The 57671-nt window shown below is 70.4% G+C and carries 46 protein-coding genes and 6 pseudogenes (2 of these 52 running past the window's edge); 30 read left to right on the forward strand and 22 right to left on the reverse strand.

Annotated elements, in window-relative coordinates; translation table 11 throughout:
• The 4 genes from CP968_RS01280 to CP968_RS01295 form a co-directional block, all read right to left on the reverse strand.
• A protein-coding gene (locus tag CP968_RS01280) for a cytochrome P450 (RefSeq protein ID WP_150516225.1) crosses the window boundary here: on the reverse strand, positions 1–745 show its 5' portion. The gene continues 476 nt to the left of window position 1, outside the view; the window shows 745 of its 1221 coding nt (coding positions 1–745); its start codon is at positions 743–745; its stop codon lies off the left edge, out of view.
• A complete protein-coding gene (locus tag CP968_RS01285; RefSeq protein WP_150516226.1) occupies positions 742–1419 on the reverse strand; it encodes a tRNA-dependent cyclodipeptide synthase in 678 nt (225 codons plus the stop codon). The genes CP968_RS01280 and CP968_RS01285 overlap by 4 nt, the downstream gene beginning before the upstream one ends.
• Positions 1420–1770: 351 nt before the next feature.
• Entirely contained in the window at positions 1771–2325 is a 555-nt protein-coding gene (locus CP968_RS01290) for an EF-hand domain-containing protein (protein WP_150516227.1), read from the reverse strand.
• Positions 2326–2704: 379 nt separating this feature from the next.
• Positions 2705–3844 (reverse strand): PucR family transcriptional regulator, encoded by a 1140-nt coding sequence (locus CP968_RS01295; protein WP_150516228.1) that lies wholly within the window; start codon positions 3842–3844, stop codon positions 2705–2707.
• Positions 3845–3931: 87 nt separating this feature from the next.
• On the opposite strand from CP968_RS01295, the gene CP968_RS01300 reads away from it, so the two are divergent.
• Together CP968_RS01300 and CP968_RS01305 are read left to right on the forward strand one after the other, a co-directional pair.
• Complete coding sequence (locus CP968_RS01300) at positions 3932–4987, forward strand: ferredoxin reductase (RefSeq protein WP_150516229.1); 1056 nt, start codon at positions 3932–3934, stop codon at positions 4985–4987.
• Between the two features lie 7 nt (positions 4988–4994).
• Positions 4995–6113: a fatty acid desaturase family protein gene (locus CP968_RS01305; protein ID WP_150516230.1), complete on the forward strand. Its 1119-nt coding sequence runs from the start codon at positions 4995–4997 to the stop codon at positions 6111–6113.
• A 204-nt stretch (positions 6114–6317) separates the two neighbouring features.
• Here CP968_RS01305 and CP968_RS01310 read toward each other — a convergent pair whose 3' ends face one another.
• Complete coding sequence (locus tag CP968_RS01310; protein ID WP_150516231.1) at positions 6318–6956, reverse strand: PadR family transcriptional regulator; 639 nt, start codon at positions 6954–6956, stop codon at positions 6318–6320.
• A gap of 164 nt (positions 6957–7120) precedes the next feature.
• On the opposite strand from CP968_RS01310, the gene CP968_RS01315 reads away from it, so the two are divergent.
• Both CP968_RS01315 and CP968_RS01320 read left to right on the forward strand, forming a co-directional pair.
• Positions 7121–8059 (forward strand): ATP-binding cassette domain-containing protein, encoded by a 939-nt coding sequence (locus tag CP968_RS01315; RefSeq protein ID WP_150516232.1) that lies wholly within the window; start codon positions 7121–7123, stop codon positions 8057–8059.
• Entirely contained in the window at positions 8056–8880 is an 825-nt protein-coding gene (locus CP968_RS01320; protein WP_150516233.1) for an ABC transporter permease, read from the forward strand. Before CP968_RS01315 ends, CP968_RS01320 begins: the two co-directional genes overlap by 4 nt.
• Positions 8881–10012: 1132 nt before the next feature.
• Here CP968_RS01320 and CP968_RS35265 read toward each other — a convergent pair.
• A complete protein-coding gene (locus CP968_RS35265; protein WP_306419939.1) occupies positions 10013–10435 on the reverse strand; it encodes a DUF6087 family protein in 423 nt (140 codons plus the stop codon).
• 303 nt (positions 10436–10738) lie between these two features.
• On the opposite strand from CP968_RS35265, the gene CP968_RS35270 reads away from it, so the two are divergent.
• The 5 genes and pseudogenes from CP968_RS35270 (at position 10739) to CP968_RS01350 (ending at position 23366) form a co-directional block, all read left to right on the forward strand.
• Complete coding sequence (locus CP968_RS35270) at positions 10739–11317, forward strand: hypothetical protein (RefSeq protein WP_167536737.1); 579 nt, start codon at positions 10739–10741, stop codon at positions 11315–11317.
• A gap of 561 nt (positions 11318–11878) precedes the next feature.
• Positions 11879–12805 carry a hypothetical protein gene (locus CP968_RS33935; RefSeq protein ID WP_167536738.1) on the forward strand — a complete coding sequence of 309 codons (927 nt, stop codon included), beginning with the start codon at positions 11879–11881 and terminating at the stop codon, positions 12803–12805.
• Between the two features lie 861 nt (positions 12806–13666).
• Positions 13667–14308 carry a SpoIIE family protein phosphatase gene (locus tag CP968_RS01340; RefSeq protein ID WP_229886797.1) on the forward strand — a complete coding sequence of 214 codons (642 nt, stop codon included), beginning with the start codon at positions 13667–13669 and terminating at the stop codon, positions 14306–14308.
• Between the two features lie 344 nt (positions 14309–14652).
• Positions 14653–14888, forward strand: a pseudogene (locus CP968_RS34525) (IS630 family transposase); the annotation flags it as partial.
• A gap of 252 nt (positions 14889–15140) precedes the next feature.
• The gene (locus CP968_RS01350) at positions 15141–23366 is read left to right on the forward strand and encodes a SpvB/TcaC N-terminal domain-containing protein (protein WP_150516235.1); all 8226 of its coding nucleotides are present in this window, start codon (positions 15141–15143) and stop codon (positions 23364–23366) included.
• A 184-nt stretch (positions 23367–23550) separates the two neighbouring features.
• Here CP968_RS01350 and CP968_RS34345 read toward each other — a convergent pair whose 3' ends face one another.
• A complete protein-coding gene (locus CP968_RS34345) occupies positions 23551–23766 on the reverse strand; it encodes a hypothetical protein (RefSeq protein ID WP_208835965.1) in 216 nt (71 codons plus the stop codon).
• Between the two features lie 40 nt (positions 23767–23806).
• Between CP968_RS34345 and CP968_RS01360 the strand changes: the two are divergent.
• The 3 pseudogenes from CP968_RS01360 to CP968_RS34535 all read left to right on the forward strand — a co-directional run.
• A pseudogene (locus CP968_RS01360) lies at positions 23807–23956 on the forward strand (ATP-binding protein); the annotation flags it as partial.
• Between the two features lie 543 nt (positions 23957–24499).
• A pseudogene (locus tag CP968_RS34530) lies at positions 24500–24763 on the forward strand (transposase); the annotation flags it as partial.
• Positions 24764–24838: 75 nt separating this feature from the next.
• Positions 24839–25396, forward strand: a pseudogene (locus CP968_RS34535) (hypothetical protein); the annotation flags it as partial.
• 25 nt (positions 25397–25421) lie between these two features.
• On the opposite strand, the pseudogene CP968_RS34540 reads toward CP968_RS34535, so the two are convergent.
• Positions 25422–25514 (reverse strand): annotated as a pseudogene (locus CP968_RS34540) (SAM-dependent methyltransferase); the annotation flags it as partial.
• 109 nt (positions 25515–25623) lie between these two features.
• The gene (locus CP968_RS01375; protein WP_150516236.1) at positions 25624–26082 is read right to left on the reverse strand and encodes a hypothetical protein; all 459 of its coding nucleotides are present in this window, start codon (positions 26080–26082) and stop codon (positions 25624–25626) included.
• Between the two features lie 707 nt (positions 26083–26789).
• On the opposite strand from CP968_RS01375, the gene CP968_RS01380 reads away from it, so the two are divergent.
• The 3 genes from CP968_RS01380 to CP968_RS01390 all read left to right on the forward strand — a co-directional run bounded on the left by CP968_RS01380 (position 26790) and on the right by CP968_RS01390 (position 28904).
• Positions 26790–27092: a hypothetical protein gene (locus CP968_RS01380; protein ID WP_150516237.1), complete on the forward strand. Its 303-nt coding sequence runs from the start codon at positions 26790–26792 to the stop codon at positions 27090–27092.
• Between the two features lie 76 nt (positions 27093–27168).
• Positions 27169–27555: a nucleoside 2-deoxyribosyltransferase domain-containing protein gene (locus CP968_RS01385; protein WP_244330565.1), complete on the forward strand. Its 387-nt coding sequence runs from the start codon at positions 27169–27171 to the stop codon at positions 27553–27555.
• A gap of 242 nt (positions 27556–27797) precedes the next feature.
• Positions 27798–28904 (forward strand): phage tail sheath family protein, encoded by a 1107-nt coding sequence (locus CP968_RS01390; RefSeq protein ID WP_150516238.1) that lies wholly within the window; start codon positions 27798–27800, stop codon positions 28902–28904.
• A 1019-nt stretch (positions 28905–29923) separates the two neighbouring features.
• Here the strand turns inward: CP968_RS01390 and CP968_RS35515 are convergent.
• The gene (locus CP968_RS35515; RefSeq protein WP_425282243.1) at positions 29924–30526 is read right to left on the reverse strand and encodes a carboxylesterase family protein; all 603 of its coding nucleotides are present in this window, start codon (positions 30524–30526) and stop codon (positions 29924–29926) included.
• 335 nt (positions 30527–30861) lie between these two features.
• On the opposite strand from CP968_RS35515, the gene CP968_RS01400 reads away from it, so the two are divergent.
• Positions 30862–32475 (forward strand): CocE/NonD family hydrolase, encoded by a 1614-nt coding sequence (locus CP968_RS01400; RefSeq protein WP_208835966.1) that lies wholly within the window; start codon positions 30862–30864, stop codon positions 32473–32475.
• A 568-nt stretch (positions 32476–33043) separates the two neighbouring features.
• Here the strand turns inward: CP968_RS01400 and CP968_RS01405 are convergent.
• Positions 33044–33727, reverse strand: a complete 684-nt coding sequence (locus tag CP968_RS01405; protein WP_150516240.1) for a response regulator transcription factor — start codon at positions 33725–33727, stop codon at positions 33044–33046.
• Positions 33699–35294, reverse strand: coding sequence for an MMPL family transporter (locus CP968_RS33940; RefSeq protein ID WP_167536739.1), 1596 nt, complete (start codon positions 35292–35294; stop codon positions 33699–33701). Before CP968_RS33940 ends, CP968_RS01405 begins: the two co-directional genes overlap by 29 nt.
• Between CP968_RS33940 and CP968_RS01420 the strand changes: the two genes are divergently transcribed.
• Positions 35264–35848 (forward strand): UDP-glucose/GDP-mannose dehydrogenase family protein, encoded by a 585-nt coding sequence (locus CP968_RS01420; RefSeq protein WP_244330566.1) that lies wholly within the window; start codon positions 35264–35266, stop codon positions 35846–35848. The genes CP968_RS33940 and CP968_RS01420 overlap by 31 nt on opposite strands.
• Positions 35849–35959: 111 nt before the next feature.
• Entirely contained in the window at positions 35960–36709 is a 750-nt protein-coding gene (locus CP968_RS01425; protein WP_150516241.1) for a chitinase, read from the forward strand.
• 275 nt (positions 36710–36984) lie between these two features.
• Here the strand turns inward: CP968_RS01425 and CP968_RS01430 are convergent, their stop codons facing one another.
• The gene (locus CP968_RS01430; RefSeq protein WP_150516242.1) at positions 36985–37782 is read right to left on the reverse strand and encodes a serine protease; all 798 of its coding nucleotides are present in this window, start codon (positions 37780–37782) and stop codon (positions 36985–36987) included.
• Between the two features lie 508 nt (positions 37783–38290).
• On the opposite strand from CP968_RS01430, the gene CP968_RS01435 reads away from it, so the two are divergent.
• The gene (locus CP968_RS01435; protein ID WP_150516243.1) at positions 38291–38635 is read left to right on the forward strand and encodes an SCO0607 family lipoprotein; all 345 of its coding nucleotides are present in this window, start codon (positions 38291–38293) and stop codon (positions 38633–38635) included.
• A 513-nt stretch (positions 38636–39148) separates the two neighbouring features.
• On the opposite strand, the gene CP968_RS01440 is transcribed toward CP968_RS01435, so the two are convergent.
• The gene (locus CP968_RS01440; protein ID WP_150516244.1) at positions 39149–39817 is read right to left on the reverse strand and encodes an HSP18 transcriptional regulator; all 669 of its coding nucleotides are present in this window, start codon (positions 39815–39817) and stop codon (positions 39149–39151) included.
• 129 nt (positions 39818–39946) lie between these two features.
• Between CP968_RS01440 and CP968_RS01445 the strand changes: the two genes are divergently transcribed.
• The 3 genes from CP968_RS01445 (at position 39947) to CP968_RS01455 (ending at position 41435) form a co-directional block, all read left to right on the forward strand.
• Positions 39947–40378 (forward strand): Hsp20/alpha crystallin family protein, encoded by a 432-nt coding sequence (locus CP968_RS01445; protein ID WP_150516245.1) that lies wholly within the window; start codon positions 39947–39949, stop codon positions 40376–40378.
• A gap of 114 nt (positions 40379–40492) precedes the next feature.
• A complete protein-coding gene (locus tag CP968_RS01450; protein WP_150516246.1) occupies positions 40493–40888 on the forward strand; it encodes a DUF2267 domain-containing protein in 396 nt (131 codons plus the stop codon).
• A gap of 100 nt (positions 40889–40988) precedes the next feature.
• Positions 40989–41435: a DUF2267 domain-containing protein gene (locus tag CP968_RS01455; protein WP_150516247.1), complete on the forward strand. Its 447-nt coding sequence runs from the start codon at positions 40989–40991 to the stop codon at positions 41433–41435.
• A gap of 71 nt (positions 41436–41506) precedes the next feature.
• On the opposite strand, the gene CP968_RS01460 is transcribed toward CP968_RS01455, so the two are convergent.
• The 3 genes from CP968_RS01460 to CP968_RS35620 form a co-directional block, all read right to left on the reverse strand.
• Positions 41507–41680, reverse strand: a complete 174-nt coding sequence (locus CP968_RS01460; RefSeq protein ID WP_150516248.1) for a CsbD family protein — start codon at positions 41678–41680, stop codon at positions 41507–41509.
• Positions 41681–41808: 128 nt separating this feature from the next.
• Positions 41809–42198: an ATP-binding protein gene (locus CP968_RS01465; protein ID WP_150516249.1), complete on the reverse strand. Its 390-nt coding sequence runs from the start codon at positions 42196–42198 to the stop codon at positions 41809–41811.
• Positions 42199–42272: 74 nt separating this feature from the next.
• Positions 42273–42635: an STAS domain-containing protein gene (locus tag CP968_RS35620; RefSeq protein WP_150516250.1), complete on the reverse strand. Its 363-nt coding sequence runs from the start codon at positions 42633–42635 to the stop codon at positions 42273–42275.
• Positions 42636–43411: 776 nt separating this feature from the next.
• Here CP968_RS35620 and CP968_RS01475 point away from each other — a divergent pair.
• The gene (locus CP968_RS01475) at positions 43412–43750 is read left to right on the forward strand and encodes a MerR family transcriptional regulator (RefSeq protein WP_150516251.1); all 339 of its coding nucleotides are present in this window, start codon (positions 43412–43414) and stop codon (positions 43748–43750) included.
• A 374-nt stretch (positions 43751–44124) separates the two neighbouring features.
• On the opposite strand, the gene CP968_RS01480 is transcribed toward CP968_RS01475, so the two are convergent.
• The 3 genes from CP968_RS01480 to CP968_RS01490 all read right to left on the reverse strand — a co-directional run bounded on the left by CP968_RS01480 (position 44125) and on the right by CP968_RS01490 (position 45687).
• Entirely contained in the window at positions 44125–44403 is a 279-nt protein-coding gene (locus CP968_RS01480; RefSeq protein ID WP_150516252.1) for a GlsB/YeaQ/YmgE family stress response membrane protein, read from the reverse strand.
• A gap of 137 nt (positions 44404–44540) precedes the next feature.
• The gene (locus tag CP968_RS01485; RefSeq protein WP_150516253.1) at positions 44541–44873 is read right to left on the reverse strand and encodes a universal stress protein; all 333 of its coding nucleotides are present in this window, start codon (positions 44871–44873) and stop codon (positions 44541–44543) included.
• Positions 44874–45006: 133 nt separating this feature from the next.
• The gene (locus tag CP968_RS01490; protein ID WP_150516254.1) at positions 45007–45687 is read right to left on the reverse strand and encodes a helix-turn-helix domain-containing protein; all 681 of its coding nucleotides are present in this window, start codon (positions 45685–45687) and stop codon (positions 45007–45009) included.
• Between the two features lie 513 nt (positions 45688–46200).
• Between CP968_RS01490 and CP968_RS01495 the strand changes: the two genes are divergently transcribed.
• Together CP968_RS01495 and CP968_RS01500 are read left to right on the forward strand one after the other, a co-directional pair.
• Entirely contained in the window at positions 46201–46686 is a 486-nt protein-coding gene (locus CP968_RS01495; protein ID WP_150516255.1) for a cyclic nucleotide-binding domain-containing protein, read from the forward strand.
• A 43-nt stretch (positions 46687–46729) separates the two neighbouring features.
• A complete protein-coding gene (locus CP968_RS01500) occupies positions 46730–47419 on the forward strand; it encodes a response regulator (protein ID WP_150516256.1) in 690 nt (229 codons plus the stop codon).
• Between the two features lie 12 nt (positions 47420–47431).
• On the opposite strand, the gene CP968_RS01505 is transcribed toward CP968_RS01500, so the two are convergent.
• Positions 47432–49144 carry a sensor histidine kinase gene (locus tag CP968_RS01505; protein WP_150516257.1) on the reverse strand — a complete coding sequence of 571 codons (1713 nt, stop codon included), beginning with the start codon at positions 49142–49144 and terminating at the stop codon, positions 47432–47434.
• 243 nt (positions 49145–49387) lie between these two features.
• Here CP968_RS01505 and CP968_RS01510 point away from each other — a divergent pair, with 243 nt between their 5' ends.
• From CP968_RS01510 to CP968_RS01525, 4 genes are all read left to right on the forward strand, one after another.
• Positions 49388–50011 carry a CBS domain-containing protein gene (locus tag CP968_RS01510; protein WP_150516258.1) on the forward strand — a complete coding sequence of 208 codons (624 nt, stop codon included), beginning with the start codon at positions 49388–49390 and terminating at the stop codon, positions 50009–50011.
• A 210-nt stretch (positions 50012–50221) separates the two neighbouring features.
• The gene (locus tag CP968_RS01515) at positions 50222–51079 is read left to right on the forward strand and encodes a slipin family protein (RefSeq protein ID WP_150516259.1); all 858 of its coding nucleotides are present in this window, start codon (positions 50222–50224) and stop codon (positions 51077–51079) included.
• Between the two features lie 471 nt (positions 51080–51550).
• A complete protein-coding gene (locus CP968_RS33945; protein ID WP_167536740.1) occupies positions 51551–52069 on the forward strand; it encodes an LLM class oxidoreductase in 519 nt (172 codons plus the stop codon).
• Between the two features lie 700 nt (positions 52070–52769).
• Positions 52770–54248, forward strand: coding sequence for an MFS transporter (locus CP968_RS01525; protein ID WP_150516260.1), 1479 nt, complete (start codon positions 52770–52772; stop codon positions 54246–54248).
• Positions 54249–55183: 935 nt separating this feature from the next.
• Here CP968_RS01525 and CP968_RS01530 read toward each other — a convergent pair.
• Complete coding sequence (locus tag CP968_RS01530) at positions 55184–56329, reverse strand: inorganic phosphate transporter (RefSeq protein ID WP_150516261.1); 1146 nt, start codon at positions 56327–56329, stop codon at positions 55184–55186.
• A gap of 1023 nt (positions 56330–57352) precedes the next feature.
• Here CP968_RS01530 and CP968_RS01535 point away from each other — a divergent pair.
• Positions 57353–57671: pseudogene (locus tag CP968_RS01535) on the forward strand (helix-turn-helix domain-containing protein); its annotated part runs 575 nt beyond the window's last position; the annotation flags it as partial.

Below are 57671 nucleotides of genomic sequence, written 5' to 3' on the forward strand. Positions count from 1 at the left end.
CCGCGTCCGAGCCGGTGAAGAACAGCACGAAGGCCGTGCCGAACATCTCTTCCTCGGTGATGACACCGGTGTCGACGGCCTTCAGGAGGGCGCCCAGCGGATCATCGAGTGCAGGCCTGCGTCGGCGCACCTCGATGACCGCCGCGACGAATCTCTTGATCTCGTCGGTCTCGTTACCGGTTGCCTCGGGTCCGGCGAGGATGCTGGCACACGTCGGGAACAGGCGCTCGTGCGCGTCGTGGAGCTCGGGAGGAACCCCCAGGATCTCGCGCATCACGATGAGCTGGAGCCGGGCCGCATAGGCGGTGACGAGGTCGGTCGGGTTGGGCCCGGCCGCCATCTCCTCCAGCAGGCTGCCGGCCCGCTCACGGATCAGCGGAAGGTGTTTCTGCGTCGCCCGGCGGGTGAAGTAGGGGCTGACGACCTGCTTGACGCGGGTGTGGTCGGGCGGATCGAGGTTGAACAGGCCACGGCCGATGGTGGTCAGGTCATCGCCCGCGATGCGGGGTGTGCCGGGAGCCGCCAGGTTGCGGGAGAAGCGCGGGTCCGCGAACACCTGGGCGATGTCGTTCTTGCGGGTCAGCATCCACACCCGGTCCCCGCTGGGCATGGCCACCGGGCACACCGGCCGGTGCTTCTGCGCCCATCGGATCAGCGGCGGCAGCCTGCCCAGGTCCCCCAGCGCGAAGGGGTACCGCAGGGGAAGGTCCTGTTCGGTCCGGGCGCTGTGCTCCAGGATGCTCACGGTGTCTCGTCCTCCCAGGTGGCGATCGCGTACCGCTGCCCAGGGTGCGGAACGAGAGCCTTGCTCTCCCCGCTGACCAGCGGATGAACCAGCTCCATGTCGCGGTGGTAGAGGAACACGGAAGAGGAGACGTCGAAGATGCTGGGGCCCTCGGTCACGAGGGGCAGTTCGGCCAGGGCATAGCCCACGGCCAGATCGATCGCCGACTCGTCCGGGACGCTGCGCCCCGCCCCGCGGACCGCCTCGCGTGCGGTCCGCCTGCAGGCCCGCCTCACCACGGGGTCGGCCGCGTAGGCGAGCTGGACCCTGTGGCGGGCACGGGTGTAGGCGGGCCTGGCGTGCAGCTGGGTCCAGGTGTGGACGTGCCGCTCCGGCTGGACCATGCCGGCGTCCCGCAGCGCGCGCAGGGCCGGGTTGCGCAGTTGGGTCCCCGCCCGCCGCGCACGGTGGACCGCCTCACCGGTGGCGAAACCGGCGGCGACCAGGGTGTGCGCAGCCTCGTAACCCGGCGTGAAGACATCGACCCTCGGGAAACGAGCGTGCGCCCAGGTCACCAGAGCCTCGATGTACCGACGGCTGTACCGGCCGTTCCACGGGCTCAGACCGATCAGGGCGTGATCGCACTGATCGGGAAAGAACGTTTCACCCCCAGACAGCGGTGACAGAGAGAACATTCGCGCTCCTTCCCAGGAGGGAGATCGTCAACTGGATGGAGTCCACTGCCCGGACAGCTGTGAGGCCGCGCCACTCGGAAGCGGCAGACATCGAAGAGCCATGGGCCCCGCACCCCTCATGGGCACAGGGCCCCGGCCGCGTCGAGCGCGACCGCCCGGGCGGCCCGTGTCGCGCTTGCCGCGTCGCCCGCAGAGGTCCGACGTCGGCTTCGTCGTCCGAGAGCCTGGGAACTGACGTACGGGGCCAGCTCTTGTCACGCGGCGGTACTCCGAGCCCCCACCGGTTCGCGATGGGTCAACTGCGCGGGCGGTCCGATGCCCTCTGCGCCGACGACGCCGACCGGTCGGGTGTCAGACGCTCCGGTCGAGCGGCCCGAGCAGCCAGTTGCCCGGAGCATCGAGGTCGGCGCTGAGGTAGAACTCGGAGATCGCCTGCCGGTACTCCTCGTGGCTGATCACCCCGTCCCCGTCCCGGTCGAGCTTCTCGAAACCCGCCGCGGAGTTGACCGGGGAAACGCCCAGCCGGCCGGCCATACCCACGTACTCGTCCCGGCTCAGGACCCCGTCGCCGTCCGTGTCCAGCGCCTGCATCGTGGCATCGGCGATCGCGAGAATCGCACCGCTGAAGTGCTCGGGCGAGGTGACGTTGGCCTCCATCGCGGCGATGAACTCCGCACGCGAGACCTGGCCGTCGCCGTCGGTGTCGCCGTGCTTGAGGAGCAGCTGCCACCACTGCTCGAACGCGTCGCGCATCGCGGCAGTGCTCGCGGGGTCGTTGTCGGCCACCATCGCGAACAGGCCGGCCATCGCCAGAAGATCGTCCTGAGTGAGCTGGCCGTCCTTGCCCTGGTCGAACCAGTCGAAGAGGATGCTGAACTTCCGGCTCTTCACTGCGCTCGTCGTCATCCCGGCTCGCTCCTCGTTCCCGCAGGCCGCGCCCGACGCGCGGCGGCGTTCCGGACAGTAGGAGCAACCCGACCGCGAACACCAACCAGCCCCCGGTTCCCTCACCCGACTGGCCCAAGCCGAAGCGATAGAAGCCGTGTTCATACCGAATCCGCGGCCTGACCGAGCCGATGCGACTCCCTCTCCCCCGCACTCCGGGAACCGGGTTCGATCTCTGCTGCCGCCACGGTGCGCTCCGCTCGACATCTGGAAAGGGGGACTCGTGCGGCCGGGTTGAGGCCGCGAAACGATCTTGCCCACCCCGCGCGACACCACGCGGCGAAATCCGGCCACCGATCGGCACCCGGGAGAAGGGGCCGGTCGGCAGTCGACGTACGCGTCAGTCGATCTTGCGACCGAGCGCCAGCGTCAGTTCCAGGACCCGGTGCGGCGATGCGAGATCCGGAAACAGCTCCCGCAGCTGCGCCATCCGGTACCGGACCGTCTGGGGATGGACGAACAACGCCGCCGCCACCTCGTCCCTCCTGCCCTGGTGCAGCAGCCACGCCCGCAACGTCTCCTCCAGCCGCCGCGCCGTCGCGACGGGCAAGGTCTGCAACGGTGCGAGGGATCGGGCACGCAGGTCTGCGAACGCGTCCACGTCGGCGCTCAGCACCAGCTCGGGCAGGTGGTCTTCGGTGTCGCGGATATCAGAGGAGAGGGAGCGCGCGCGTACAGCTCGTGCGTACGAGGCGGACGCACGGGTCCATGGCCGGGCCGGGCCGACCACAGCGGTGCGGCCGGTCAGCTGCCGCAGGAGATGTGATCGATCGGCATCGGGGACGAGCAGCACACCGGTGGCGTCCGGCAGATCGTCGAGGACGAGCGTGCTCGGGTCGAGTACGCGGTAGGCAGGCCGAGCCTGGGCGGCCGGCAGCAGGACCGCGGTCAGCGAAACCGGCGGCTGCCATCCGGCCCGTTGACCAGAGGCCAGCAGCGTGTCCGGGCTCGCGCCGGCCAGGAGGTCGCGGGCCAGGTGTTCCAGGTGGCGCTCATGGGCCCTGCCCCGGGCGGCCAGTTCGTCGGCGTGGCCCGCGGCGCTCGCGGCAGAGAGCTCGTCGATGTAGGCGAAGGTCAGCTCGGCGAACTTGGCGACCTCGGCGGCAGGCAGACCGACGGGTACGGCACCCGCTGCCAGGCATCGCCAGGCTACGCGGGCGCCGACGCGGTAGGCGCCGAGTAGGGCGTCCATCGAACGGCCGTCGCGCACCTCGCCACGGCCCAGCTCGTAGGCCGCGTCACCGGCGTCGCCGCTCGTGGCGTTCCCGCTCGCGAGGTCCAGGTAGTGCCCCAGGGCGGTACGGACGGCTCGGCGGATGGTGGCGCCCATGTGGCCCGAGAGGGCGTTGGCATAGGGAGGTACCTCTTCGATGATCGCTTGGACGACCTCGTCGGCGGTGGTCTTCAGCGCGGCCCGAAGCGCGGTGACCGTCGTCTCATCCAGAGCCAGTTCGCTGGCCCTCCGGATCGCATGGCTCACGTTTTTGTTCCCTGCGCACAATTCGACTGAACAGATTTACGTCCTACGGTCAGGACTTTACCCCTTGCGGCACAGCAAGCTGGAGCCATGACGAGTGCAGCCCTCCGCAGCAGGGCGTGGAAACTGCTGGAGATGGTCACGACGCCGCTGCTGCCGTCGGACTACCTCGACCTGGTCAGCCCGCTGCGTGCGGGCGCCGACCTGCGTGGGCGCATCGAGGCCGTGCACCCCGAGACGGGTGACGCCGCGACTGTCGTGATCAGGCCGGGACGGGCCTGGCGCGGCCATACAGCCGGTCAGTACGTGCGTGTCGGGGTCGACGTCGACGGGGTGCGTCTGTGGCGTGCCTACTCGATCACCTCGCCGACACACCGCCAGGACGGCCGCATCACGATCACCGTGAAGGCGATCCCGGACGGCAAGGTCAGCAACCACCTGGTCCGCAGGGCGAAACCTGGCACGCTGGTCCAGCTCGATCATCCGGCCGGTGACTTCGTGCTGCCGCGGGACAAGCCCGCCAAGGTGCTGTACCTGACGGCCGGCAGCGGCATCACGCCCGTGATGGGCATGCTGCGCGACATCGAGTTCGACGATGTCGTCATGGTCCACTCTGCGCCACGGCCGCAAGACGTGATCTTCCGCGACGAACTGCATGACCTGGTCGCGGACGAGAAGATGCGGCTCACCGAGGTGCACACCGACACAGACGGCATGCTCGACATCGCCCGTCTCGACGAGCTCGTCCCCGACTGGGCCGAGCGCGAGACCTGGGCTTGCGGGCCGGCGGGCCTGCTGGACGCCGCCGAAGGGCACTGGACCGGACACGCCATACGAGAGCGCCTGCACACCGAACGCTTCCGCCCCGGCATCGTCGTCGCCGGAGACGGCGGCGAGGTCACGTTCAGCGCCACCGGCAAGACCGTCGACGCGAACGGCGCCACGCCGTTGCTGGACATCGGCGAGGAGGCCGGCGTGCTCATGCCCTCCGGGTGCCGCATGGGCATCTGCTTCGGCTGCGTCACACCGCTCAAGGCGGGCGCCGTCCGCGACCTGCGCACCGGCGAGATCACCGAGGCCGAGCCGGGCGTCCTCATCCAGACCTGCGTGTCCGCCGCTGCGGGCCCCTGCGACATCGAACGGTAGGAGCACCTTGACCGCCATCGACCCCACCGCCCACCTGACCTCGGAGCAGATCGAGGAGCTTGGCCGCGAGCTGGACGCGATCCGCGACGAGGTGATCGCCGACCGCGGCGAGAAGGACGCCGCCTACATCCGTAGGGTCGTCTCGGCGCAGCGCAGGCTGGAGCTGGTCAGCAGGGGCGTGCTGCTGTTCTCGATGTTCCCGCCCGCGTGGCTGCTCGGCACCGCCGGTCTGTCCGTGGCGAAGATCATGGACAACATGGAGATCGGTCACAACGTCCTGCACGGCCAATGGGACTGGATGCGAGACCCGAAGATCCACTCCACCACCTGGGAATGGGATCACGTCTCGCCGTCCGAGCAGTGGAAACACTCGCACAACGAGCTGCACCACACGTACACCAACGTGATCGGCAAGGACAACGACCTCGGCTACGGCATCATGCGCGTCGACGAGGACCAGAAGTGGCACCCGTTCCACCTCGGACAGCCGTTGTGGAACCTCATCAACGCCTGCTTCTTCGAGTACGGCATCGCCGCGTACGACCTGGAACTCGGCAAGAACCTGCACAAGCGCCGCCGCCGGACCCCGGAATTCCGCGCGCGGGCCAGGGCCGTGGGCCGCAAGATCCGCAAGCAGGTGCTCAAGGACTACGTGATCCACCCGCTGCTCTCGGGCCCGTCGTTCCTCCCCACGCTGGCCGCCACCTTCACCGCGAACCTGGTGCGCAACATCTGGTCCCACTCGGTGATCATGTGCGGGCACTTCCCCGAGGGCGTGCAGGTCTTCGAACGCCGGTCGATCAACGGCGAGACGCGCGGCCAGTGGTACCTGCGCCAGATGATGGGCTCGGCGAACATCAGCGGCAGCAGGGCCATGCACTTCATGACCGGCAACCTGTCGCACCAGATCGAGCACCATCTGTTCCCGGACCTGCCGAGCAACCGGTACGCCGAGGTCGCGGTGAAGGTACGCGCGCTGTTCGAGAAGTACGAGCTGGAGTACGTCACCGGGCCGCTGCCCACGCAGGTGTTCTCCGCGTGGCGGAAGGTGGTCCGGCTCTCGCTGCCGAACAAGAAGCCCAGGGTCGAAACGCCGGGTGGCCAGCAGGAGCTCGTCGCGCTCTGACTCCCGGGGATCGCTGCTCTCCCCCGACGAACCCGGCCGGGGCGCGGGTGGGGCGTCACCGCCGCCCACCCTGAGCGCACCAGCAAGCCGCCTCGATGACTCGCCCGTGGGCTGGTGGCGGGGTGGCAGGTCCTTGGCTGCCAGCCCTGTCGGGTCTGCCCGTGCGGGCGGCACCGGTACCGGTGCAGCCGCCAGGGTGGGCTGTCAGCGGTTGTCGTCGGGGTGCGGTCCCGTCGCGTAGGGGTTCGGCTCGTCGTCCGCGAGTACGCCCACGAAGGGTTCGCCCTCTCCCGCGAACGTGTACGCCCCGCCTTCGATCCGCTCGATGAGGCCGCGGGTCCACTCCGCGCCGGAGTCGGCTGTGTGCACCCACATGTTCATGATCTCGCCGATGTGCCCGAGCTGCTCGGGCCCGTTCTCCGGGACGTAGTACTCGGTGACCCTGGACCGCCACTGTTCGAGCCCCGCGATCCGCTGCTTGAGGAGCGCGATGGCCTCGTCACGGGGCAGGTCGACGATGAAACCGAGGCCGGCGGAGATCACATCGGACTTCTGCTCGTGCGAGCTCAGGGCTTCGCGGAGCAGCGTGAAGAACTCCTCGTTGCCCTTGTCGTTGATCTCGTACTCGACGCGGGGCGGGCCGCCCACCGTGCTGGGCGCGACCTCGTGCGCGACGAGGACTCCCTGTTTCGCCATCTGCTTGAGCGCGTGGTAGATCGAGCCCGGTTTGGCGTTGGTCCACTCGTGGGCGCCCCAGAATTCCAGGTCGTTGCGTACCTGGTAGCCGTGCGCACGGCCGTGCTGGCGGACCGCGCCGAGGACCAGTAGCCGGATCGCTGACATGGGCGTCTCCCTCCTAGATAATTTTGACTAGACTACCTCTATTTAAGCTTGACTAGTCGTGCAGCCCCTTGTGACTTGGCCATCTAATCAAGTTTGACTAACGGGCTGAGGTGTGTCGTCTCGGCCTCTCCCGTCAAGTTTGATCACTGACTGAGGAGGGTGTTGTGTCTGACCACGATCCGGCGATCGTCGTCGAAGGCCTGCGGAAGGCGTACGGGGAGAAGCCGGCTCTCGACGGCCTCGATCTCACGGTCCGAGCCGGGACCGTCCAGGGGATTCTCGGCCCGAACGGCGCCGGGAAGACCACGGCCGTCCGCATCATGGCCACTCTCCTGCGGCCCGACGAGGGACGCGTGACGGTGGCGGGCATCGACGCGAGGACCCGGGCCCACGAGGTGCGCTCGCGGATCGGGCTGCTCGGTCAGAACGCCGCCGTCGACGAGGAGCTCAGCGGCCGGCAGAACCTGGAGATTTTCGGCCGGCTGTACCGCCTCGGCGCGCGCCGGGCGGGCGCGCGGGCCGATGGGCTCCTGGAGCGGTTCGGGCTCGCGGACACCGGGACGAAGTCCATCGAGCAGTACAGCGGCGGAATGCGGCGGCGGCTCGACCTCGCGGCCTCGCTCATCTCCCAGCCGCAGGTCCTCTTCCTGGACGAACCCACCACCGGGCTCGACCCCCGGGGCCGCACCGAGGTGTGGAACGCGGTGCGCTCCCTGGTCGGCGGCGGCACGACCGTGCTGCTGACCACGCAGTACCTGGAGGAGGCCGACCAACTGGCCGACCAGATCGCGGTGATCGACCACGGGAAGGTCATCGCGGAGGGCACGGCGGACGAGCTGAAGACCAAGACGGGCGGCGACCGCATCGACGTGGTCCTCCACGACACGGCCCACCTTGCCCGCGCGGCCTCCCTCCTGCCCGGCGAAGTGGCGGTCGATGAGGACAGACGGATGCTCAGCGCCGCAGTCAGTGACCGGATGGCCGCGCTGACCGAGACCGTCCGGGCCCTGGAGGCGGCCGGTATCGAGGCGGAGGACATCGCGGTACGCCGGCCCACCCTCGACGAAGTCTTCATGCACCTGACGAAGGAGGACGCCGAATGAGCGCGACCCGCACCGTGAGCACCCCGCACGGCACGGGCTCACAGCTCAGCTGGGCGGCCGTCGACTCCTGGACGATGACCCGGCGCGAACTGGCCCACTGGACCCGCCAACCTGTCCAGGTCGTCGTCGGGCTGGTCTTCCCCGTGATGATGCTGCTGATGTTCGGCTACCTCATCGGCGGCGGACAGGGCGTCCAGGGCGACTTCACGTCCTACCTGGTCCCCGGCATGCTCACCATGACCATGGCCTTCGGCCTCGAAGCGACGATGCTCTCGGTCACCCAGGACCTCGGCAAGGGAGTCATCGACCGGTTCCGCTCGATGCCGATGAACTCCGGCGCCGTCCTCGTCGGCCGCAGCGTCGCCGACATGCTGCAGTCCGCGATCGGCCTCACCGTGATGATCGGCGTCGGATACGCGATCGGCTGGCGCTGGCACGAAGGCTTCGCCTCCTTCCTGGGAGCAGTGGGACTGCTGTTGCTCCTGCGGTTCGCGATGCTGTGGATCGGCATCCACCTCGCGATGGTCGCGGGCAAGCCCGAACTGGTGCAGGCCGTGCAGATCCTGGTCTGGCCGGTCAGCTTCCTCTCCAACGCCATCGCCTCACCCGAGTCGATGCCGTCCTGGCTCGGCGCGATCGTCGAATGGAACCCGATGTCGGCGACAGCCACCGCGGTACGCGGCCTGTTCGGCAACCCGGGCGCGGTCGGCGACTCCTGGGCCGCGACCCACGCACAACTCCTCGCCGTGGCCTGGCCGGTGGTCCTGATCGCGGTGTTCTTCCCGCTGGCGGTGCGGCGGTTCAAGGGTCTGAGCCGCTGATCAACCCCGGCCCCGGCCTCCCGATCCGGCTCGCGGATCGGGAGGCCGGGGCCGGGGCACGGCCGGCACCGGCCCACCGCACAACAGCCTTGGAGAACGACGGGCAAGGTTCAGCACACGCACATGCACACGCACACCCCCACGCCCCGGTCCTCTGTCCCGCATGCTGCCCACAGCCACGATCTGATCCGCGTGCACGGTGCGCGGGAGAACGATCTCAAGGACGGCGGAATCACCGGGCCTTGCGGCAGCGGCCGGCCCGCGTGTGGGTCGCCCGCGGCCGCGGTCGTGCCGCCCCCTCGCGTGGCCTGGTCCGGGCCGGGTCGTGCTGTTGCCGCCGGGCCGTGCGCCGCCGCCGGCTCTGGCCGAGCCGGCGGACGGACCTCCGGCGCCACGCCGCTGCCCGGGCCCGCCGGCCGCACCTTCATCTGCCCAGGGACCGTGCTCTCGTACCGGTCGAAGAACGAGGTGACCACCCCCGCCGCACCGGTCGGCGCCACCGCCGCTGGCGCCGCCACAACAGCGCCCGCCTGAACGGGCGGACCAGTAGACGCGGCTCCCCCGGCACTCGTTGCGGAGCAGGGCGCAAGGACCGCGCCCAAGGCGGTGAGGCGGGTGGGGCTGCGCAGGTGGCCTTTACGGGAAGCCTGCCATCGGCTCCACGCGCCCTGAGTTCCCCGAGCCCGCACCCCGCCCCCCATCATCTGCGTGGCCGCTCCCGCACCCCGGACAACAGCGCTCAGCCGACGCACCGTCACGGGGACGAAAACGTCCCGCGAAGCGGCCACCGGCATCCGAGCAAGACCCCTGAAGCCGGCCGGACGGGGACCCGGGGGCGGCGAGGACGAATGGTCCTCGGCGGTGTCTGAACCTCCGGCCGCGCGCCGCACGAACGGCTGGATCGCGCCTCCGGCTGCGGAGTGCATGGCGGTCTTTTCTGTGATGCCGAACAGACGCAGCAGCCTGAGCGGGTCGACCCCATCCGCTGCTTCGTTGAAGATGCGGTCCTGCCGCAGGCCGCTCAGGGTCAGCCGCGGGGAAGGGCTGCGCGCAGGGTGCCGATACTGACGGCCGGCCAACGGTGATGCCGGTAAGGCCTGGTTCCTGGTCCTGGTGGTCGTGTACGCGGGCATCATCCAGGGCCTGGGACGGCTGACCGGCGTGTCCTGCAACTCACAGCCCGCTGCTGGCTGGTGGCCGCTGCTGCTCGACCTCGCGTCCGCAGATCCTCGCGGCACGGCCGGGGATGCCCGCCGGCGGGCGCGGTGACGCACCGCGTGCCCTCGGCGTTGATCCGGCCGCGACGCATACAGCAGGCCTTCGCGGCGACCAGGCCGTCAACGAGCCCGACAGTCACCCACCGGCTCCCGTCCCACTCCTCGATCACCCGGGGCGCGCCCGGCTCGACGTGTACCCCGCGGTGCGGACCCGCCGTAAGCGGCACCGCCCGCAGCCTCCCCTTCGACCGGGCCCGGCACTCCCCGCGCCGTCGCGCCCGCATTCCGCCATGACCTGACAGCGAAATCGCCCCGCCCGCCCCATGGTCGACGATCATGGATGCCACGTCATCGCAGCCGAGACGGCGAGGCTGACAGCCCGTCGGCCGACTGGGCGCCGGAAACCCCGGGCGCGGGGTTCCCGGTCTCTGCCCGGACGGTCTCAACCAGAGGACGTTTAGGCCAAATTTTGCACATAAGGTCTGTTTTGAGCTAATGGATCATTGTATGAAGTTTGGGGTGGTCTGTTCGTGTGCAGGTTGTGGGTGTCGGTCGTGGAGCATCTGCGGTCGCACACTTCGAGAGGCTTCCTCATGCGCTCCATGCGCACCACTGCTCTTTCCCGGACTCTCCTGGTCTCCGTGATCACGGTGGCCGGTCTCACCGCCGCCCCTGCCCTGGCTTCCGCGTCGGCCCGTGCCGAGACGGGCAGCATCCGGGCTGTGGGTGGCCTCAGTCTCCTGGGTCTTCCGGGCGGTGACGGGGCTGACGGTGTGGGCACCGGTGGTGGGATCGGTGGCCTGGGCGGGACCGGTGGCGCGGCCGGTGCCAACGGGAACGGCGGCTCCGGGGGTGACGGCGGCAACGCGAGCGGCAGCGCCAGCATCGGTGGCGCGGGCGGTGCCGGCGGCGCCGGTGGCGCCAACGGCAACGGCGGTCACGGCGGTTCCGGAGGCGAAGCCGCCCTGGGTGGTACCGGAGGCAAGGGCGGTGTGGGCGGTGTCGGCAACGCGGGTGCCGGTATCACCGGTGGCACGGGCGGCAACGGCGGAGCGTCCACGGTCGGTGGCGGACACAAGGGCGGTACCGGCGGTGCGGGAGGCGCGGCCAGCCCGGTGTGTCCCGGCAAGTCCGGCGGCAACGGCACTGCCGCCACGTTCACCGCGGACGGCACTACCGGTGCCACCGGCGCCGCCGGAAACTCCACCCTCCCCTGCTGAACCGAGCCCCGCGGGGACTGCCGAGCCAGCTCCCGAAGGACAACACGCATCCCTCGGCGCCATCCCGCCCCTACGGACGCTGTAAGGGCGGGGCGGCACCCGCCTGACAGCCCGGCCTGCAGGCTTGCTCGGCCGCACGGTATGCCTGACAAAGAGATGCTTGGTTGCCGCGACGTTTCTTCTCCAGGGCCGGGATCGCGGCAATCCCCGCAGGGACGTCCTGCGGGTCCACCACCGAGCCGAGCATCACGAAGGCGACGGTCCGGCCCGGTCCAGGTTCCCCCGGCTCGGCAACGCGCCGGGGGAACCGCCCCCACCGTTGAGAAAATACCGCCCTGCTCGCAGACCTGCCGGCGGGCGGCCGCCCGCCGTGACCTGACCGCCGATGACGAGCAGGACCTGCCTGCCCACTGGAAGCAGTCCCGACTTTCACCCACTGCCTGCCGGCACGCGGCAGGGAAACCGGTTCAGGGAACGAATACTCCCCCCTTGCTTCCGCACCGGCCTGATGCAGTGACCCGCACTGACCCGCGCTTTACCTGAGTCTGAGGAAACCCCGTCATGAACAGGAACCAGACCGCCGCTCTCCTCGCCCTGCCCACGTTCTTCGCCGGCGCGACACTCTTCCTCGGCTCTCCCGCCGCGGCCTCCGCCCTCGCCTGCACCGCCGGCACCGCGGGCGTCGCGGGTGCCAATGGCAACTCCTCCCATCCCAACGGTTTTCCCGGCACCGCGGGCGGGCCCGCGACCGGAACCGGGGACTGCGCCGGCGGTGCGGGGGGTCCCGGCGGCAACGGTGTTCTGGGCGGGGTCGGCGGTGCCGGCGGCAACGGCGGTGCCGGCCTGGGCAGTGGTTCCGGCGGAGCAGGTGCTCTCGGTGGCAACGGCGGCCCCAACGGCGCCGCGGGCGGCAACGGCGGCACCGGCGCGGCAGGCGGACTGACCGGTGCGGGCGGCGCGGGCGGCGCGGGCGGTCCGGGTACCCACGGGGGTTCGGGCGGCGCCGGGGGCTCCGGCGGCAGCTCCGGCGCCAACGCCGGCGCAGGTGGCCGCGGGGGCCTCGGCGGCGCCGGGGGCTCCAACGGCGGGGCGGGGGGCAAGGCGGGCAACGGCGGCACCGGCCACGGCGGTGGCGCGGGCGGTAACGGCGGCGCGGGCGGCATCAACAGCGCCGGAAACGGCGGCAAGGGCGGCAAGGCCGGCAACGGCGGCAATGGCAGCTCCGGTGGCGCCTACCCGGGTGGTGCCGCAGGGATCGGCGGGGCGGGCGGCTTGAGCTCTGGAGGCGTTCTCAACTCCGGCGGCAACGGCGGTGACGGGGGCAACGGCGGCGCCAAGTCGGGTGCCGGCGCCGACGGCGCCTGCGGTATCGGCGGCGCCGGCGGCAACGCCACCGGCGGCCTCCTCTTCCACGGCGGAATCGGAGGGACGGGCGGGACCTTCGGCGTGGGAAGCCCCTGCGCGAACGGAGCCCACGGAACACCGTGACCCACCGCCACCGGTGCCCCGCGCCGTCCCTCGGCCGAAGACACCGGGTGCGGTCGTCCCCCGGGTGTGACGGCCGCACGCCGACCACCTCGCCGCTGAGAGCCGCAGAGCCGGCTCCCAGCGGGGAGGAGCACCCGGATCCGGCATGCGCACGGACCGGGTGACGCCGGGAAGCGACGGCGTACGCCCGGGCCACGGCTGCGTCCCTGTAGCAGCCGCGCCAAGCACACGAACATCCACGAACTGCTGGCCGCCGGATCCAGCCGGAGGGCAATCGGGCGCCGACTCCGCATGACCTCTCGCACCGTCAAGCTCTGCGCCGACGCAGCCACCCCAGAGGACCTCTTCCGCGGGCAATGGCAAGGTCGACCGTCCAGAAAGCCCGTCGGCACCCCGGACCTCCGGTGAGAGGGTGACGGTCGACAAGGTGAAGGCGTTGGTCCTTCGCGAAGGCGGTGGTGTTGGCGGTGATGCGGCCGTTGGTGAGCATGACCGGGACGTCGCCGTGTTGGATCTGGCGGCCGGTGCCGTTGAGGACGGGGATCCATTCTCGCCGCCACGCCTTGGGCGTGCCTGCGGGGCCGCCGCCAGCCGGGCCCGGCCGTCCCACGAGCCTCACCAGCCCCGGTTTCGTGAAGTGACCGCATTTTCCGCGCTTTTGATTCCCGACCGGCATACAGGTGCGGGCGGGCGGAGGCCTCGCCCGTGCGCCGGGGCGAAGGAGACAGACATGACGCAGACGGTCGAGCGCGCGGCGGGGACCGGCACGGTGGAGGTGGGCTGGCCCAGCGGGCGGGGACGGAGCCGCCGTGCGCAGACGGCCTCGACGTACAGCGCCGCGGGCTCAAGGTGTGCGCGGCGGTGGTCGACGGGGCGGGGCATCACGAGAACGTGGTCCGGTACGCGGCGATCGCGCCCGCGGTGATGACCCACCTGGGCATGGCCCTGGGCGGGCTGGCCGGGCTGATCACGGCCGGGCAGATGGCGCACGCGTACGAGGTGCCGCCGCATGCCTCGGCGGTGTACGTGTGCATGGAGCCGGGCTGGCCCACCGCCGTGCACTGGCTCGGGGACTGCCGCGCCTACGCCTGGGACGGCACCACCCTCGTGCAGGTGACCACGGACGCCACCATGGGCCAGTGGCTGCGCCGCAACGGGGGCGTCCCGGTGGAGATCGCGGCGGCCCACGACAACTGGTCACGCCTCGGCCTCGCCCGGGCCTGCGCGGCAACGTGCCGACAGATCGAAGTCCCCGAGGACATCCCGCTGGTCCTCCTGCTCTCCGACGGCATCTCGGACCAGGTCGACCAGGTCGACCAGGTCGACCGGCAGACGATGGTGACGCTCTGCGCGCGGCACGAAACCGACCCCCAGGCCCTGGCCGACGCCCTGACCGCCGCCGCGAAGGAAGACGTCCTCGGCTACCGCGACGACGCCACCATCATCGCGATGCGATGGGGCGCCGCACCCCCTGACCGATCCGCCTGCCGGTCCATACCGTGAGCACCGCCAGGAAGATCCGGACAGCAACGGGGGGGGTATCGCCGTGAGCAGCAGTGACACCGGCCGGGGCACGACCGGCGAAGACGTCGGCTGGGAACTCGTCCCCCGGATGCCCGCGGACGACGCGCTGCCCCAACCACCTCTACGGTCTCGGGGGCAACGCTGCGGCCGGGCGCATGCAACGCCCCGGGTTGTAGCGGGGCTGGCCCTCCGGCCGTAAGGCCACGGTCGGCCGGGTCACCCGGGTGGGTGGGCGCACTCACCGGAGACACCTCACGAAACCAGGCGTCATGTTGACGAGGCCTCTCGATGGGAACATTGAGCAGGTTCGACCTACTTCCACGGCGGCCTGGGCGGGTCCCATCGAGGCTCACTTCGGACCGCTACGGCAGTTCACCCTGGCAACTCGAACCACCCCGGCCGCACCGTCCAGACACGGGCCCCACACCCCCACCTGCGTTGACGGAGCAAGGGCACCCGCCACCACGACGCCCTCGCGGCCCAACGACGCGAACGCGCCCGCGTCCGCAGCGAGAAGGGCATCGGCCGGGGCGGCAGACCACCACAAACCGCGGCCTGACCACCGAACCCGGCGAACCTTCCCGGTCACAGCACCAGCCGAAAAAAGAACCCACCAAAGGGGCTGGTCCTGGCTGAGTGGTGTCCGTTCGACCCCGTCCGGTGCGAGTCTAATAATCGACCTTGTCTTCGATCTCCGTGCACCTATACGTTTACCGACGGTAACCGGCGGTGACCGAGGTGGCTCAACCGGCCAGGATTCCACGGGAAGCGCCCTGTCCCAGGTCGAACTCGGTTTCATAGGGGGTCGGGGATGACTGTCCTCGCGGCGGCTCGATTGCGTGCCAAGAACCTGCTGGTGATCTTGATCCTCGTAGTGCCGGCGCTGGGGTTGGTGCAGCCGGGCTGGGGCACGACGGCGGGAGCGCGGGCGGGTGCCGACTCCGCGGTGCGGAGCCCCGAACACCCCGAGGGCACGTCCTTCAACCCGAACCAGATCAAGGACGTCAAGGCGGCCGACCCCGGCTCCAGGGTGAACCTGGTCGAGGCGCCCTCGGCGAACAGCAGCGGAGACGCGCGGTTGTCGTACGCCCTGGAGGTGCCGAAAGGCCGCGCGGACCTGGAGCCGAAGCTGGCCGTCACTTACAACTCGTCGGGGGCGAACGGGTGGCTCGGCGTCGGGTGGGACCTCGCCACCCCGATGGTCACGGTCGACACGCGGTGGGGCGTGCCGCGCTACGACGCCGGCCTGGAGACAGAGACCTACCTGCTGGGCGGCGAGCAGCTGACCCCGGTGGCGCACCGGAGCGCCTTGCGGACGCGCACCGCGGAGAAGGTGTTCCACACCCGCGTGGAAGGCCGTTTCGAACGGATCGTGCGCCACGGCGACAGCCCCACGAACTACTGGTGGGAGGTCACCGACAAGCAGGGTGTCCGCACGGTCTTCGGCGGCACGGCTGACAGCACCCTGATCGACGGCGCGGGCCGAGTCGCCACATGGGCGGCGCGGGAGATCCGCGACGGCAACGACAACATCATGCGCTACCGGTACGCCAAGGTGGCTGACGGCGGCACGGCGGGCGCCGCGGTGCCGGGGAGCGACCTCTACCCGCAGAAGATCACCTACACCGGTCGCGGCGACACCGACGGCAGGTACTCGGTGACGTTCATCCGGGACCGTGAGCGCGGCGAGCCCCGCCGGCCGGACGTGCGGATCGACGCCCGGTACGGGTTCAAGAAGGTCACCGCCGACCTGCTGCGGCGCGTCGAGGTCAAGCTGGACGACCAGCTGATCCGCGCCTACGAGCTGAACTACCGGACCGGCGCGTTCTCCAAGACGCTGCTGCAGTCGGTGTCTCAGTTCGGTGAGGAAAACCAGCTGTTCAACACCCACACGTTCGACTACTTCGACGACGTGCGTGACCAGTCGGGCAACTACAACGCCTTCGCCGACGCCAAGGGCTGGGCGGTGCCGGATGACGACCTCGGGGTGAACATCCGCGAAGGCGAGGCCAGCGCGATCTCGGCGAACACGTCGGCCGGCTTCGGCGCGCACCTGTTCGCCGGCTACAACGTGCAGGGGCTTCCGGCCAAGGAGGGTTCCGTCGGGTTGAAGGTCGGGTTCAGCGCGGGCCAGTCCGACGGCCTGTCGACGCTGACCGATGTGAACGGCGACAACCTGCCCGACAAGGTGTTCCGCAAGAACAACGACGTGTTCTACCGGCCCAATCTGGCCACGCCGGGTGGTGAGCCGAAGTTCGGCGACACGCCGATCAAGCTCACCGACCTTCCGGGGATCTCGACCGAGCGGACGCTGTCCGGCACCATCGGCGTCGAGTCATACGTCCTCACCACCTCGGCCCAGCTGGACTTCGTGGGTACCACAACGACCTCGGACCGGTTCTTCAGCGACGTCAACGGCGACGGCATAGCCGACCTGGTGAACAACGGCGGCGTGCTGTTCGGCTACCTGGACGCCCACGGGCAGCCCGCCTACAGCGCGGACTCCACTCGCACCCCGGCGCCGATCGGGGGCGGCTCGGTGACCGGCGAGATCGTCGGTGATCAGACCGCGCAGTTCAACCAGCAGGTGGACAACTCTCCGCTGCTGGACTCGGTGCGCCGCTGGGTCGCGCCCTTCGACGGCAACGTCCGCGTGGACGGCCGCGTGCAGCTGACCCAGGACCCCTCCCCGGCGCGGGCGGCCTACACCAAGGCCGACGGCGTGCGGGTCACCATCCAGCACAAGGACACCGAACTCTGGGCGCAGCGGATCGGCCCCGATGACCACAGCGAGTTCGCCCCGGGCAATGTGGCGTCCGTTCCGGTGAAGAAGGGCGACGCGCTCTACTTCCGCACGCAGTCCGTCCTGGACGGCAAGTACGACACCGTGGCGTGGGACCCGGCGATCACCTACACCAACCTGCCGGCCGGCACGGACGCGAACGGGCTGGCGAACACCGTGTTCCGCGCGTCGACCGACTTCACCTTCGGCGGCAGGCCGTCCCTGGTGACCGTACCGGTGAACGGCACGCTGCGGCTGACCGGTGACGTGGTCAAGTCCAAGACGACCTCGGACGATGTGACCGTCGTGATCGAGAAGGGCAACGGCGTTCACGCCCCCGCGGAGGTGTTCCGAAAGGTTCTGCCCGCCGCGTCGACCGGCACCACCGCGATCGACCTGAACATTCCGGTCAGCATGTTCGAGAAGATGTCCTGGAAGCTGAAGACCGACTCCCCGATCGACGCCTCGGCGGTGAGCTGGGCGCCGAAGGCGTACTACACGGCCGCGCAGGGGGTCGAGTCGGTCGTCGACGCCGCGGGCGATCCCACGATGGTGATCACCCCGCCGTACGACCAGACCATGTACCCGGCGGACACCCTCACCGCGCCGCAGCAGTCCTACAAGGCGACCAAGACCGGCCAGCTCAAGGTACGGCCGAAGGTGTCCCTCAACTTCAGCCTCCTCGGTGACTCCAAGATCGCGTTGACGGTGAAGAAGCGCGGCGGGCAGCTGCTCGGCAAACGGATCTTCCAGGCCAAGGACACCTTCTTCGGCGGCCCGAACCTGGATCTGACCGTGCCGGTCACCTCCGGCGACGAGCTCTACATCGACTACTCCACGACCGAGACCGCGCTGCTCGCCACGCTCGTCGAGCAGTCCGCTTCGGTCACCTACGACGTGACATCGAGCTGGCCGGCCTTCACCCCGGCGCCCAGCGCCATGCACGGTTCCGTCGGCCAGGGCGCCTTCGCCCAGCCCTACCGCGGCTGGGGCGTGATCGGCTACCAGGGCAACCGAGACCGCGCCACCCAACCGCTCAAGCAGGCCGAACTCACGCTGGACCAGAGCTTCAAGGACGCACTTCCCAAGGAGCCCAAGGAAACGGACGTCCCGGGGTTCACCGCGAATCCCCGGCTCACCATGCCCAGGCTCGCGGTGTTCGCCCCCGTGCCGGCCAAAGGCGGCTGGGCCGCTCAGGACGACTCCTCCTGGATCACCGCCGCGATGGCGACGAGTTCCCGCCTCGGCGCGGACACCATCGACATCGTCACCGACGCCGACGTGGCGGGCGACCGGACGGCGATGCGCCGCGGTGTCACCGGCCAGGTCTCGGCAACCCTCGCGGCGGGCCCGTTCGGCGGCACCGTGGTCGGCGGGATCACCGCGGGTTCGGTCGACTACCTCGACCTCAACGGCGACGGCTACCCCGACGTTGTGGGCGCCAAGGAGATCCAGTTCACCGACATGACCGGCGCGCTCGGCGCCACGCGCGGCACCCTCGGCGGCAACGTGCGCGAGGCGGACAACGTCTCGGGCAACGTCTCGCTCTCCGCGGGCAGCGAGACCGCCACCATCGCCAGCGCTCTGGGCATGGCCGCACCCGACGCGGGCACCAGCGCCAACACCGCAACCACCGGCTCGGTCCAACCCTCGCTCGGCATCGGCGGCAGCCTCGGCGGCGGCGAGTCCGACGCCCGTGTCGACCTGATCGACATCAACGGGGACGGGCTGCCGGACAAGGTGTTCGCGGGCGGCGACGCCCAGCTGAACCTCGGCTACTCCTTCGCCGCCCGCGAACCCTGGTCGGCCGGACCGATCAACGACGCGTCCACCCGCAACGTCGGCGTCAACCTCGGGTTCAACGTCGACCGCTACGGCTTCGCGGGCGGTGTCTCGGCCGAGCTCGGAACCTCGCTCACCAACGCGAGCATGATCGACGTCAACGGCGACGGCCTCACCGACCGGGTGTTCACCGACGGGGCCAACCCGATCAAGGTCTCGGTCAACACCGGCACCGGCTTCACCGCGCCCACGCCCTTCCGCGGCAGCTTCCCCGAGATCGCCGTCGACAAGAACGCCAGTCTCGGCGCGGGCGTCTACTTCACCGTCGGCCTGCCCACTCCCGTCGGCGTTTTCGTCTTCAACCCCGGCGCCAGCGTGTCCACCGGCATCAGCCGAGCCGAAACTACCCTGCGCGACGTCAACGGCGACGGCCTCGCCGATCACGTCAAGTCGACCCGCGACAACGAAATGCTGGTCGCCACCAACACAACCGGGCGCACCAACCTCCTGCGCGCGGTGTCGCGCCCCATGGGCGCGCGGATCGCCCTCGACTACGCCCGTACCGGCAACAGCCAGGCCATGCCCGAGAGTCGCTGGGTCCTGTCCCGCACCACCGTCTTCGACGGGCAGACCGGCGACGGAGCCGACGACCAGCTCACGACCTACCGCTACGAGAACGGCACGTACGACCGGTTGGAGCGCGAGTTCCGCGGCTTCGGCACGGTCGTCTCGGAGGTCCGCGATCCCGGTGCGGGCGACGCCCTCTACCGGTCGGTGAGCGACGAGTACAGGACCGACAGCGTCTATACGAAGGGCCTGCTCGCCCGCACTCTCATCAGCGACGGCGCGGGCCGACCGTTCACCGAGACCGTCAACAGCTATCAGCTCCACGACATCGCCACCGGCACCACGGCCGATCCGGCGGGCACCACGGCGTCGGTGTTCCCGCGGCTGACCCGGGTGGACAAGAAGTTCCACGAAGGTGCGCGGGCACCAGCGAAGACCACGCACACCGTGATGGCCTACGACGATTACGGCAACCTGACGGGATCGTTCGACGCCGGTGACGACGGCGTCGAGGACGACGTCCAGACCGAGTTCGAGTACACCGCGTCCGACCAGGCGTGCCGGGACCGCAACCTGGTCGGACTGGCCCGGGCCGTGTCCCAGCGCGCGACCGCGACCGACACCCCGCTCCGGCACCGCGAGGCCTCGGTGGACTGTGCGACGGGGGCGCTCCGGCAGATCAGGGAGTACGCGACCCCCACCGACATCGCGGTCACGGACCTGGCGTACCACCCGGACGGGAACCTGCGGTCGGTGACCCGTCCGGCGAACAAGTCCGGACAGCGGTACAAGCTGGAGTACGGCTACGACACCGTCGTCGGCGTGCACGTGGAGTCCGTCGTGGACAGTTTCGGGTACCGGTCAGCCTCCACGCACAACCTCAAGTACGGCCTGCCGGAACGGAGCACCGACCAGAACGACCAGCCGCTGTCGATGACGTACGACGGCTTCGGCCGGCCGGCCTCGGTCACCGGCCCGTACGAGGCGGGCAGTGGCAAGATCACCATCGACTTCGAGTACCACCCCGAGGCGGCCGTCCCGTACGCGACGACGAAGAACCTGGACCGCGACGCGGGCGGCGTCCGGGCGGACACCATCGACACCGTCACGTTCAGCGATGGTCTGAAGCGGGCGCTGCAGACCAAGAAGGACGCGTCGGTCGCCGCGTCGCCGGGGACTGCGCCGCAGCAGGTGATGACGGTGTCCGGGCGGCTGAAGTTCGACTTCCTCGGCCGCACGACGGAGACGTACTATCCGGTGACCGAGCCCAAGGGCGCGGCGAACACCAAGCTCAACGCCGCGTTCGACACGGTGGCCCCGACGAAGGTCTCGTTCGACGTGCTGGACCGGCCGGTCAGGACGGTGCGTCCGGACGGGGCCAGCACGACCAACGGGTACGGATTCGGGCTGGACCGGGCCGGTACGACGCGTTTCGAGAACACGGTGACCGATGCCAACGGCAAGCAGCGCCGCATCTACACCGGAGTCCGGGACACGACCTCGGCGGTGAAGGAGCTCAGCGGTTCGTCGGCGGTCTGGACCAGCTACGCGAACGATCCGCTGGGACGGGTCACGGCCGTCACCGACGACAAGGACAACGTCACACGCGCCGCATACGACGGCCTGGGGCGGCGCACGGTGTTCGACAACCCGGACGCGGGCCGGACCGAGACGCGCTACGACCTGGCCGGCAACGTCACGGCGAAGATCACCGCGAACCTGCGGGCCGCCGGCCGGAGCATCGAGTACGACTACGACTACGACCGGGTGAAGGCCGTCCGCTACCCGAGCTTCCCGGCCAACAACGTCACCTACTCCTACGGCGCCCCGGGCGCGGCGGACAACGCCGCGTCGCGGATCACCGAGGTCCGGGACGCGGCCGGGACGACCACCCGCGGCTACGGGCCGCTGGGCGAGCTGACCAGGGAGACGCGCACGATCACCGCCACCGGCGGGGCACCGCGCACCTACACGACCGCGTGGCGCTACGACACGTTCAACCGCGTGCTGCAGCTGACCTACCCCGACGGCGAGGTTCTCACCTACGGCTACGACTCCGGTGGCCAGGTCACGCGGGCGACCGGGGTCAAGGCCGGGAGCGACTACACCTACTTGGAACGGCTGGACTACGACAAATTCGGTCAGAAGACCCTCCAGGAGACCGGCAACGGGGTACGCACGACCTACGCGTACAACGCCGAGGACCGCAGGCTCGCATCGCTCAAGTCAGCCGCACCCTCCGGAACGACGTTCCAGGACCTGGACTACACCTACGACCACGTCGGCAACGTCACCGCGCTGGCGAACTCCGCGCCGCGCAGCGCACTGATCGGCGGCCCGAGCTCCCAGACGTACGGCTACGACGACCTGAACCGGCTGACGTCGGCGTCCGGGCAGTACACGGACAAGAACAACCAGGTCAACAAGTACACCCTGGCGCTGGGCTACGACTCCCTCCACAACATGACGAGCAAGTCCCAGCGCCACGAGATCACCGGCGGCGTCGCGGCCTTCCCGGCCGGCGCCCAGTCCCCCGGGCCGATCGAGCCGATCGACGACCCGGCGAACGCGGCCGAGGTGCAGGACAGGACGAGCTACGACTACGCCTACACATACGGCGGCGCAAAGCCGCACGCACCGAGCCGGGTCGGCCCGATCACCCAGGCCTACGACGCCAACGGCAACCTCACCGCCACGGGGAACACCGCCGCGGCGGACATGCACAGGCAGTACGTATGGGACGAGGAGAACCGCCTCGCCTGCAACCAGGACACCACGGCCGCGACAGTCGAGCAGGGTCCCGCGGGCTGCGCGGACGCCACCGTGTCCTACGTGTACGACGCGGCGGGCGAGCGCGTGGTCAAGAACGGCGAAAGCCTGGCGCTGTACCCCAACCAGAACTACAGCGAGCGTGACGGCACCGGGTACAAACACGTCTTCATCGGCGAGAGCCGCCTGACGACCAAGACCGTCGCGGGCGGAGTCGAGAACGACCGGTCGTTCTACCACACCGACCACCTGGGGTCGTCCGGGTACGTCACGGACAACACGGGCGCGGTGACCGAGCACCTGGAGTACTTCGCGTCCGGAGAGACCTGGGTGGAGGAACGCACCGGGCAGGCGGACACGCCGTACCAGTACACCGGCAAGGAACTCGACAGCGAGACGGGCCTCAGCTACCACGGCGCCCGCTACTACAACCCGCGAACCCAATTGTGGGCCAGCGCCGACCCGGCCCTGCCGGAGTACCTCGACACCAAGCTTGCGGGCGGAATCTCCGAACCCCGCAACCTCGCCGCCTACACCTACGCGCACAACAACCCCGTCAAGCTGGTCGACCCCACCGGCCGGGCTCCCGAGCCCTTCAACGAGATCGCGGCCTTCATGGCCCGGGAGATGTCCGTCAACTCCCGCTCCGGCCCTGTGCAGAGGATGGCCGAGCTCAACAGGCCCCAGGGCGTGACGAGGTGGGTCAAGCCGAACTGGTACGCCGACAAGGCGGCGGCGATGGCCGCCTGGAAGGAGTACGTCAAGACCAAGGGCCCGTGGGACCACAAAGAGAAGATCATGGGCATGAACCGCGGCAAGGAAAACGACTCGGCCAACATTCCCGGCACCGTTCTGTGGATACGGGACGACTTCTGGTCCAACGTGCACTACGGCTACGTGGGCACGGCGGCCGGATTCAGTCCCGAGGTGTTGCTGGGGGCGGCGAGCGCCGTCGACGTGAAGGAGAATCAGCCCGTCTTCTCGGGCGACCCCACCTCGATCATGTTCGGTATCCGCCTCTATCAGGCATACGGCGAACAGGGCCTGACGGTCGAGAACCTCACCAAGGAGATCGTGAACCACCTCTCGGAACTCCAGAAGGCAAAGCTGGTAGAGATCGGACCGAGAGACAAGTAGCGGACGCACGGCGGCCTGCTCACCGGGGCAGGCCCCGCCGCGTAACGACCGGCGGAGACCTGCCCCCACTACCTACATGGGTGGCTCCGCAATGGAGCTCCCGGCCTGCGGGCCCGGCATGAGGGACTGCAAGGAGAACGGCTCTGGCCCGTAGTCGGTGGTGACGTCGAGTAGCCGTCCATGGTCATGGTCGCGTGATGGATGTCAACTGGGCCGGGAAGTCGTCGCCGACATGCCGTGAGGCGTAGAACTCGTCCACCGGGCAGACCAGCCGTACCCCGAACGCGGCCTCGATCTGGACGGCCTTACGGGCCTGCAGAAACCGGTGGAAGCCCTTGAAGATCTGATTGTCAGCAAGACATGCAAAGAGACACGCAGACCCCTGAAACGGCCAGGTCACAGGGCATCCTCTCCCCGAGGAACAAGTGCCAGCCCCAGTTGAATGGGGGCAGGTGTTCGGCGATGAAGTCCTCAGCACGGCCATCCTCGACCGGCTCCTGCACCACTGCGACGTGATCTCCATCAACGGACCAAGCTGCCGGCTCAAGAACCGCCTCAAAGCCATCGAACGAGACACGGACGTGGCATAGCCCCTAGCTCCAAGACTCACGAGGCTCTCGATGCCGGCTGCCTCTTTCCGCGGCGACCGGATCGCAAGGCGAGGTAGGCAGTCAACGCCGCAGCCCCGAGAGGCAGCAGCGGGGGCTAAACTGCCGTCCCCCACGACGTGAAGCTCTTGCCTACAACCTCAAGAGTTCCCCACGGCGTCCTGGCGGCGGACACTACCTCCCCTTCCTTGGCGTCATGACGCACCCTCACGGTGCCCGTGCTCACGTCATCCACCAGCTGACCGGAGCACTCGACGTAGCTTGCTCTTCGACCTCCGCCTTCACGCTGGCACTGCGAAAGACGAACCCGGACTTCATCTCCGGCCAGACCCAGCCGCACGAGCCCTGCAGCCCCGGCCCACACCGTCGCCCCCGCAAACAGCACGGCTATCACGCTCCAGGCCGCGGGGGGCTGTAAAAGGAACGGTGTAACTCCGATCATGGAGGATTGCACCTGTGACCAGCGAGAACATAGCCAGAGCGTTTGAGGCGGGGGCCTCGTCTGCGGCTGTCGATGACCGGTTCCTGAACGAGCTCGTGGCCCGGGCCCAAGCCGAAGGCTTGCAGCTGACGGGCGAGGGCGGTCTGCTCCAGCAACTGACGAAGCGGCTGTTGGAGTCCGCCCTCGAGGGCGAGATGACGGACCATCTCGGTTATGACCGGCACGATCCGGCGGGCAAGAACGGCGGCAACTCGAGGAACGGGAAACGCTCCAAGATGGTCGTCACGGATGTCGGCCTGGTGGAGATCGAGGTGCCGCGGGATCGGGAGGGAGCGTTCGAGCCGCAGACCGCCTGGGCGGGCCCGCGCGCAGCGATCGGCAGGCTCGGGGACGACGAGTTCGCCGTAACCTTGGAGCTGCCCTCCGACCGCCGCGAGCAGCGCCTGGAGCAGCTGGTCCGGATGCTGCACATCCCGGTCACCCTGGACGATGATCGCGCCGTCGACGGCGCCGCCTCGGTCGGCGCCGCGGCCCCGGCCTCGGTCGGCTCCCGCGACCTGGCCGCGTTCCAGAGGTCCGCCGATGCCGCCCTCTACGACGGCAAGGACACCGGCGCCCGGCCCTCGCGCCCAGCCAGCACGTCACCGTGCCGTCCCTTAACGGCCGCCGGGCCGACTGTCCGGGCACGGCCGCGCGGGGGTGGGCCGCATGAGCAGAGCGACCCTGCCCGAGGACGACTGGATCCGCGGACTCAGCATCAAGCAGCCTGGACCACCGCGATCCTGACCGGCGCCAAGACGATCGAGAACCGCACCCGGGCATGGCGGTTAGGCTGGGTTCTCCAACACGCGAGCAAGAGCCTCGACCAGCCCACCCTGCGCACACCGCTGATCGCCCGAACCATCCTGTCCGCGCCGGAACTCGCCGCGGAACTCCCGGCCCTCGCCCACCGGCAGCCGGTGGCAGGCGAGAACCTGTGATCCGCACCGCCGATGGCTTCGACGTGCGGCGGGCCAGCAAGTGGGTGTCGAGAAAGCCCCGCTCAGACGCTGCGTCATGGAGCAAGCGAGCCACTGTGACGAGGTCGGCGCCGGCCAGACCACTGAGCATCCGGAAGCGACTGAAAACGCGACTCGGGACCAGAGTTCCAGCCAGAACCCTCAACCTTTCCCAGACACGGCCTGGGTATCTGGCCAATGGCTTCGGGTCAGGTCCGCTTGCGGCTCGCGAGCTCGTCAGAGAGCTCCTGCACATGGGCGGGGTCCGCGTCCCGGGCAAGGGCGACGTAGTGGTCCATGACGGCCGGCCGGTAGCGCACGGGCAACGTCTGTCCTGGGGCGAGTCGGGTGAGCTCGGTGATCGTGAGGTCTTCGTCTGCGATACCGCGGAACGAGATGCCGCCCACGGCCTCCACGTCGAACATCAGGACCACGCGAGGACTACCGTCGCTGCTGACCTCCCGCCAGTTGACGAGAACACCGAGCGCAAGCACCCCCGTACGCAGTTCCGCATTGCGCTTCCGTGCATCACTACTCAGGAGCGGGTTCGGGGCGATGCCCGGGAAGTCGGGCCCGACGCCGAGCGATTCCCGACTCAGGTCGGGCCTGAGCTGCGCCATCAGATCGTCGAGCTTCAGATCGTTGCGATTCTTCTTCCGACCGAACATCCTGACCCCTTCCTCACACCGGTGCCGAACTCTCGGCTTGGCGCTTCACCCTCACTGCGATTGTATGTCGCGGCCATTCCCGACCTCCGGCGCATCGCCCCGTCCCTATGGGGTCGCCGTCTGCGGGCGCGGACGGGCTTCGGTCGGCGCACCTGGCTGTCGGACGAGCCACGTCCGCGAGCCGACAGGAGGACCAAGCCGTGCTCGATAGCGGCCCCGATCCCCGGGCAGGACATCAGGCTCCTCAACGAAGTGGGACCGCGGGCCCTCAAGGTGCCGCGATTCTTGGCCCACAACGGCCTGGGCATCCCCGACACCGCGCGCCGAAGCGAGCCACGTGACCATGCCTCGCACCGCATCATCGCCAGCCTGCTGTCCAGCATCGTCCCAGAGATCAAAGAGTGGGTCGTGCTGCTGCGGTGGGAAGGCCGCAACGGCCGGCCCCACCCCCGCTACGCCACGATCAGGAACTGCCTCACCTACGCCCACCCGGCCCTGGTCGAGTGGGGGCGACGCTACCGAACACTGCGCAAGGTGACCCCGGCCGACGCCGCAATGGAAGCTCAAGTGGGCGAGGCGGCACGCCACCTGGGGATGGCGCTACGCAGCATCTCGCTCAAGCGCAACAAGACCACCTTGCGCGACCCCACCCGTGGCAGCGTTGTGCCTCACGGCCCTCACGGCCGCCGCGGACGCTCCCCAGCAACATGGGAGCCGGGCTCATCGACCGCGCGACCGGGGCCGCTGATCGCCTGGCCGTGGCTCTCGTCGCGAACCACGCGGTCGACCAACGCGCACTCACCCGCATCCTCGTGGACGACCCGTCGGAAAGCCGGAGCCGCCTACTCATCAGACGTCGCCACGGGCTGCGCGTCGTCCACCTTGACGAGGTCACCGTCAGCCTCCTCGACCAGTGGCTTCGCGAGCGTTACCGCCGCTGGCCCGCAACGCGCAATCCGCACCCGCTCATCAGCCAGCAGACCGCCGCGGAGACGCCCGATGCCAGCTGAAAGCCCGTGGCGGTGCAGCCGTGGGTCCGGCGTCATCCTCATGTGAATGTGATGCAACCCGTTCACCACCCTGGTCATGGCCCGCGAGCCCATCCCGGCCAGGCCGTCCGTCTTCCCCGCCGGACCCACCCCGGACAAGAGCAACCCCGTCCCGTCTTGGAGGCCCCAGGCCCTGCGGGTGCTCGCCGAGCAGTGGACCGGCCCCCAGACGCTGACCGTCCTGAGCCCCGAATCCAGCAACGGCGACCGCGCAGACCGCTACGAGACCCAGGTCCACTGGGAGACCGAAGCCCGCGCCACGGCCACGGCCACGGCCACGGCGATCCTCTTCTGGATCCCCCGCGACCTCAAGACGCCGCCGTCCATGATCACCAACGTCGAGTTCGGCCTCGACGTCGGCACGGGCCGGGCCGTGCTGGGCTGCTTACCGACTGCCCCGACCCCGAGCGCAACCGCTACCTGATCTGCGTGGCCCACCGCCACGGCGCACCGGTCTGCACAACCCTACCGACACGGTGCCCGAGGCCCTCGCGCTGGTCTCCGCCGCCCTCCCGGAGTGGGGGTCCACTCGATGCCAGGATCGCTACCCGGGCCCCTTACCTGAGGTGTGGTGTGGCGTTGGTCAGAACACGCAAACAGCTCCGGGTGGTCCGGTCCCGGTGAATGATCACCCGCGTTGTGCACACCACAGTGGAGGAGAGTCCCATGACAGCTTCCGTCAGGTATCCGGGCGTCTACATCGAGGAGACGTTCAGTCTCAGCCTGTCCGTCCAATCGGGGCAGACCGCGGTGACGGCATTCGTCGGCGACTTCGCCGGCGTGCCCGTGGGCGGGGTGCGGGTGAACAGCTGGCTGGACTTCGCCACCCTGGCCGATGGAGACGGCAACGGGGACGTCCGCAAGGCTCTGGGCCCGGTCCTCAAGAGCTACTTCCAGAACGGCGGCGGACACTGCTATCTGATCAGCTCCGCCGCATCCGGCCTCGCCGAGGCCTTGGAGGCGGTGACTGCGCTGGGGGACGTGACGATCCTGGTCGCTCCCGGCCTGTGGGACCAGGGCGCGCAGGTGGCAGGTGAGTGGGCCCGCGCGCTCGCCGGTTGGGCCGCCCAGAACAAGGCGATGGCCGTCCTGCACACCGCCCGCGACCACTCCCCCGAGCAAGCCGGTGAGGCGATCGACGCGTGGGGCTTGGGCGAGGAGGTCAGGCCGTACGCGGCGGTGTACTTCCCCTGGCTTCGGCAGAGCGGGGACGACGAGCCGGTCGTGCCCAGCGGTGCCGTCGCCGGCGCCTGGGCCGCGGTCGACCGTGAGCGCGGCGTGTGGAAGGCCCCCGCCAACATTGCCCTGCGCGGTGTCGACGGCCCGCTCCATCAGGCCGGCGACGCCGACCAGGCTGCCCACCGCAACCTCAACTTCATCCGCACCTTCCCCGAGGCGGGCGTGCTGATCTGGGGTGCACGCACTCTCTCCGACACCGGCGAGTGGCGCTACGTTCCCATCCGTCGCCTCTTCAACGCGGTCGAGGACGACATCAAGCGGGCGATGCGCTTCACCGTGTTCGAGCCGAACAGCGCGCCCACCTGGGAGCGGGTGCGTTCCGCACTGGACAGCTACCTGCACGGTCTGTGGCAGCAGGGCGGCCTCGTGGGCCAGACCCCGCAGGAGGCGTACTTCGTGCAGGTCGGCAGGGGCATCACGATGTCGGAGGGCGATGTCGCGGAGGGCCGACTCATCGTCAAGGCCGGCCTCGCTGCCGTGCGGCCGGCCGAATTCGTCATCCTGCAGTTCACCCAGGAGATGAGCCAGGCCTGACCCGCTGTCGTCGAGCCCCCGGGGGCTGCCACAGGAAGCGCACGGTGGCGGCCCCCCCGGGGGCCGCTCAGGACGGCTCCGCTCCCCCAGTGGACGTCAGAGTCGCCGGCATCTTGCAACGCCCGCGAGACCGAGGGAGTTTCGTGAGGATTCTGTTCAAGGTGGCCTGTGCGACGGAGTGCTGTCCTGTCTCACGGAACCTTGACCGTTCTCACTGAACCGACCGGCTCCGCAACTGGTCAGGGAGGTCCGGGCGCCGTGGTCCCGCATCGGCAAGCAGCCGCGGCAACTCAAGCCGGGCCTGGTGCCGGGAACTCGTCGGCGAAGGGGGGATCGGGCTTGGCCAGGTGAAGGCGAAGCGGCGAGAGTGCCTGTCGTAGGTCACCGAGGCGCCGCAGGGGGTCAGTGCGAAGCGACGATGGACCCAGCCGTCGAGGGCGAGGGCAGCGACCTCCGCGCGGAAGTCGGCGCCTGGGTACGCAAATGCATCGACCTCGAGGACCAAGGCCCGGCCGTCAAACAGCTGCTCGGCGTGCAGCGAAGCCCCGAACGCAAGCCAAGCGGCCTCCAGCCAGTACGGGGTCCGGTCCGTGGGCAGGCGCAGGTACAGCGCTCGACACGTGCACACAAGTCATCGTCCACAATCCACGGCCGAACGACCAGCTCGCCACCGGGGCGACCGCCAGTATCTCCGACCCCGCCCCGAGCGGTCGGGATCCTTCGTGCTTTCGAGGCCGGGCGGGCCGAGCACTACGCTGTCGGTATGGGTCGTGGGGATCTGACGAACGCCGCCTGCAACCTCAGTAATCAGGCGAATCGTTCCGGGTTTCGGAGCTCGGGGAGGAGTGGTGCCTGTCGTCAAACGATCGTTTCCGGCGGCGTAGGTCCGGGAGATCGTGTCCGAAACTGGACGGCGTGTTCGGTGGCCTGCCCGGGGTCCTGCGGGACCAGGCCGGAGGGGCCGGACTGCAGCAGCACCCGCGCCGCCTGGGGCCCGATGTCGGGTTCGAGGGCGAGCATCAGCGACGACTACGCGCCGGCGGACTGCCCGCCCACCGTGACCCGGTCGGGGTCGCCGCCGAACGCGGCGATGTTCTCCCCGCCCAACGAAGCAGCGCGACCTGATCCTGAAAGCCGAGGTTGGCCACGCCGGCCTCGGGCAGGTACAGGTAACCCCACGGCTCCAGCCGGTAGGTGGCGCTCACCACCGCGATGTCGCCCAGCGCGGCCAGCCGGCCCCCGTCATACCCGTCCCAGCCGCCGCTGCCGCTGGTGAAGCCCCCTCCGTGCCACCACACCAGCTCCGCGCGCGCCGCGCGCTCACCGATCGCCCCGCGCGGCGCGAACACGTTCACGCTCAGGCTCCCGTCCTCGGCCCGGTCGGGCACCCGCACGCCCTGCACCCGCTCCAGGCGCGAGGTGGCCTGCGGCACCGACGGCCCGGCCGTCGCCCCGTCCCGCACCCCGGCCCAGCCCCGGTGCGGCCGCGGCGGCGCGAAGCGCAGCTCGCGCACCGGCGACGCCGCGTACGGGATACCTCGGAAGCACACCGTCCCACCCCGGACCACCCCCGCGACACCCCCGCGCGCCGTCTCCACGACCTCGAACCCCGCTGTCGGCATCCGTCCCATCCGCTCCCGTCCGCTCCGGTTGCTTCAGGGAAAGTCCTACGCCAGGGTCGCCATCACGGCCAAGAAGATTCGGCTCGGCCGCGAAAGCGCGCCGTAGCGGCGGCCTCGGATGTCCGTTCCGGAGCCGAATGCCGGACCTCCGCACCCGGCGGCCCCGAGTTGCCGACGCCCCTACCTCTTGCCATCGTTTGTCCTGAGTGCCAGATCAGGGACTCGGGGGTACGGAAGCCGGTCCTATGAGCAGCAGCCGCGATGACGAAGCCGGGCACGACAAGCCGTGGAGCCGGCCGGGACGGGGCCGGTATGCTCTTGGCCGCCTTTCGGGGATGCTGCGGCCGGACATCTCGGTGTACCGCCCGGAACCGGGCAGGGTGCGCGTCGAGAACGACTGCCCGGTCGTCACCCGGGACGGCACGGTCCTTCGGGTCAACGTGTACCGGCCGCCGGATGACACGCCTGTCCCTGTGATCCTCTTCGCCCACCCGTATGGGAAGGACGACCTGCCCGAGTTCACCGCGTCGGGTCGGCCCAAGCTGTCGTTCCGCTACCGGGCCATGCGCCAGACCGGGCCCCTGGTCTTCTCGTCGCTCACGACCTGGGAGGGGCCCGACCCGGTGTGGTGGGTCGGGCGGGGCTACGCGGTGGTGAACTGCGACGTGCGGGGCGCGGGCACGTCCGATGGCGTCGGGTCGCTGTTGTCGGCCCAGGAGGGTGAGGACGTCCACGACCTGATCGAGTGGGCCGGGGCCCAGCCGTGGAGCAGCGGAGCCGTCGGGATGCTCGGGGTGTCGTATCTGGCGCTCACGCAGTGGCGGGCGGCGTCCACCCGGCCGCCGTCGCTGAGGGCGATCGCGCCGTGGGAGGGGTTCACGGATGCCTACCGGGGGCTGTTGCGCCCCGGCGGCGTGGAGGAGGACGGATTCCTCAGGCTGTGGGACCTCGGTCTGAAGAAGGTCCGGCAGACCTACTCGTTCCGGCGGGAGAGCGCCCGTCGGCCCGTGGTCGACGCCTGGTACCGGTCCCTCGATCCCGATCTGTCCGCGATCGAGGTGCCCGCGCTGGTCTGCGGCAGCTTCTCCGACAACAACCTCCACAGCCGCGGGTCGTTCGCCGGATTCGAGCGGATCGCCTCCGTGGAGCGGCACCTGTACACCCACCGCGGCGGCAAGTGGGCCGTCTTCTACGACCAGGAAGCCCGCGCGGCCCAGCTGCGCTTCTTCGAACGCCACCTGAAGGGTCGGGACGTGCCGCGGCTGCCCCGGGTGCGGCTGGAGGTCCGGGACCGCGCCGACCACGTGGTGGAGGTGCGGCACGAGGAGTCATGGCCTCTGGCGCGCACCCGGTGGACCCCCGGGTACCTCACGGCCGGGGGCCTCGCCGTCGATCCGCCGACGGCTCCGGGATCGCTCTCCTTCGATGTCCGCCGGCAAGGCGCCCGGTTCGGCTGGACGGTCACGGAGGACACCGAACTCACCGGTCCCATGGCACTGCGGCTCTACGTGGAGCTCCACGACGCCGACGACCTGGATCTCGTCGTCGGCGTCGAGAAATGGAGCGGGGGCCGGTTCGTCCCGTTCGAGGGCTCCTACGGGTACGGCCGAGACCGCGTCGCCACCGGGTGGCAGAACCTCGCACTGCGGGCGCTCGACGCCGACCTGTCGCGGCCCTTCGAGCCGGTGCCGGCCTGTCTGGTGCGCGAACCCGTCCCGGCGGGGGAGGTCGTTCCCGTCGACATCGCGCTCGGCGCCTCCTCGACCCTGTTCCGCTCGGGGGAGCAGCTCCGACTGGTGGTCGCCGGCCGCTGGCTGTCCCCGCGCAACCCGCTCACCGGACAGTTCCCCGCCTCCTACAGAACCCGGGCCCGAGGACGCTGCACCCTGCACTGGGGACCGCACCGGCCCGCCCGGCTCCTGCTGCCCGTCATCCCGGCGAGGACATAGAGCCGGCCGTCCCGGGCCGACCCAGTGGGCGCACCAGGTTCCAGATGTTCCACTCCCCCACCGGCCAGCGTGCCGAGGAGACGGGCGGCCATCCTCTGTGTCATGTGTCGCGTAGCGCCGACCTGTCCGGCGCCCGGGCAGGATGGGTCGGTGCCGGCCTCGTTCGCCGGGTCAGTAGTTCTCGGCTCGCAGGCCGTCCTTCCCGTACGAGGAGCTCGTCAGGCTTCTCTCCCGCGGGCCGGGCAGGGAGCAGAACGGCCTCGGTGTCCCCCTGCTCTCCAGGTAGCACTCGTAGGCGTCGAAGCCATGGCGACCGCTGTGCCGGACGCCCCCAGCAGCACGGCGGCCGCCAGCAGGCTCATGCCCGCTGGGAGGAGGACGGGCAGCCGGAGGATCACGTACCGGGGCAGTGCGGAGGCCGCGCCGCTGTCGGCGAGGACCAGCAGGCATGGCCATGGGAAGTACACCGGGGGGGTACTTCGCAACCAGCCCGTCTGCGTCACTGGCATGGGCGTGGTCCGCGCAGGCGTTCCGGTGATGCTCGTGGGCTGCGGGTTCACCTGGTCGGTCAGAGGACGCGGCGGCGGGGTGGGTGTACCAGGGCTGTCTGGTAGGCGATCACGACCAGTTGGGCTCTGTCCCGGGCACCGAGCTTGGACATGGCCCGGTGGATGTGGGTGCGGACCGTCAGGGGGCTCAGGAACAGGGTTCCGGCGATCTCCGTGTTGGAGCGTCCCTCCGCCGCCAAGGCCATGACCTCGCGTTCCCGGGAGGTCAGATCGGCGAGGCGTTCCGGGGTGGCCGGGGCCGTGCCGGGGGCGGGTGTCATCAGGAAGCGCGTGATCAGCGCGCGGGTGGCGGCCGGTGTGAGGAGGGCCTCTCCGGCGGCCACCGTACGGAGGCCCGCCAGGAGCGCGTCGGCGCTGACGTCCTTGCCCAGGAAGCCGCTCGCTCCCGCGCGCAGGGCCTGGGCGACGTATTCCTCCGTCTCGAAGGTGGTCAGGACGAGGACGCGGGTGGCGGACAGGTCCGGGCCCGCGCACAGCGTCGCCGTGCCGGCGAGGCCGTCCGTGCCTGGCATCCGGATGTCCATCAGGACGATGTCGGGGTGGTGGGCGCGCGCCTGGGCGACGGCCTCGGCGCCGTCGGCCGCCTCCGCGACCACCTCCATGTCGGGGCAGGAGTCGACCAGTATGCGGAAGGTGGCCCTCAGCAGGGCTTGGTCATCGGCGAGCAGCACTCTGATGGTCATGCGGGCACTCCTTCCGAGGCATGGGGGCCGGGCATCCCAGTGGCAGCACGGTGGTGACCTCGAAGCCGTCCTCGGGGCGGGGGTCCGCGCGTAGTTCGCCTCCGACGGAGGCGGCGCGTTCCCGCATCCCCGTCAGACCGAAACCGGCCTTGCCAGTGTCGTCGCCCAAGGGTGTGACGGGTCTGGCGGGTCCGTCGTCGGTGATGGTGATCCACACTCGGGTGTCCGTGTAGTGGAGGTGGACCCGGGCGGTCGTGGTGGCGGCGTGCTTGGTGACGTTGGTCAGCGCTTCTTGGACGATCCGGTACGCCGTCAGGTCCACGCCGGGCAGCAGGGGGCGCCGCTCCCCGTCCGTCGTGACGACCACGTCCAGCCCCGCGGACGCGCACACCGACACCAGCTCGGGCAGTCGGGACAGGCCGGGGAGCGGCGCGAGGGGAAGACTCGCTTCGGCTTTCGGGGCGGACGGGATGCTTGGAGTGTGTCCGGCGGGTGGAGCGGGCGGGACGGGGTCGTCCCGGCGGAACAGGCCCAGCGTCGCCTTCAGCTCCCGCAGCGCGGCCGACGTCGTGCCGGTCAGGTCGGTCAGGATGGTCCGCGTCTGCTCGGGGTGGGTGAGCACGAGGTGCGCCGCCGTGCCGGCCTGGGCGTTGGCCAGCGCCATGTGGTGGGCGAGTATGTCGTGCAGCTCCCGTGCGATCCGCATCCGTTCCTCCGCGACCCTCAGCCGCGCCTCTTCCTCCCTCGTCCGCTCCGCATGGTCGGCCCTGGCCTGCACCGCCTGGATGTAGGCGCGGCGCAGGCGTGTCATGTCTCCCGCGGTGAGGGGGAGCAGTAGCCAGCAGAACGGGCCGACGGTCTGGAGCAGCAAGGTGACGACGTCGGTGTGCTCCGTCGCCACCGCCACGATGGTCACCGCCACCAGCACGATGACGCCGTGCAGGCGGGCGGTCCTGCGGTCGCCCTGCCCGTCTTGGCCGTCCCGTCGGGTTCGTCGGTCCCGTCGCGCCATGACGGCGTTGGCCCAGAAGCCGAGCAGGGCCGGGACGAGGGTCAGCGCGACCACGACCGCGAGCACCACGGCGCCCGCCGCGGCCATCCCCATCTCGGTCAGCATCGGAACGCCGACCACGCCCAGCCCCGCCAGGGCGATCACCACGGTGAGCCCCGCGAACACCACCGCGGACCCGGCCGTCCCGACGGCCAGAGCGGTCGCCTCATCCGGCGTACGGCCCTTCTCCCGCTCCTCCCGGTAGCGGGAGACCACGAACAAGGCGTAGTCGATGCCGACGGCGAGACCCAGCATCATCGCCAGGGTCCCGGTGGTGTCGGACAGGCCGAGGGTGCTCGACAGGGCGATGATCGAGGCCATGCCGACGCCGACGACGGCGGTCAGCAGGGGCAGCCCGGCGGCGGCCAGCGAACCGAAGGTGATCAGCAGGACGACGGCGATCGAAACGACGATCACCTCGGCCGTGCCGCCGGGTCCACCGCCCGTGGAGAGCGCAGAGCCACCCGTCTCCACGGTGAGTCCCGATGCCTCGGCCTGAGCGATGGCCCGCTTCACCTGCGCGCGGTCCGCGCAGACCGGACGGCCGTCGCACTCGCCCTCGTCAGGAAGGCGCTCGCGCCCCGCTCGGTGGCCGGGACCGCGATCACCGTGTGGGGAGCCGCCTTCAAGCCCGGAACGAACGACGTCCGCGAGTCCCCGGCGCTCGCCTTCGCCACCGCTTGCAGAAGGCCGGCGCCGCCGTCACCGTGCACGACCCGCAGGCCGTCACCACCGCCATGCAGCGCAACCCCGAACTCGAATACACCGCCAACCTGACCGGGTCGGTCATCGAAGCCGACGCCGTCGTGCTCGCCACCGAGTGGCCCGAATGCCAGCAGTGGGTCGAGTGGGCCGCGGGCCGGGCGGTCGTCCGGGTCGGCAGCCGGGGCGCGTTCCCCGCATCCGCCTACGTTTCCACAGGGACCGGGCAATCGCCGCAATCGCCGCAATCGCCACCACACTCCAGGACAGAGGGATTGCGGCGGATCTCCGGGAGGACCTGGCTGTCAACGGGCCGACGGCAGAGCCAACGTGCGGGTGACAGATCACCAAATTCACTGGGAATGTGATGAATCTGCATCAAACTATGCCATGGCCCCCGCCTCTCGGGGTTCCAGTCACCCGAGGTGATTCCCCTCGGCGCCTCAAGCGGCGCGGACCGCGCCGGCGAAGGAGTGCAGATGTCCCAGTCTCGTCACCTGTCCCGCTACGGGACCCGCTTCCGCTCCGGCGCAGTCGCCGGGGTGGGCACGGCCGCCGTCCTGGCCGGCCTGGTGGCCGCGGTGCCGGAAGTGCCCGCCTCGGCCGCCGGATCGTTCATGGTCAGCCAGGCACAGTTCGACACAATGTTCCCGGGCCGGAACTCCTTCTACTCCTACAACGGCCTGACCCAGGCGCTCGGCGCGTACCCCGGGTTCGCGAACTCCGGTGACGCCACGACGCGCAAGCGTGAGGCGGCCGCGTTCCTCGCGAACGTGAGTCATGAGACCGCTGGGCTGAAGTACGTGGTCGAGCAGAACAAGGCGAACTACGGGCACTACTGCGACCGCAGCCAGCCGTACGGATGCCCGGCGGGTGACAAGGCCTACTACGGTCGCGGGCCGCTGCAGCTGAGCTGGAACTTCAACTACAAGGCAGCCGGAGACGCCCTGCACCTCGACCTGCTGCACGACCCCTACAAGGTCGAGCGGGATTCCGCGGTGGCCTGGAAGACCGGGCTCTGGTTCTGGAACAGCCAGAGCGGCGCCGGCAGCATGACCCCACATGACGCCATGGTCCACAACAAAGGGTTCGGCGAGACGATCCGCAGCATCAACGGCGACCTCGAATGCAACGGGAAGAACCCCGATGAGCGCCAGGACCGAATCAACCTCTACCAGAAGTTCACCCGCGAACTCGGCGTCAGCGCCGGCGGCAACCTGTCCTGCTAGGCCCTGCCGTTCAGCTCGGCCCGATGCCGGTCCGGGGCGCGCCCTTCGGGTAGCACACCGTTGCAGTACTGGCCCCAGTCGTCCCCGACGGGCAGGAACTCCACCTGCGGCCGTTTCGTGGGCCGAAGCCAGAACCCGGCTCGCGGCCCGTTCGTAGACCGCGGGTGGGGCTGTCCGGTCAGAGGTGCCAGGGCATGGCGGCGATGCCCGGCCGGGTGGCGCCGCCGGCGTGGAGACCGCGTCCTGGGGCGAAGTCGCCCGGTGCCGCTGGGGGGTCAGATGCCGGTCTTGGTGGTGATCCAGGTCCGGTAGGCGCCGACGTTGGTGAACACCGACGGGTACTGTCCGCTGCAGTTGGCGACGCCCCAGCTGACGATGCCGACCACCCTGCCGTACTGGGCGAGCGGGCCTCCGCTGTCACCTTCGCACGCGGACAGGTGGGCGGCCCTGTCGTAGGTGCAGACGTGCGTGGTGTTGATGTTCTGGCCGGGCCAGCGCAGTTGGCACTCGCCTACCGGCAGGATGGTGACGGCGGCCTGTTGGAGGATGTTGGGCGCCTGGCCGCTGCCGCTGAGCCGGCCCCAGCCGGTGAGCGTCGCGCTGCCGCCGATGGGATCGGTCAGGGCCGGGAGGGCGATCGGCTGGATGAGCGGTGTGTAGCCGATCGGAGTGCTCAGCTTCAGCAACCCGATGTCGTTCGGCATTCCGGGGGCGTTTCTGTCGTAGCCCTGGTGCAATATCAGCTCCCGCACCGGATACGCCGTACCGGTGGGGTCGAGGGTGTTCGCCCCGGCCACCACTCGGGTGCGGGAGGCGACCAGCCCTGCCAGGCAGTGAGCCGCGGTCAGCACCCACTGCTGGCCCACGATCGACCCGCCGCATGTGTGATTCCAGCGACCTGAACTCTGCACCTGCAGGGACACCTGGTAGGGGTACGCACCCGCCGGAGCATCCGTCCCGCCCACCACCGCAGCCGCCGGACCCGCCCCACCGGCGATCAGCCCGGCCGCCAGAAGCACCGCTCCCAGCACCGACGCCAACACGCGTTCCAGCCGGTCCCGCCGTCGCGTCATGTCCCCGCCCGTGGCTCCATTGCACGCCTCCACGCGGGGTGCGACCGTCTGGGATTGTGGCCTTGAGGGCACGGAGACCGCAAGAGGCGAACCAGCCGTTCCCGACCAAGGGCCCGGTTCGATCACGGGGAAGGCTGGAGCCCGGCTCGAAGCGGCGTGGCCGGCCGGCCGGCCCGAGGAGGCACCCGACGGGTCCACCGCATTTCCCTCTGACCGGGACGGTGACCCCGGTCGAGGATCCCGTCAGCCGTGGCGCCCGTCCGGACCACCGCAAGTGGCCTCGGCCGATGCACAGTTCGCCGTGGACGACGAGGAGCGGTGGGGAGCGAACCCACCACGGCGTCTCTGCCCCTTTCAAGAAGCCGGTAAGGAGACCGGGCTGTTCGGTGGGGTGCGGCCGCCCCAGCATGCTGAGCACATCGTCCGGCCACTCTGAGTACGGGTACTCAGGGCGCGGCAGCCTCTCGAAGGCGAGGGTAGAGGTACACCGAGCGACGGGAGAGAAGACATGGACACGCCCCGTATCGACCGGATCGCCTCCGCTCTCCGATGCGAACGGGTCCGCATCGTCGCGGCGGCCACCCTCGTGAGCGCCGCCGCGGCCGGAGTGCTCACCGGCTGCGCCGGCTTCGAATACAGGGAGGACATCTGCAGCCGCGGCGAGTATCCCGCCCTGACGGTGGGCGGTACGGGAGGGGCCTGCTTCTCGGACAAGGAAGAGCCTCCGGCGGGATACGCGCGCTACCCCGCGGGCAAGGTGCCCAAGCAGGTCGACGACAAGTGGGACGTGTACTGGAACACCCACACCCTCGACAAGGAGGGCAAGATCATCAGCGTCCCGGACGCGAGCTGAGCGGAACGGTCCGTCGCCGACCTCTGCGGGCGGACCCCGCATCACCTCGCCGAGTTGCTCCGTCAGTGCCCTGCGGCGCTGCGTGACGTCCAGTGTCCCTTTCGATCCCGAGCCGCGCGACGATCGGGCCGCGCGGCGGGCACACTGCGCCGGCCCCAGGGAGCCCCTGCGGCGAGCCCCGCCGTCGATCTCGCAAGGGCCCACGCCGGCCCTCCGGTGGGCGGGTTGGGCCTGGGCCGGGTGAGCTGGCGGTGGTGGCGGCGCGGCCGGCCTGGCAGCAGCGTCAGGCCGGGCGGACCATAACCACCTTGGAGACGGACCGACGGGCTGACGCCTGGCAGCAGCGCAGCCGGTCGTGTGACGGGGCAGGCCCGCGCTTGGCGCCCGGCGCGGCCGCGCGGTCTGGCGCACATGTTCGGGCGGCCCCTGCGCGGGCCCGTGGACCACGGTCGGGTTCGGGCAGGCATCGGCGGGTTCGGGGCGCGCTCCAGGACACCGGTGTGGGTTCCCGGCTCAGGTGCTGCGCTGTCCATGGGTGTTCTGGCGGAGTTGTTCGGTGTGCCGGGTCAGGGTGTCGATGTGTGCGGCGAGGTCGGCGTCCTGGGGCCGCAGATGAGCGCGTGTTTCGGTCAGGGGTTGGACGAGGCGGGCGGCGTCGTCGTGACCGAGGGCGAGGTTCAGGGCGCCGACCGCGTCTGCGGCGTCAGCGGGCAGGCCGGTGAGGGCGGCGACCTGGCCGGCGAGGCGGCGGAGGTCGGCTGCGTTGTCGCGGGCCCAGGCGGTGACGGTGCGGTCGGCGGCGCGGGTGTCGCGGGTGGCCTGGACTCGTTCCTCGCCGGTGGAGCCGGGCGCGCCGGGACGCAGGCGGAGGTAGCGGCGCTCCGCGGCTTGACGGCTGGCTACGCCGAGGGGTCCGGCGAGGTCGGCCCAGCTCGCACCCTCGCCGCGGGCGGTTTCGATCAGTCCGCTCTCCCAGCCGGCGAGCTGTTCGCGGACCTCGCGCAGCGTCGACAGTGCGGCCAGGGCCGGGTGCGGGCCGGATCCGGCCGCAGACGGCGCCGGGGCGGCGGGGGTGTGCGCGGGGGGCTGCTGCGCGTCCCGTACGGACTGGTTGATGGCCTCCAGCGCCGCCGCAGCGGCAGAGAAGGGTACGGGTGTGGCCGCCGGGTCGGGCTCGGTCATGGAACTCTCCGTCGTCTCGTCATCCTCCAGATGACTCCTTGCTTGTCGTCGTTCCGATGACATGCTACAACGGAAGCACGTTGAAGCGCATTGGCAGTTTCTGCCTGAACCAACTGGAGGTGTTTCGCGATGTTGATGCGCACTGACCCGTTCCGCGAGATGGACCGGATCGTCCAGCAGCTGTCGGGTACGTCCGGGACCTGGTCGAAGCCGTCGGTGATGCCGATGGACGCCTACCGCGAGGGCGAGGAGTACGTGATCGCCTTCGATCTCCCCGGCGTGGACCGCGACGCGATCGACATCGACGTCGAGCGGAACATGCTGCGGGTGAAGGCCGAGCGGCGCCCCGCGGCGAAGGCCGACTCCGTCAAGGTGGAGCTCTCCGAACGGCCCCTGGGCGTCTTCTCCCGCCAGGTCATGCTGGCCGACACCCTGGACACCGAGCGCATCGAGGCCGATTACGACGCGGGTGTACTGACCCTGCGGATCCCGATCGCCGAGCGCGCCAAGCCGCGGAAGATCAGCATCGGCGACGCCGGCCGCAAGCAGATCTCCGGCTGAACCCTCCGGCATCAGCCGGCAGCGGAGGGCGGGACGAGCCGATTTCCCCCTCCGGCTCCCCGCCCTCCGCACCTCCTCCGACCCCTTCACCACCCTTGTCCCGGAGGTGACGTGATGTCGATGCGCAGGCAGTCGTTCCTGGCACACGTCCAGGAACGCGGCGAATACGAGACACCGGAAGAGGCCGATCGCGTCGCCCGCGTCGTCCTTGCCCTGCTGGGCGCGCACCTGGCCGGCAGCGTGCGGGCCGAACTCGCCGCCCGCCTCCCGGAAACGTACGCCCTGATCCTCCTGAACCCGCTCCAGGCCGCGGAGCCGCTCTCGCCCGAGCGGTTCGTCCGGGCGACCGCGGCCTGGATCGAGGGCGCCACCGAGAAGACGGCCCTGTGGGACATAGGCGCCGTCCTGTCCACCGCGGCCGCCGCCGCGGGCGACGTCCTCACCCGCGAGGTCCTCCTCCAGCTCCCCCCGGGCTACGACCTCCTCTTCGGCCACCCCCAGCCCACCTGACCGTCGACCCACCCGAGCGCCCAGACCACCTGGCCTCCACCGGCCGCAGGCCGGATCCTTCACACAGCCGGATCCTTCACACAGAAAGGCAACCGCAGCCATGTACGACCAGCCTCGACCGAACCGAGCCACCTCCGCCATGACGTTCGACCAGATGCTGGAACGCGTGCGCTACGAAGGCGCCTACCCCACTCGCGAACGCGCCGCTGAAGCCGTCCACCACGTCCTGGCCGCCCTCGGTCACCAGCTCACCGGCGACGAACGCGTCGACCTCGCCCAGTGTCTGCCCGTCGAGGCCGCCCTCACCCTGACCGCCCAGATCCCCACCACCGAACACCTCACCGGCTGGGGCTTCGTCAAGGACGTGGCCGCACGCACCGGCGCCACCCCGGCCGTCGCCCGCTGGGACACCGGCGCCGTCCTCGCCGTCGTCGCCCGCCTCGCCGGCCCCGACCTCCTCGCCCGCATCCTGCGCCGGCTCCCCGGCGGCTACGCCCTCCTCTTCGGCCAGGCCGAACTGAGCCGGCCCGAGCCCGCCGCTGCCTGAACCAGGCTCGTAGTGCACAGACGTGGCTGGGGGCCGGAACCGCTCCCGCGGTTCCGGCCCCCAGCCACCGATCAGTGCTTGAAGACGTCCTTGACCTTCTCCTTGGCCTGGCGGGCGTCGCCCGCGGCCCGCTCCGCGCGGCCCTCGGCGGTCAGCCGGTCGTTGCCCGTCAGGCGGCCAGCGGTCTCCTTGAGCTTGCCCTTGGCCTGCTCGACCTTCGCCCCGGTCTTCTGCTCACCAGACACAGCTGATCACTCCCTCTTCGGTGGAAACGCCTTACGAAACCCCGTATGGCCACTGAAAGCCCCCGTAAACAGGGCGGCCGAAACAGGACCACCCGGGCCCGGACTGCCCTCGGATACGGACCGGCGCGCTACCGGGAGAGGAAGGCACGGACGGTCTTCCCGGCTTGAGGGCCGGGCGTGACGACGACGTGGTGGGCGAGGTCGTTGACCATGCGCCAGCCGAATCCACCTGTCCCGTCGACGAGGTCGGGGGTCCGCATGCGTGGCATCCGCGGGCTGGGATCCCCGACGGCCACCTCGATCGTGTCGGGGTGGGCGGATAGGTCAAGGGTGTAGGCGCCACCGCCGTGGCGCAGGGCGTTGGTGACGAGTTCGGAGACGACCATGACCACCTTTTCGGCGACGCCGGCCGCCACCGCCGGCAGGAGGTCTTCGAGGAACCGCCGGGCGCTTTCGCGCGCTTCGGCGATGGATGTCGCGGCGCCGGCGCGTGTGAGGGTGACGCTCATCGTGTCCATCAGGTCACCTGGTCTCTGGTCGTTGCCCGGTCCTGCCCCTGCCCGTGCGGGGCTTGTGCCCTGTTCTGCACGGGTTAAGCCGACGGTGACCGCGGTGTGCCCCTCGGCCAGGGGAGGGCTCCGGTGCGGGACAGGAGCCCGAGGAGTTGGAGGTTGGATCCCTTGAGGCGAAGGGTTCGGCCGTGGGCGACGGCGGCGCCGCGGGCGCGAAGGAGGATGTTCAGGCCGGTGGAGTCGCAGACCGCGAGGCCGCCGACGTCGACCGCGACCTCCGAGGGGCTGCCGGGATCGACGGCCGCGCCTCGCAGGACCGTGTCGAGCTCGGCGCCGCTCCGGGCATCCAGGTCGAGCTCAACGGAGACACGGATCAGGCCGGGCCAAGTCTGGTCGGGGTCAGGGCCGGCTCGGTGAGGTGTGTGACCGCTCCGTCCGCTCATGGCTCCCCCGTCGTCGCTGTCCGTTGCCGTGGACCGTGTCCGCCCGCACCTGTGCTTGTCGACGGGCGGTTACCTCCTCGCCTGCCGCAGGAAAATCTGTCTCGGCCAGAGTAGACATTGCGAGGTGGTGTGGTTATGGTTTCTCTCGTAGCCCAGTCAAGAAGGGCTCGGCAGAGACGAACTGCCGGGCAGTGGTACACGTAGGACGGTGCGGTGGTGGAGTCGCGAAGCCAGGCTGGTGCAGGACGGCGACGGGACTGACGACCGGACCGGGCGGCCCGCGGTCATCAGGGGCCGCCGCGGCAGTACCCCAGCAGTGAAGTCAGTGAGCAGCACCTCGGTGAAGGCGTCGGCTGCGGGCGCGCGCACCGGGAGGTTCGGCAGTGGGGTTCAAAGCCAGGGCAGATGTAGGACGGGCAACGGGGCTGGCTGCCGAAAACGTGGCGCTGGATCAGGCCGCGAGCGTTACAAGCAGGTCGCATCACCAGCAGTTCGCAGGAGTAGGCAGTTGATCGTCCGAGGGATGAACGGAGGAGTTGAGGCGCCATCAGGATCGCCCGGATCGAGGTCTGGGTCCGGGTACCGCAGGACATCGACAGTGAGGTGGTCTCCGGTCAAGCAACCGCGATCCCCGCAGCACCCGCCCACGATCGGGCAGGTCAGCGGATACAGAAGGCCGGCGCAGTACCAGGGCCGGCAGATGGTGTAGCAGTTCCTTCGGGGCCCTGGTGCCACAGGCACCAGGGCCCCTCCACGTGTTCCGTGAAAGAGCTGCGATGACCGCAGACGACTCGTACGGCCGACTCGACGACGACGACTTCCCCGCCTACACCACGGGCCGGGCCGCCGACATGCTCGGCACCACACAGGGCTTCCTCCGCGCCATCGGCGAAGCCCGCCTGATCACCCCGCTCCGCTCCGCCGGCGGACACCGCCGCTACTCCCGCTACCAGCTCCGCATCGCCGCCCGCGCCCGCGAACTCGTCGACCGGGGCACCCCCATCGAGGCCGCCTGCCGCATCGTCATCCTCGAAGACCAACTCGAAGAAGCCCAGCGCATCAACACCGAACACCGCCCCACCACCGGACCGGCGGAACCCACCGCCGCAGCCTGAAGCCGCACGCGGATACCTCGTCGACACCTGTAGCCAGAGCCTGTCCCGTGGATCGTGTCCGTGACCGGATGGTGGTGGCGGCAACGTGATCGACGTCGTGCGGAACATGCCGAGGGCGAAGGCCGACCGCCTGGCCGCCGCCAAGCGACAGCACACCAGGGGCCGTCGACCCCTCTTCCGTCCCAGGGGCGGAGCCTGGGCGCCCGCCACCACGCACGCAGCGGATCCCGATGATCGACCAGGTCCGAGTAGAGGAATCCTGCCTTCGCACGGTGGCAGCGGCGCGAAGTACTTCCGGCTCCGGCACTGCCGACAGACGTAGGCGGCTCCCCCCTTCGAAGGGGGGAGCCGCCTACGTCTGTGCGCCGGATCGCTCAGGCGTGGCGATGGTGACGCTTGTTCCCGGTGACCAGCCGGTAGACGGCGAGGAGGATCACGGAGCCGATGATCGCGGCGATCCAGGTGGAGAGGTCGAAGAACCCGTCGATGGAGTCGACGCCGAAGATGACCTTGCCGAGCCACCCGCCGAGCAACCCGCCCGCGATACCGATCAGAATGGTGACGATGACGCCGCCGGGGTCCTTACCCGGCATCAGGGCCTTCGCGATGAAGCCCGCGAGCAGGCCGATCAAGATCCAGGCAATGATGCCCATGCGCTTCTCCTACCTCGATGAATAAGAACGGTGTTAACCCCCGTCTTCACCGCTTCGAGGTTTTCAAACGTTCAGATCCAAGGCCGGCGCGCCTGAATTCGGTCGGTGCATCAGGACTGCTGTGTCCTTGAGGGCGTTCACTCATGGGCGACGACGGCCACCGGAGCCGCGGCATGATGCAGGACCGCGTGCGTGATCGGACCGATTCGTGAGGTGACCTCCCGGTCCGGGTACAGGCGTCGTACCTCGTCGCGCGCTTCGTGGAGCAGCCCCTCCGTCCAACGCCGTTGGACTTCGGTGCTCGCGACGCGAAGCAGAGGCCTTGCCGGCCGTCCCGGCTCCTCCTGGACTTGGACCCGTTCCAGACGGGTGCCCAGCAGGTCGGCTTCGCGCGCGGCCCAGCACGCTGCGGTGACGCTCTCCCGGGAACCGTCCAGGCCCACGGTCACGGGGTTTGCCATGGTGTCCATCTCCTTGAGCCGACTTCGTGGCCGGCGTGCTACAGCGAGGACGAGGGGCCGCGCAGACCATCCCGCGTCGTGCGGCGGGCCGTCGCCCGGTGTGCTCTCGGGGTGCCGGTCGGCCGTTCGATGTGACGGGGTCTCACCCGGACTGCACACGGCGGCCGGTGATCCGGGTGGGGGTCATGGACATCCAGTGCGTCCGGGGGCCGCCGGCCCAGGGGAGGGAGCGGGCGACCGCGTGCAGGTGGTGGATTCGCGCTTCGTCGGTGACGCCGGACACCTCGCCGACGGCCAGGACGCTCCAGCCTTCTCGCATCGCGTCGTCGATGTGGTCCACTTCGAAGGCGACCTCGGTCCCGGACGCCCCGGCGAGCCGGGAGAAGGGCGCCGTACGGAACGCGATCCCGTTCCCGACGACGACGTAGTTGACGGGGAAGACGGCGGGCCCTTCCGGTCCGGAGAACCCGACCCGGCCGATCCCGTGAGTGGAGAGCAGGCGGCGGCATTCGGCCTCGCTCAGGCCCGTCAGCTCCGCATCGCGCATCGCCGTCCCCGCGCCGGGGGGACGGTCCGTGGTCCTCCCGGTCAGTTCGGCCACCGTCGTGCCCAGTCCGTCCGCGAGACTCACGAGCATGCCCATGCTGGGCGCCGCGGCCCGTTCCTCGACGTAGGCGATGTACGACGCGGCCGCCCCGCAGCGCTCCGCGAGGTCCTCGCGCGTGATGCCCAGTTCTTCACGGCGGGCGCTCACACGCCGCCCCAGGTCACCGCGGGCAGCGGGGACCTCGGTCGGGGACGTGTCGGCTGCGGGCTTTCCCATGATCGTCACACCTTTTCCCATCCGAGCCGATATGCGAACGTGGCGACCCCTCGATGCCGCGGGCGGCCGAGGACCCATCCCGCCGGCAGTCCAGTGGAGCGTCCCTTCCAGGCTGTACCCGCTGCCGGCGCGTGCCCAGGGCCGGACGGTCCCTTCCCGGGGGCCGTCGAGCCCCTCCTCCCAGGAATGCGAGCCACCTCGGACCACGACCCCAGGCCTCCCCACTGGGGGAGGGATCCGCTGCCGTCGCCCGATTCGGGAAGCAACCGGCGGTGAAGAACTGTGGTCATCGCGTGGATGGCACGGGTCGGTTCCGTATCGGGCCTTGAGCTCCTGCTCCTGCTCCTGCTCCTGCTCCTGCTCCTGCTCCTGCTCCTGCTCGACGAAATCATGGTCGGCTACGGACGTCGTCGACCGCGTTCCGGGGCGCGCCGGCCGGGAGGGTACCGAACGGCCCTTACCGGGCGACCGCCACCGGCAGAAGGTGGAGGTGGACCCGAACGGAGAACCGCCATGAGCACCTCGTCCCCGCACCGGCTCACCTCCTCACCCGACCGTTTCACCCGCGCCCTGTCCCCGGAGCAGCGCAGCAGCCTGCTCACCGTGGCCCACGCGGCGAACTTCCCCGCCGGTGCGCGCCTGTTCGACCAGGGTGGCAACACCAGCCGGTTCTGGGTCGTCCGGTCGGGCAGCGTCTCCATGGACGTGCGCGTACCCGGACGGCAGGCCGCGGTGGTCGAGACGGTCGGACCCGGGGAGCTCGTCGGCTGGTCCTGGCTGTTCCGCCCCTACACCTGGCACTTCGGCGCCGAGGCGAGGACGCCGGTGCGTACCGACGAGTTCGACGCCGCCGCCGTGCGGACGCTGATGGAGGCCGACCCGGCCCTCGCCTCCGCCATGTGGCAGTGGGTGGGTCAGGTGCTCGTCCACCGGCTCGTCTCCGCGCGGATCCGGCTGCTCGACCTGTACGCGCCCCACGGCAGCGGAAGCCGCGTCTGAGACAATTGACCCCCGACGTATCCGACCCGAGGGTGTGGCGTGGATGACCGATGCACCAGCTGCCGCCGCGCCCCCCACCCGGGTGTTCCTCCTCGACGACCACGAGGTCGTCCGTCGGGGGCTCCACGACCTCCTGGACGCCGAGCCCGACATCCAGGTGGTCGGCGAGGCGGCGACAGCCGCGCAGGCCCTGGCCCGCGGGCCCGCCCTGCGGCCGGACGTCGCGGTGCTCGACGTGCGGCTGCCCGATAGCGACGGCATCACCGTCTGCCGCGAACTGCGCTCGCGGATGCCGGAGCTCGCCTGTCTCATGCTGACGTCCTTCGACGACGAGGACGCGCTGCTCGACGCCATCATGGCGGGAGCGGCCGGGTACGTACTGAAACAGATCAGGGGATCCGACCTGGTCGCGGCCGTCCGGACGGTGGCCACGGGGCAGTCGATGCTCGACCCGGCGACCACGACGCGCCTGATGAGCTCACTGCGGGGCCCCGCCACCGGGAAACCGCCGGCCGACGAGCGGCTGACGGTGCTGTCCGAGCGCGAGCGGGCCGTGCTGGAGCTCGTCGGCGAAGGGCTCACCAACCGACAGATCGGCAAACGGCTCTTCCTCTCCGAGAAGACGGTCAAGAACCACATCTCGCGCCTGCTCGCCAAGCTGGGGGTGGAACGGCGCGTGCAGGCGGCGGTCATCGCCGCCGAGGTGCGCGAGCACGACGAGTCGGGCCGCTGACGGCGGCGCCGCTCACCCCGGAGACCCGAGCGGGACCCGCCAGTCCAGACGCGTTCCGCCGCCCCGACTCGACGAGACGGACAGCGCGCCCCCACGTGCCTCGGCGCGCTCCGCCAGGTTGCGCAGGCCGCTGCGGCGGCCGCCCCGCGCGATACCCACGCCGTCGTCACTCACCGTCACGCCCAGCACGCCGTGCGTCACGACGATGGAGACGTCGACCCGCGCCGCCCGCGCGTGGCGGGCCACGTTGGTCAGGGCCTCACCGAGGACCGCGGCCACGTCGTCGGCGACCAGCGGCGGCACGTCGGTGTCGATCAGCCCCTCCATGCGCAGAGCGGGTGCGAAGCCGAGCACCCCGGCCGCCTCGCCCACGGCGTGCACCGCGCGGACCCGGAGCCTCGGGACGCCGCCCGCCGCCTCGTGGTCCCGGAGTCCGAAGATGGTCGAGCGAATGATCTTGATTGTCTCGTCCAGGTCGTCGATGGACCGGCTCAGCCGCTCGTTCGCCTCGGGATGCTCCACGAAGCGCTGCGCGCTCTGCAGGGTCATCCCGGTCGCGAAGAGCCGCTGGATCGCGAGGTCGTGCAGGTCGCGGGCGATCCTGTCGCGGTCCGCGAGCCTGCTCATCCGTTCGGTGTCCCGGCGCCGGTCGGCCAGCTCCAGGGCCAGGGCGACCTGCCCGGCGAATCCGGGCAGGGGCGCGACCTCGGCCGCGCCGAACGAGGGCCGGCCGGCCCGCCGTGCCAGCATCAGCACCCCCCGCAGCTGCGCCGTGGTGCCCACCGTGACGGCCACGGCCGGCCCGAAGCCCGTCCAGACGTCGGACTGCGCCGCGACCCGGACATCGGTGGCCGCATCCGCGAGGGTGATCAGTCCGTCCCCGGCCAGGGCCAGCCCTCCCAGGATTCCCTCGCTGCCGGGCAGGACGATCCCCCGGTGCGCGTCGGCCCCCTCCCCCAGGGCGAGCGAACCGTGCAGCTCGCCGCTGGGCCCCACCTGGTAGAAGACGCACATGTCGGCCGAGATGATGTCCCGGGCGCGCTCCAGCATGCCCTCCAGCACCTCGATGTCGGAGGAGCCCGACAGCAGGGCGCTCGTGAAGTCGGAGCCGGCCGCCAGCCAGCGCTCCCGGAGCCGCACCTCCTCGTAGCGGCGGGCGTTGTCGACGGCGACCCCCGCGGCGATGGCAAGGGTCGCCAGGACCCGTTCGTCCTCGGCGTCGAAGTCCGCAGCACCCCGCTTCTCCGTCAGGTAGAGGGTGCCGAACACCTCATCACGGACCCTGATCGGTACGCCGAGGAACGAGTGCGTCGGCGGATGGTGCTCCGGAACGCCGGCGGCGGCCGCGTGCGCCGCGAGGTCGGCCAGGTGCAGCGATCGCGGATGCCCGATCAGCTCGCCCGGCAGTCCGGGCCCGATGGGAGGGGCTGCGGTGCCCGCCCGGAGCGGGCCGCCGATGTCCCCCGTGATGAACTCGGCGAGTCGCCCGTCGTCCCCCACCACGCCCAGCGCACCGTACTCCGCGTCCACGAGGACGACCGCGGCCTCCACGATCCCGCGCAGCACTTGGGTCGGGTCCAGCTCCTGCCCCACCGACATGACCGCCCCGAGCAGCCCGTTCAGCCGGTCATGGGTCCCCCGGGCGTCCGTGCTCGGTGCGTGGAGGCCGTCCGGCCTCCCCTGCGCGCTGCCGCTTCGCGCGGCATCGCGATCGGCCCCGACCATGGACACCTCCGGCGCCGTCGAGAGAGGTCTGCGTACCAGCCCGTCCTTCAGCGTAGTCCGTCCGCCGATCGGCCGGTCACCGTGCGTGCTGTCGAACCGCGTCGCCCCGCGCCGCCCGGGGACCGGTCAGTCCTGGCGCAGGACCGTTCGGCACTCGCGTCGCGGGCGGCGCACGGCGGAGGGTGGCGGGTGAGGGCGTTCCGCGAGATGCGCCGCCGGCCGACACGGACAGGAGAGCGGGACATGAGGCACGCCAAAGTCGGCTTCCTGATGACCGACGAGGTCGTCTCGGTCGTCGGGCGGACTTCCTCCGCGGTGGTGGGGGCCCTGCTCGTCGCGCACGACATCAGCGGAATGCCGGTCATGGATGACGACGATCACGTCCTCGGAGTGGTCTCGCGGACCGATCTCACCGGCCGCGGTGAGAGCACCGCCGAGGAGCTCATGTCGGCGCCGGCGGTCACCGTCCGTGCCGAGCGGACCGTCACCGAGGCCGCCCGTCTCATGACCCGGCGCGGCGTGGAGAGGCTCCCTGTCGTCGACGAGGAGGACCGCCTGGTCGGCATCGTCACCAGACGGGACCTGCTCAGGGTGTTCCTGCGCCCCGACCACGAGATACGCCGGTGCGTGATCGACGACGTACTCGCGGAGACCATGGGAATCGACTCCGAAGCGGTGGGCGTGCGGGTTCGGGACGGGGTCGTCACGCTGGACGGCCGGCTGGCAAGGAGCAGCCAGATTCGCCTCGTTGTGCGGCTCGCCCGGGAGCTGGACGGAGTCGTCGCGGTGACCGGCCGGCTCACGGCCCGGTTCGACGATGTCCACCTGAGCCCTGCGGACCGCAGCACCGGCGGAGTTCCCGGGTGACGCGGCGGGCGGGGCGGATCAGCTCGGAAGGGTGGACCGTTCGGCCCCTGCCCCGCGGGCCGCCGCGGAGCGACCCTGGAGACAGGCAGGCTCGCGGCACCGAGCCGTACCGGTGCGCACCCTGCGACGGACCCGGGACACGCCCCTGCTCCGCCACCATTCGGGACCGCACCCCTACGGGGTGCCGTCTTCTCCGGGAGGAGCAGCACCATGGGAGTTCTGATCGTTCTCCTGGTCGTCCTCGCAGCTCTCGTCCTGCTCGTACTCGCCATGGCCGTCAAGGTCGTCAAGCAGTACGAGCAGGGCGTGCTGTTCCGGTTCGGCCGGCTCATCGGCACCCGCAGGCCGGGCCTGCGCCTCATCGTGCCGTTCGCGGACGTCCTGCACCGGGTGTCCCTGCGGATCGTCACCATGCCCATCCAGTCCCAGGGCATCATCACCCGGGACAACGTCAGCGTCGACGTCTCCGCGGTCGCGTACTTCCGCGTCGTCGACGGCGTCAAATCGGTCGTCGCGATCGAGAACGTCGGAGCGGCCATCAACCAGATCGCCCAGACCACGCTGCGCAAGGTCGTCGGCCAGCACACACTGGACGAGACCCTGTCGGAGACCGACCGCATCAACCTCGGCATCCGCGAGATCCTCGACGTCACCACCGCCGAATGGGGTGTGGAAGTCACCCTGGTCGAGCTGAAGGACATCCAGCTGCCCGACAGCATGAAGCGTGCGATGGCCCGTCAGGCGGAGGCCGAACGGGAGAAGAGGGCCAAGATCATAAACGCGGAGGGCGAATCGATGGCCGCCGCCGCGCTCGGCGACGCCTCCGATTCCATGATGGCCCACCCGCTCGCCCTGCAACTGCGCAACCTGCAGAGCCTGGTGGAGATCGGTGTCGACAAGAACACCACCGTGGTCTTCCCCGCACCGCTCATGAGCACCATCGGCGAACTCGGCGCCTTCCTCGCCCGCGAAACCGCGGCCGCAACGTCCCAGACGGCGCCCGCGCCCGAGCTCACCGCGTCGGTCCCCGGCCGTCCCCTGCCGAACGGAGCGGTCAAGACCGTATGAGCGAGATCGGCGGTCCGCCGCATCGTCAGTCCCGGCAGATGGGCCACCGCGCAGCCCAGTGGGCTGCCGGGTGGTCGTCTTCCGGGACCGCCTCCACCCGGCACCCTCACCTCGCACCAGCCGTGATGGACTCCGGACTCCCGGGGAGGTGTCACGCCGAGGTCGCCACGGTCGGCCGGTGACGACGCAAGGCCAGCGTTTCGGGCAGATGTCAGGGCAATTCGGCCTCGCAAAGCCGGTCCTGGTACCGGGCCTGGACATCGCGTCGTACTCACATGCCATGAGCTTGGGGAGAGTAGGTATCCGGAGCCTGGCCTTCACCCACGGGAATGGACACCGTGCAGCTCAGGCCGCCGCCGAACTGGAGGAGTTGGGCTACGGCACGCTCTGGTCGGCGGCCGTCCCGGCGGACATCCCCGTGGTGACCTCGTCAGGCCGGCCGAGCTGCTCGCGGCCACCGACCGCATCACCGTGGCCACCGCAGGCGTGTCGATCTGGACGCAGGAGGCGGCCACACTCGCCGCGGGCTGTCACGCACTGCCGCCCGCTCGTCGTGAGCGCCTGATACTCGGTCTGGCCGTGAGCCACCCGCTGACCGAAGCGCGCTACCGCCTCCCGTACACGGCCCTCTGCACCTATTTCGACGAGTTGGACGGCTCAACCGTGCCGTCCGCCCGCGCGACTGCTCGCGCGGCACTGGCTCCGTGCCTGATCCAGCCGAACTACGCGAACGCCTGGCTGCGTTCAGGGTTCACCACGAGCGACCTGTCAGCACCGGGAAGCGACCGTCTCATCGACGAGGTCTTCGCCCGGGGCACACCCGAACGGATCGCCGACCGGATCACCGAACACCTGACCGCAGGTGCCGACCACGTGGCGGTCCAGGTCGTCACGCGCTCACCGCACAGCTTCCCGCGAGCCGAGTGGCGGGCCCTTGCCGAGGTACTCCTGAGCGACCGGTCACCCGGGTTGAGCGAGTCTCGGCGCTGAAGCGCGCCGAGCGAAGCAGGCAGGGGCCTGCCCGGACGCCGCTGCACCATCTGCTCGCACGGCTTCGCTTGCGCCCCGGCGTGTTGCACGGCCCCGACGGTCGGACGGCCGGGTCGTTTTGAGGCGTTCACGAGGACGAGCGACGCCGGATCCGGGCCGGGCGGGCGGCGCGCCATCCGGAACGGCCGAGGGCCGTGAGCAGGGTTTCGCCGCCACGTGAGGCTGCCGCACCCGCCGCCTGACGGCCGCGCCTCCCGGCGTCGCAAGCCGTCGTAGGGCCCCGGCCCTCACCGCCTACGCGGCTGCGTTCGCCGCGCCGCGCCTCCGGTCTCCGACCCCACCGCGGCCGCAGGACGGTCGCAGTCCGCCACTCGGTCTACGGGTGGGGGCTGGGATGTCGTATCGTGGATGAGTTCCTGTGCCGAGTCGTCGGTGGCAGTGATCGGATCTCCTGTTCCTTCTGTGTCGATCTTGAGGTGACGTCCTATCAACCAGGCCGTGTAGTCGTCCGTGTTCCCCACGTGCTGTCGTGACGCACGTGTCCGGGGGCGGACGTCGCGCTTGCCTGAGTTGCGTCACCCTCCCCGCAGTCTTCCTTCCCGGGTGCAGCTCTGCCGTCTGCCCCGGGTTTCGCGTGTCCGGCCCCGGTGCGGCCGTCGGCAGGGCTCCCCGATCCCCTTGGATCAGGAGTTTCCCCGTCGTGTCTTCCTCCGCGCTCGACAACGAGCCGCAGCACACCGCCCGGCCCCCAGCCCACCCCACAGCCGGCCTGTCGAAGATGGGCTCGGCCGCCTGGATCGCGCTCTTGGCACTGCTGGGCGCCGAGCTCATGGACATGATCGACCAGTCGGTCGTCCTGACCGCCCTGCCCGCGATCCAGGAATCGACCGGCGCCGGCCCGGACGCGGTGCAGTGGCTGACCACCGGCTATTCACTGCCCATCGCCGTCGGGCTGATCACCGGCGGTCGCCTCGGCGACCGCTACGGCCGACGCAGGGTCCTCCTCATCGGCACCGTCGTGTTCACCACGGCTTCGCTGCTGTGCGGCCTTGCTGGCGGCGCGGGCGTGCTGATCGGCGCCCGCGGGCTCCAGGGCCTGGGCGTGGCCCTGATGATCCCGCAGATCCTGGCCACCCTCCATGTCACCTTCGAGGGGCAGAACCGCAGCAAAGTGTTCGGCCTGTACGGGGCCGTCATGTCCCTCGCCAATGTCCTGGGCCCGGTGATGGGCGGTCTATTGACCGAGGCCGACCTGTTCGGGCTGTCCTGGCGGCCGATCTTCCTGGTCAACGTGCCCGTCGGCCTCGCCGTGATCCTCCTGGGACGCAGGTTCATCCCCGAGTCGACCGTGAAGAAGGCCGACCGGCTCGACCTGACCGGCATGCTGCTGTCCGCCCTGGCCATCGTCCTGATCGTCTTCCCGCTCACCGAGGGGCACCTCCGTCACTGGCCGCTGTGGTGCTTCGCCCTGCTCGGCGCGGGCCTTCTCGTCCTCGGTGGTTTCCTGCGCCACCAGCAGCGCAAGCAGGGCCGTGCCCCGCTCGTGGCCCTGTCCCTCTTCCGAAGCCGGCAGTTCTCCGGCGGCATGGCCGCGCAGCTGGTGCACGGCCTGCTGTGCGGGCTGTTCTTCATGACCTGGACGCTCTACCTCCAGCGCGGCCTGGGCATGAGCCCCTTCCACGCGGCCCTGGCCTTCGTACTGCTCTCCCTGGGAGAGCTGGCGGGCGCGACGGTCACGGCGAAGACCGGCGGACGCTTCGCCCGCCGGCTGCCACAGGCCGGAGCCCTCATCACGCTCGCCTCGACGGCGGCCTACGGGCTCCAGATCGACGCAGGCCAGGCGGACCTGACCCTGCTCGGGATGACCGCTCCGGTGGTACTGATCGGCTTCGGCCTCGGCATGGTCGGCGGTCCGCTCGCCGACATGTCACTGGCCAGGGTGCCCCACGAGGACGCCGGGTCGGCCTCGGGCCTGTTCAATACCGTCATGCACCTGGGCATCGCCCTCGGTACCGCGCTGACCGCCCTGGTGTTCTTCGCCATCACCGGCGGCTCTGCCGACGCCGGACTCCACCGCGACGCGTTCACTGCCGTACTGCGGTGGGTCGCCAGCCTCCTCGCCCTGATGTGGGCCCTGCTGTTCTGCCTGCCCGAACAGGCCGACAACCAGGCCGACTGAGCCACGCCCGGGCTCCGGCCACCGGCCGGAGCCCGGGCGCCGAACAACCGGCAGCAGCACACCCTGAACCCGGAGCGACTCCAACCCGACCAGCCACGCGCGGCCGGTCGGCGCGCGAGCAGACGGGCGGGCGGGACGCGGGTCACGTGCGGCGCCGCAGCCCCACAATCAACAGCGCCCCACCGAAGGGCGGCACCCCGGGCGACCGGGCAGCAGCCAAAGAAGCGGCCGACAGCGCGGGCGGCTGCCGCGCAGCCCGGACGGGCGGCACCACAGCAGGGTCTTCGAGCGCGGTGGGGTCTACTCGTGGCTGCTCTGGAGCGCCGTCACGGGCTCGCTGCTGCTGGCCGGACACCCGCGTCGGCGCGCGGTGACGGCGGGCGTCCCGGCATGACCCGGGAGACGCAGCGCCCGCCACGAGCGGACGCGGAGCGAAACCGCCAGCTGATCATGCGGACAGCCAGCCGGATGTTCGCGCGGCGCGGCACCCCGGCCCTCTGAACGAGATCGCGCGCGAGGCAGGCATCGGCGTCGGCACGGCGTACCGGCGCTTCCCCGACCTCCAGTCGTTGATCGGCGCCCTGTTCGCCGAGCGGTCCACCACGTTCCTCCACCTCGCGTCGGTGTCCGCGCAGCAGTCGGACCCTGGGCATGCCCTGCGCCACTACCTCCTGGAGGCGGCGGGGTGGCGGTCCGGCGACCGCGCGCTGGAGGTCGTTCTCGCCCGCGCGAGCATGGAGGCGGAGCCGATCCCCCGGATACGCGACGAACTCGCCCGACTCGGCGAGGGCCTGGCGGAACGGGCCGTGGCGGCGGGCGCGGTCCGTGGGGACTTCACCGGCGCCGGCGTGTACGCGTTTCCGTACATGGTCGGCGCCGTGGCCGACCGTACCCACCCCATCGCACCCGGCACCTGGCGCCGCTACGGCCCAGGGTCACGGGCTCTGGTGCTGGGGGACCGAGGAGCGGACCTCCTCGATGGGGGGCGCGTTGACGTTGTCCGGGGTGACGGGTCGTCGGCGGGCGAGGACCGCGAGCAGCGTGGCGCAGGCAGCGGTGACGGTCGCCACCAGGGCGACCCCGAGCCCGCCGCGGTCCGCGGCCGAGGCGGAGAGGGAGCCCAGGAGCGCCGCCGCGGGGAGGGTGAGGACCCAGGAGACGGCGATCCGCCCGGCGACCTTCCAGCGCACGTCCGCCCGGCCGTGGCCGAGCCCTGCGCCGAGGATGCTCCCGGTGCAGACCTGCGTGGTGGAGAGCGCGAACCCCAGGTGCGTCGAGGCGAGGATGACGGTGGCCGCGCTGGTCTCGGCCGCGAAGCCCTGTGCGGGCGCGATGGCGGTGAGCTTGCGGCCCATGGTCCGGATGATCCGCCAGCCGCCCGCGTACGTGCCCAGCGAGATCGCCAGGCCCGCCATGAGCACCACCCACCAGGGCGGGCCCGAACCGGCACCGAGAACGCCGGCGGAGACGAGGGCGAGGGTGATGACGCCCATCGTCTTCTGGGCGTCGTTGGTGCCGTGGGCCAAGGCCACGAGGGAGGCCGAACCCACCTGTCCTACGCGGTACCCGCGTTCGCTCGTGTCCCGGGCCGCCCGCCGGGTGATCCCGTAGGCCAGCCGGGTGGCCGACACGGCCACCACGCACGCGATGACCGGTGAGGCGAGCGCGGGCACCAGGACCTTCTCGTTGACCTCGCCCATGTTGACGGCCGCCCGTCCGGCGCCCGTCCAGACCGCCCCGATCAGGCCACCGAGCAGCGCGTAGGTGGAACTCGACGGCAGGCCGAGGTACCAGGTCAGCAGGTTCCACAGGACGGCTCCGGATAGCCCGGCGAAAATCATCTCCAGGGAGATCTTCGAATCGTCGACGATGCCGCCGGAGATCGTTTCCGCGACCTTCACGGAGAGGAAGGCACCGGCCAGATTGAGTACCCCGGCAACCGTGACGGCCACCCGCGGGGTGAGCGCGCCGGTGGCGACGGAGGTTGCCATGGCGTTGGCCGTGTCGTGGAAGCCGTTGGTGAAGTCGAAGGCCAGCGCCGTCACGATCACCAGTACGAGGAGCAATGTGCCCGAGCCCACCGCCGACCTCCGCAACGCCGCACGCGGCTCCCTGCCCCTCCCGGCCGCAACGGCTGGGGAAGGCCACGCTAGGCGAAGCGCCCTGGCATGTGTTGCTCCGCCACGCACGCCCGTCGATCACAGCGAGCTCCAGGGGTGGGTGACGGGCAGAGACCTTGCCCTCACCCTCCATTTTCCTCTCGGCGACCGTACGGCGGACGCGGCACCACCGGACGGACGCCGCCGGACAGCGGCGGGCGGTACCACGCGCGGACGGGCGGCCGGGCAGGACCGCAGCAGCCCGACCACGACCCCGTCCTGGGCCGTGCCAGGGCGGTCCGGACCGGCCTGGCACGGATGCGGTGCCAGGGCGCCCCGAAGCGGCCTCCGTCTCCTTCCTCCCGGGTCACGCCCGCGCCGTGGACCGGCACCGCCAACCCGGCCGTCGCCGTACGCTCCGGCGTCCCTACCGTTCGCGCACGTTCCGTACCGTCCAGGGACCGGAGCCGAACGTCCCGCTCTGCGGCCATGTCCCTGACCGTAGGCACCATCCCGAGACCTCTGCGGCACATCCACCGGGAAGGAGCCTCAGGCCCGGACCGTTACCGCCCTTGCGGACGCGCTGAAGCTGGACGCGGGTGGTCGCGTAAGGCTGATCCAGTCGGCGCGATCACTGGACGCGTGGTGGGGCTCATCGCCGCCCCGTCTTCACCGCCCCGGGGTTTTCGAACGTTCAGATCCTTCGATCATTTCGCGCTGGGCAGCCGGGGCTGCGGAGCCGACTGCTCCCGGGCTGTCGGGCCCTGTGTGTCGCCCCGAAACGGCGAGGACCGCGGCCGGTCGACGGAAGCGGCAGCGTCCCCGACCGAGCCGCCCCTCGCAGACGCCGGCTCGACCGATGATCGACATGACGGTCCCTGCCGATGCCACCCCCGCTGGCGGTTGCCACACGGGAGAGCGGGCGGATCCCCTGGACGCACCACAGGCGCTCCTGCGCGCGGTGACGCCGCACGGCGGTGCTCGTTGTGCGTCATTGTCCGGCGAATGGATTCGCCTGGGCTCGGCCGCAGGGCTCCTTGCGGCCGGCAGGCGGTGGGAACTGGAGGTAGACCGCCAGCGGCGGCGAACGGGAACCCGACCATCAGGAGGATCAGGCTCGGTGCGGAGCTTCGACGGCTGCGGCTGGTCCGCGGCCTTACGGGAGCGGAGGTTGCGGGCCGACTGATGGTGTCCCAGCCAAAGATCAGCCTCATGGAGACCGGGCGCAGGGCGATCAGCCCGCGCGACGTACGGGATCTGTGCGGTCTGTACGGAGTCGAGGACCAGCAGGTCGTCGACGGGCTGATGCGGATGGCGAGGGAGT

Origin of the sequence: Streptomyces subrutilus (genome assembly GCF_008704535.1) — a bacterium.
Classification (GTDB): Bacteria; Actinomycetota; Actinomycetes; order Streptomycetales; family Streptomycetaceae; genus Streptomyces; species Streptomyces subrutilus.

Bases quoted from the DNA above. Each gene is read 5' to 3' on its own strand.
- CP968_RS01495 (WP_150516255.1), top strand. From the start codon at position 46,201: ATGAGCACCTCGTCCCCGCACCGGCTCACCTCCTCACCCGACCGTTTC.
- CP968_RS01400 (WP_208835966.1), top strand. From the start codon at position 30,862: ATGCTGCGGCCGGACATCTCGGTGTACCGCCCGGAACCGGGCAGGGTG.
- CP968_RS01475 (WP_150516251.1), top strand. From the start codon at position 43,412: ATGACCGCAGACGACTCGTACGGCCGACTCGACGACGACGACTTCCCC.
- CP968_RS01310 (WP_150516231.1), bottom strand. From the start codon at position 6,956: ATGTCAGCGATCCGGCTACTGGTCCTCGGCGCGGTCCGCCAGCACGGC.
- CP968_RS01505 (WP_150516257.1), bottom strand. From the start codon at position 49,144: ATGGTCGGGGCCGATCGCGATGCCGCGCGAAGCGGCAGCGCGCAGGGG.
- CP968_RS01390 (WP_150516238.1), top strand. From the start codon at position 27,798: ATGACAGCTTCCGTCAGGTATCCGGGCGTCTACATCGAGGAGACGTTC.
- CP968_RS01300 (WP_150516229.1), top strand. From the start codon at position 3,932: ATGACGAGTGCAGCCCTCCGCAGCAGGGCGTGGAAACTGCTGGAGATG.
- CP968_RS01440 (WP_150516244.1), bottom strand. From the start codon at position 39,817: ATGACCGAGCCCGACCCGGCGGCCACACCCGTACCCTTCTCTGCCGCT.
- CP968_RS01320 (WP_150516233.1), top strand. From the start codon at position 8,056: ATGAGCGCGACCCGCACCGTGAGCACCCCGCACGGCACGGGCTCACAG.
- CP968_RS01405 (WP_150516240.1), bottom strand. From the start codon at position 33,727: ATGACCATCAGAGTGCTGCTCGCCGATGACCAAGCCCTGCTGAGGGCC.
- CP968_RS01455 (WP_150516247.1), top strand. From the start codon at position 40,989: ATGTACGACCAGCCTCGACCGAACCGAGCCACCTCCGCCATGACGTTC.
- CP968_RS01430 (WP_150516242.1), bottom strand. From the start codon at position 37,782: ATGACGCGACGGCGGGACCGGCTGGAACGCGTGTTGGCGTCGGTGCTG.
- CP968_RS33935 (WP_167536738.1), top strand. From the start codon at position 11,879: ATGAACAGGAACCAGACCGCCGCTCTCCTCGCCCTGCCCACGTTCTTC.
- CP968_RS35620 (WP_150516250.1), bottom strand. From the start codon at position 42,635: ATGAGCGGACGGAGCGGTCACACACCTCACCGAGCCGGCCCTGACCCC.
- CP968_RS01465 (WP_150516249.1), bottom strand. From the start codon at position 42,198: ATGGACACGATGAGCGTCACCCTCACACGCGCCGGCGCCGCGACATCC.
- CP968_RS01420 (WP_244330566.1), top strand. From the start codon at position 35,264: ATGCCTCGGCCTGAGCGATGGCCCGCTTCACCTGCGCGCGGTCCGCGC.
- CP968_RS01425 (WP_150516241.1), top strand. From the start codon at position 35,960: ATGTCCCAGTCTCGTCACCTGTCCCGCTACGGGACCCGCTTCCGCTCC.
- CP968_RS01285 (WP_150516226.1), bottom strand. From the start codon at position 1,419: ATGTTCTCTCTGTCACCGCTGTCTGGGGGTGAAACGTTCTTTCCCGAT.
- CP968_RS01290 (WP_150516227.1), bottom strand. From the start codon at position 2,325: ATGACGACGAGCGCAGTGAAGAGCCGGAAGTTCAGCATCCTCTTCGAC.
- CP968_RS01375 (WP_150516236.1), bottom strand. From the start codon at position 26,082: ATGTTCGGTCGGAAGAAGAATCGCAACGATCTGAAGCTCGACGATCTG.
- CP968_RS01380 (WP_150516237.1), top strand. From the start codon at position 26,790: ATGGGAGCCGGGCTCATCGACCGCGCGACCGGGGCCGCTGATCGCCTG.
- CP968_RS01385 (WP_244330565.1), top strand. From the start codon at position 27,169: ATGGCCCGCGAGCCCATCCCGGCCAGGCCGTCCGTCTTCCCCGCCGGA.
- CP968_RS01350 (WP_150516235.1), top strand. From the start codon at position 15,141: ATGACTGTCCTCGCGGCGGCTCGATTGCGTGCCAAGAACCTGCTGGTG.
- CP968_RS01485 (WP_150516253.1), bottom strand. From the start codon at position 44,873: ATGGACACCATGGCAAACCCCGTGACCGTGGGCCTGGACGGTTCCCGG.
- CP968_RS01445 (WP_150516245.1), top strand. From the start codon at position 39,947: ATGTTGATGCGCACTGACCCGTTCCGCGAGATGGACCGGATCGTCCAG.
- CP968_RS01515 (WP_150516259.1), top strand. From the start codon at position 50,222: ATGGGAGTTCTGATCGTTCTCCTGGTCGTCCTCGCAGCTCTCGTCCTG.
- CP968_RS01510 (WP_150516258.1), top strand. From the start codon at position 49,388: ATGAGGCACGCCAAAGTCGGCTTCCTGATGACCGACGAGGTCGTCTCG.
- CP968_RS01480 (WP_150516252.1), bottom strand. From the start codon at position 44,403: ATGGGCATCATTGCCTGGATCTTGATCGGCCTGCTCGCGGGCTTCATC.
- CP968_RS01490 (WP_150516254.1), bottom strand. From the start codon at position 45,687: ATGGGAAAGCCCGCAGCCGACACGTCCCCGACCGAGGTCCCCGCTGCC.
- CP968_RS35265 (WP_306419939.1), bottom strand. From the start codon at position 10,435: ATGATCGTCGACCATGGGGCGGGCGGGGCGATTTCGCTGTCAGGTCAT.
- CP968_RS01435 (WP_150516243.1), top strand. From the start codon at position 38,291: ATGGACACGCCCCGTATCGACCGGATCGCCTCCGCTCTCCGATGCGAA.
- CP968_RS01500 (WP_150516256.1), top strand. From the start codon at position 46,730: ATGACCGATGCACCAGCTGCCGCCGCGCCCCCCACCCGGGTGTTCCTC.
- CP968_RS01450 (WP_150516246.1), top strand. From the start codon at position 40,493: ATGTCGATGCGCAGGCAGTCGTTCCTGGCACACGTCCAGGAACGCGGC.
- CP968_RS35515 (WP_425282243.1), bottom strand. From the start codon at position 30,526: ATGCCGACAGCGGGGTTCGAGGTCGTGGAGACGGCGCGCGGGGGTGTC.